Below are 54,801 nucleotides of genomic sequence, written 5' to 3'. Positions count from 1 at the left end.
GATAATCCGGGAAGGTGCCGTCGATCAGCTTGGAGGTCATGACGATCGAGCCCATGTTCAGGCGGATCTTGGCATCCGAGACCTCGACGGTGACGACGAGTTCCGGATCGTCCACCAGCTTCTGCAGCTCGCCAACCGTCTTGCGCGGAATGATGATGCCGGGCATGCCTTCCGAACCGGACGGCGCGACGATATCGGCGCGTGCCAGGCGGTGGCCGTCGGTGGCAACGGCGCGCAGCTTCAGCTCGCCACCGGCCTCGATCGTGTGGAAGAAGATGCCGTTCAGATAATAGCGGGTCTCTTCCGTCGAGATCGCGAACTGGGTGCGATCGATCAACATCTTGAGTTCGGTTGCCTTGATCTTGAACGTATGGCTGAACGTGCCGGCGGTCAGATCCGGGAAGTCCGATTCCGGCAGGCATTGCAGCGAAAACTTCGACCGGCCGGACTGGACGATCATGCTGCCGCCATCCGGATTGGTCGCGAGGCGTACCTCCGCGCCATCGGGCAGCTTGCGCACGATTTCGTAAAGCAGGTGGGCCGGAACCGTCGTCGCGCCGGCCTGTTCGACCATGGCCGGCACTTCCTCGGTGATTTCCAGATCGAGGTCGGTCGCCTTCAGAGCCAGTTCATTGCCCGACGCACGCATCAGCACGTTGGACAGGATCGGGATCGTGTTGCGGCGTTCCACGACCCGGTGAACATGGTTCAGCGACTTAAGAAGGTTGGACCGCTCAAGAGTAATACGCATGGACGCTACCGCTTTCGACCGTGCCGGTCCGGAAGGACCGGAAGTTATGCTTGTCCGTCGGGCTGGTCGGACGATGTGGACGGGCAAAATGGCAGAGTTTTGAAGGAAAAGGCAAGAGGTCCTGCCACACGGGCGGAGGATTTCGATGCAGCGCAAGAGACTTCGCACAGCTTTCCACAGCCGTCCGGGCTGGTCATGTGCTGCTTGCCCAATCCCCTTGCCTCCCGCATAAAGGCCAAAACAGTGCAGACAAGGACAGGTTCAGACGTGACGGAAGAAGACAAGGCGACCTCCAGAACCTACCGTGTCGCCAATGTCGCGGTGCCGGCAAGGCCGCTCGAGCCTGCCTTGTATCTGGTGGCGACGCCGATCGGCAATCTGGGCGACATCACGCTCCGCGCACTCGAAACGCTGGCCGGTGCCGATGTTCTGGCCTGCGAGGATACCCGTGTCACGCGTGTGCTGCTCGACCGATTCGGGATTGCCAGCCGTCCCTTCGCCTATCATGAGCACAACGCCAACGAGGCCGGGCCGCGGCTGATCGCGGCGCTTGATGAGGGCAAGTCCGTTGCGCTCGTGTCCGATGCCGGAACCCCGCTCGTCTCCGATCCGGGATACCGGCTGGGTCAGCTGGCGCTGGAAGCGGGCCACAAGGTGGTGCCGATTCCGGGACCGTCCGCGCCGCTTGCAGCACTCGTCGGTTCCGGCCTGCCATCGGATGCCTTCCTGTTTGCCGGTTTCCTGCCGGTCAAGGAAAAGGGCCGGCGCGACCGGCTGGCGGAACTGTCCAAGATCCCGGCGACACTGATCTTCTTCGAATCGCCGCATCGCATTTCCGATACGCTTGTCATCGCCGCCGATGTGCTGGGCTCGTCCAGGCCCGCCTGTGTCTGCCGCGAACTGACCAAGACCTTCGAGGAGTTCCGCCGGGGATCGCTCGGTGACCTGGCGGCGCAATATGCCGATGCGACGGTGAAGGGTGAGGTCGTGCTCGTCATCGGACCGCCGGCTTTCGACGATGTGCCGGCCGCCGTCGATGTCGACGTGATGCTGCGCGAACTTGTCGCCAGCATGCCGGCGACGAAGGCCGCTGCCGAGGCCGCGCGCCTGACCGGCCTCTCGCGCAAGGACCTCTACCAGCGGCTGATCGAGTTGAAGGATGGCGATGGCGCCTGACGACAAGAGGCAGAAGCGCCAAAAGGCGGAGCGCCACGGGCGCCTTGCCGAACACGTCGCGGCCGTCTTTCTCCGTCTGAAAGGCTACCGAATCCTTGTCATGCGATACCGCACGCCCGTCGGTGAAATCGATATCATCGCCCGGCGGGGAGATCTGATTGCCTTTGTTGAAGTGAAAATGCGCAGAAGTGAACGCGATGCCGTCGATGCGGTCGGTCATGCAGCGCAGCACCGCATCCGCTCCGCCTCGAACTACTGGATTTCGAGGCAAACTGACGCGCATCTGCTTGTCTTCCGATATGATATTGTTGCGATGCAGCATTGGAGGCTTCCGCGACATTTTGTGGATGCCTTCTGAAAAACTTGCAAACCTGTGCAATATCGGGCTCTCCTGTAACTGTGCTGTCATAAATCCTTTAAGGACGCGTCACATAAGGCCGCTAAGCCAGCCACATCCGATCTACCGGAGATAGAGGGAGACACCATGTTCAAGAAGCTCACTTTGGCCGCAGCAGCGCTCGCGCTCTCGGCAACCACCTCGCTTGCAGCAACCGAAGTTACCTGGTGGCACGCCATGGGTGGCGAACTCGGCAAGAAGCTCGAGGAGATCGCCACGAAGTTCAACGAAAGCCAGAGCGACTACAAGGTTGTTCCGGTCTACAAGGGTTCCTATCCGGAAACCCTGACGGCAGCGATCGCCGCTTTCCGCGCCAACCAGCAGCCGGCCATCGTCCAGGTCTTCGAAGTCGGCACGGGCACGATGATGGCCGCCAAGGGCGCCGTCTACCCGGTCTACAAGCTGATGAAGGACGAAGGCGAAAGCTTCGAGCCGAAGTCGTTCCTGGCGCCGGTCGTCGGTTATTATTCCGACACGCAGGGCAACATCCTGTCGCTGCCCTTCAACTCCTCCACGCCGATCCTCTATTACAACAAGGACGTCTTCAAGAAGGCTGGCCTTGATCCGGAAGTGGCTCCGAAGACCTGGAAGGAAGTCGAAGACTTCTCCAAGAAGATCGTTTCCTCCGGCGCTGCCAAGTGCGGCTTCACCTCGGCCTGGATCACCTGGGTTCAGACGGAAAACCTGTCGGCCCTGCACGACCAGCCCTTCGGCACGCTGGAAAACGGCTTCGGCGGTCTGAAGTCCGAATTCAAGTTCAACGGTCCGGTCCAGATCAAGCATTGGGCGAACCTGAAGAAGTGGCAGGATGAAGGCCTCTTCAAGTACGGCGGTCCGGTCGGCGGCGACCAGGCAGCCACGATGTTCTACGCCCAGGAATGCGCCATGACGATGAACTCGTCGGCTGGCCGTGCAGGCGTCATCAACAATGCCAAGACCTTCACGCCGGGCTTTGCTCCGCTGCCCTATTACGACGACGTCACGAAGGAGCCGAAGAACTCCATCATCGGCGGCGCCACGCTTTGGGTTCTGAATGGCAAGGACAAGGCCGTCTACAAGGGCGTAGCCAAGTTCTTCACCTACCTGTCGAAGCCGGAAGTTCAGGCTGATTGGCACCAGTATACCGGTTACCTGCCGATCACCAACGCTGCCTATGACCTCGGCAAGAGCCAGGGCTATTACGCCAAGAACCCGGGCTCCGACATCGCCATCGAGCAGATCACCCGTGGCACGCCGACCGCGAACTCCAAGGGTCTCCGCTTCGGCAACTTCACCCAGGTTCGCACGATCGTGGACGAAGAGTTCCAGTCGCTGCTGGCCGGCAAGAAGGACGCCAAGCAGGCTCTCGACAGCGCCGTCGAGCGTGGCAACAAGCTGCTTCGCGAATTTGAAGCTGCCAACTAATCAAAGCTGACCCAGAGGGGAGGGGCGGCCGATGGCCGGTCCTCCCTTCCTTTGTCCGGACCAATCTGGCAGGGGCTCCATGGATACGAAAAAAACGACCTTCAATAACCGGCTGCTGCCCTATCTTCTGCTTGCGCCCCAGCTGTTCATCACGCTGGTGTTTTTCATCTGGCCTGCGGCGCAGGCGGTGAAATCCTCTTTCGAGCGCGAAGATCCCTTTGGTCTGTCGACTGCCTTCGTTGGATTGCTGCATTACCAGCGCCTGTTCGAAGACCCGAACTATCTCGACGCTTTGTCGAGAACCGCCGTTTTTGCCGTATCGGTGACGGCGCTGTCGATGCTTCTTGGCCTGGCCTTCGCCGCCTCGGTGGATCGTCTGGTCCGCAGCGGCAAGGTCTATACCACGCTGCTCGTCTGGCCCTATGCGGTCGCCCCCGTGGTCGCCGGTGTCCTGTGGTGGTTCCTGTTCAACAGTTCCACGGGCCTGATGCCCTTTTTTCTCGAAAAGATCGGCATTGACTGGGACCATGACCTGAACGGCACCCAGGCGATGATCCTGATCATCATCGCCGCCGCCTGGAAACAGGTGTCCTACAATTTCCTGTTTTTCCTCGCCGGTCTGCAGTCCGTCCCGCAGTCGCTGATGGAAGCTGCCGCGATCGACGGGTCGGGTCCGGTCAAGCGCTTCTTCAATATCTCGCTGCCGCTGCTTTCTCCGACTACCTTCTTCCTGTTCATCATCAACGTGAACTACACGATGTTCGATACCTTCCCGATCGTCGACGCAACGACGGTGGGTGGGCCTGCGCAGGCCACGACGACGCTGGTCTACAAGGTCTACCAGGACGGTTATCTCGGCCTCAACCTCGGTTCATCCTCGGCGCAGTCGGTTCTCCTGATGCTGATCGTGATGGTGCTGACCTTCGTGCAGTTCCGTTATGTCGAACGCCGCGTGCAGTATTGAGGACCGATCATGGTTGAAAACCGCCCGTTCCTGACCTTTCTGACCCACGCCTTCCTGATCCTCGGTTTTGCCGTGGTGGCGCTGCCGGTCTATGTCGCGATCATTGCCTCGACGCACGACATCTCGACGCTGATGAGCGGACCCGTGCCGCTTCTCCCCGGTTCGCATTTCATCGAGAATTACACCCAGATCCTGACGAGTGCTTCAGCCGCCAACGGCCTGCCGAACTATTCGCACATGGCACTGAATTCGCTGATCATGGCGCTGGTCATCACCATCGGCAAGATCGCGATCTCGATCATTTCGGCCTTTGCGATCGTCTATTTCCGCTTTCCGCTTCGCCAGCTCGCCTTCTGGATCATCTTCGTCACGCTGATGCTGCCGGTCGAAGTGCGCATCATGCCGACCTATAAGATCGTGGCGGACCTCGGCATGCTGAACTCCTGGGCGGGTCTCACCATTCCGCTGATTGCGTCCGCCACCGCGACCTTCCTGTTCCGCCAGTTCTTCATGACGGTGCCGGACGAGATGCTGGAAGCAGCGCGCGTCGATGGGGCAGGCCCGATGAAGTTCTTCCGCGACATCCTGCTGCCCCTGTCGCGCACGAATATCGGCGCGCTGTCCGTCATCCTCTTCATTTACGGCTGGGTGCAATACCTCTGGCCGCTCTTGGTGACGACGGACCCCGGTTATTACACATTGATGATGGGCATGAAGCGCATGGTCACCGTCCAGGACGGTGTCATCCAGTGGCAACTCGTGATGGCAGGGTCCGTGCTTGCCATGCTGCCCCCCATTCTGATCGTTATATTTATGCAGCGGCTGTTCATCCGCGGCCTGACAGAGACGGAGAAGTAACATGGCTGGCATCAAGATAGCCGGTGTGTCGAAGATCTATGCCGGCGGCGTGAAGGCGGTCAATTCCGTCTCGATCGACATCGCCGATGGCGAGTTCATCGTCCTCGTCGGCCCCTCCGGCTGCGGCAAGTCGACCCTTCTGCGCATGGTTGCCGGTCTCGAAGCCATTTCCGAAGGTGAGGTCTCGATCGGCGGCAAGGTGGTGAACCGCATGGAACCGGCCGAGCGCGACATTGCCATGGTCTTCCAGAACTATGCGCTTTACCCGCACATGACGGTCTACCAGAACCTCGCTTATGGCTTGAAGAACCGCGGCACGCCGAAGGCGGAGATCGATGCGCGTGTGGCGGAAGCCGCCCGCATGCTGGAAATCACCCAGTATCTGGAGCGCAAGCCGCGCGCCCTTTCCGGCGGCCAGCGCCAGCGTGTGGCCATGGGCCGCGCCATCGTGCGCAAGCCGGCGGCCTTTCTCTTCGACGAACCGCTGTCGAACCTCGATGCCAAACTGCGTGTCTCCATGCGCGGCGAAATCAAGCGCCTGCAGCGGCGCCTTGGCACCACCTCGATCTACGTGACGCACGATCAGCTGGAAGCCATGACGCTGGCCGACCGGCTGGTGGTGCTGAATGGCGGCCGGATCGAGCAGATCGGCTCGCCGCTCGAGGTCTACCACGCACCGGCCTCCACCTTCGTTGCAAGCTTCATCGGCTCGCCGGCGATGAACCTGGTCGCCGGCGAAATCCATGGCAATCGCCTGGCGATCGGCCCGGCGCTGATCGATCTTGCCGGCGCGCCACCCGCATCCGGCGCCGTCACCGTCGGCCTCAGGGCCGAAGATCTGCGCCTCGCCCATGAAGGCGAGACCGTGCTGCCGATGACGGTGGATTACGTCGAGGAACTGGGCGCGCAACGCTTGGTGCACGGGCTGGTGGGCGATCAGATGCTGACGGCCTCGATGCCGACGGACATGGTGATCGGCGAGTCGCTGTCCCTGACGATCGACCAGGACCGCCTGCACTTTTTCTCCGCATCCGATGGCAAACGCATCGGTTCGGGCACGAATGTCGCCACGGACAAGACAACGGCTGCGGTGGAAACGGCCTGATTTCGGTCAAAGCCGGGATTCGTTCAAATCTTAGAGGTTCGCAAAACCTCCTGATGAGGTTCGCCTGTTAGCCTCCCGAGGATCAAACCTTGGGGGCAACATGGTTGTGAAACTTGTATTGGCGGGAGCACTGGCTCTTGCCTATCGTGGTCGCGCATCGACGGAACGCAAGGGCGTTCCTCCCTTCATCGGGGCAACGCCGGAGGCGTTGTTTCGGGAGTTGAAGCCGGCGCCGATCGAACCGGCATGGATCCTGGCCGGCACGCCGGTGGCGCGGGTTGCGCAGCATTCCTGCACGGAAGACAAATGTTCCGTCACCGCCATGTGGGACTGCACCGCCGGCACCTTCCGCTGGTTTTTCGGCGACGACGAGACCGTCGTCATCGTCGAGGGCGAGGTGTTCATCACCGCTGAGGATGGCACGCAGCGTCTCCTGAAGGCGGGTGACATCGGTTATTTCAAGGCCGGCACATGGGCCACCTGGCGCATCGACACTTACGTGCGCAAGATTGCCTTCATGCGCCAGCCGATCTGGCTGCCGCTGGCGCTTTTCTACAGGATTCGCAATCGCTTGCGCCGGGCCATCAAGGGAACTGGCCTCGGTCTCTGAGAGAGGTTGGAATCTGCCGTTGCCATCGATCGCCCGCCGTCCTACATCTGGCGGGCAATCTGACAAGGGGCAGGGAATGGCCAAGATCCGCAAAGTCGCGTTCCAGATGGACCACGTGTCCGGCATCAACATTGCCGGCGATTCCACCTTTGCCATGGCGCTGGAAGCGCAGGCGCGAGGGTTCGAGCTTTACCACTACACACCCGACCGGCTGACCATGCGCGATGGTCGCATCTTTGCCGCCGTCGAGCCGATGACGGTGCGCGACGAGAAGGGCAGCCACTTTACGCTCGGTGAGCGCGAGCGGGTGGATCTTGCCACCATGGACGTGGTGATGCTGCGCCAGGACCCGCCCTTCGACATGGCCTATATCACCTCGACGCACCTTCTGGAGCGCCTGCAGCCGAAGACGCTGGTGGTGAACGACCCGGCCTGGGTGCGCAACTCGCCGGAAAAGATTTTTGTCACCGAATTTGCCGACCTGATGCCGCCGACGCTGATTACCCGCGACATCGGCGAGATCGCGCGGTTCCGGGAAGAACTCGGCGACATCATCCTGAAGCCGCTCTACGGCAATGGCGGCGCCGGCGTTTTCCACTCGGCCCGCGACGACCGCAACTTCTCCTCGCTGCTCGAAATGTTCGGCCAGATGTATCGCGAGCCCTTCATCGCGCAGGGCTATCTTCCGGCGGTGCGCAAGGGCGACAAACGTATCCTGCTGGTGGATGGCGAAGCGGTTGGTGCGATCAACCGCGTGCCGGCAGACCATGATGCGCGTTCCAACATGCATGTGGGCGGCCGCGCCGAGGCAACCGAACTGACGGCACGCGAAAAGGAAATCTGCGCCCGCATCGGCCCTGCGCTGCGCGAACGTGGTTTCCTGTTCGTCGGCATCGATGTGATCGGCGACTTCATGACCGAGATCAACGTGACCTCGCCCACAGGTATTCGCGAAGTGAAGAAGTTCGGTGGCGCCGATGTTGCTGCGCTTCTCTGGGACGCCATCGAGAAAAAGCGTGGCTGAGGCCGACGGGCAGGTGCCGCAGGCACCGCCCGTTCACGCCTGATCGCGTTTCGTTCCAAAACAACAACCAATGTGAAGAAATATCGCGTTTTTGGTGTATTTGTTCGCATAATGTTCTTGTCTGTCCGACGTATTCATGCTTGATTGTACTTGGTCGTTCCAACAACCTGTGGGTTTTGGAACGCGGCAAACACTTGGGCGTGTGGGGCAGGTGGCGCATGGTTGCACGGGTCAGCACAGTCGCATTTCAGGGCATCGAGGGGGTGCCTGTCGATGTTCAGGTCATGGTCGGGCCGGGCAAGCTCGGCATGCAGATCGTCGGCCTGCCCGACAAGGCGGTGGCCGAAAGCCGCGAACGGGTTCAGGCGGCCTTGCACGCCTCCGGTCTGGCACTTCCGCCAAAACGGGTGACTGTTAATCTGGCACCGGCGGATCTGCCCAAGGAAGGGTCGCATTTCGATTTGCCGATCGCGCTTGGCCTGATGGCGGCGCTGGGCGCCATTCCGGGTGATGCGCTGTCGAATTACGTGGTGATCGGCGAATTGAACCTCGACGGCACGCTTGCGGCCGTGGCTGGCGCGCTGCCGGCGGCAATCGGCGCCAATGCCCTCGACAAGGGGTTGATCTGCCCGGCCGACAGTGGTGCGGAAGCCGCCTGGGCAGGCGCCGGCATCGATATCCTCGCACCGCGCAGCCTGATTGCGCTCGCCAATCATTTCCGCGGCACGCAGGTTCTGTCGCGTCCCCAGCCGGCGATCCGTGCACCTGCCGCCAACCTGCCGGATCTCGCAGACATCAAGGGGCAGGAAAGCGCCAAACGGGCGTTGGAAGTGGCGGCCGCCGGCGGCCACAATCTCCTGATGGTAGGTCCACCCGGATCGGGAAAATCCATGCTCGCGGCACGGCTTCCCTCCATCCTGCCGCCGCTCTCCGCTGCCGAACTTCTGGAAGTGTCGATGATCCATTCGATCGCCGGGCAATTGTCCGGTGGCAAGCTGTCCGACCGACGACCGTTCCGCACGCCGCACCATTCGGCGACCATGGCAGCGCTCGTCGGCGGCGGGCTGAGGGCAAAACCGGGCGAAGCCTCGCTTGCCCATCACGGTGTGCTGTTTCTCGACGAGTTTCCCGAGTTTGCACCGCAGGTTCTCGATGCGCTGCGCCAGCCGCTGGAGACCGGCGAATGCGTGATTGCGCGGGCCAATCACCGGGTCACCTATCCTGCCAACATCCAACTGGTGGCGGCGATGAACCCGTGCCGCTGCGGCATGGCGGGTGAACCCGGCCACATCTGCGCCCGCGGCCTGCGCTGCGTCAGCGAATACCAGGGCCGCATTTCCGGCCCGCTGATGGACCGCATCGACATCCGCATCGACGTGCCGGCCGTCTCCGCCGCCGATCTCATCCGCCCGCGCCCGGCCGAACCCAGCGCCACGGTGGCGGCACGCGTGGCGCGTGCGCGCGAGCGGCAGATGCGACGTTTCGCCGAAGCTGGCCTGCCGGAGATTTCCACCAATGCCCGCTGCTCGACGGCGCTCATCGAGGATTTCGCCGCTCCCGATGCGGCCGGCATGCAATTGCTGCGCGATGCGGCGGAGAAGCTGAAATTCTCCGCCCGTGGTTATCACCGGATCCTGAAGGTTGCCCGCACGCTCGCCGATCTCGACGGCGAGGACAAGGTCGGCCGCATCCATCTCGCCGAGGCGATTTCCTACCGGATTGCCGGAGAACGCTTGACGGCAGCAGCGTGACGCGCCAGCACCGCCTTCACATAGAGAGGACGGTGCCATGGAACTGCGACGCATTGGCAGGCATGATCGGGAATGGCACGTGCGTTTTTTCAGCCACCTTGAGGTAGTCTTTGGTATCGGCAACTTTGCCGGTTGGGAACGCGTGGGTGGCTGGGGCGGTCGCTACGAGGTTCTTGCCCTGACCGAAGGTCAGGACATCTGTGCGACCATTGGCGTGACGATGCTTGAGGGGCGGCTGGGCGAGGCCGCGAGTTTGCCCATCCGGCAACTGGGAGCCGTTGCAACCCGTCCGGAGGATCGCGGGCGGGGTCTTGCGCGCCGGCTATTGAACCATGTGCTGGCTGAGGCGGATAGCGAAGGAACTCCTGTTCTACTGTTTGCCAATCCGTCGGTAGTCGATTTCTATCCGCGCTTTGGATTCCGGCGACTGATCCCGGATCGCCTCTTTCTCGATCTTGCGCCGGGCGGCGAATTGAAGGGTTCCCTCGGGCGGCGTCTCGACCCGGAGGCGCCGGAGGACCGGGCCGTGCTGACGCGGTGGTGTGAAAGGGCTCGAGTGCATGGCGGCGTGCTTTCGGCACGACCGGATGCTTGCATCCTGCTCTGGCATCTCATGAACACCCAAGTGAGAGCCCATCTTGTGCCGGAGGGTAACGGGCTGGCTTTCGTGGAGGCGACGAGCGACGGGGTGATGCTTTGCGACTGGCTGACGGCGGACGGGCGGCCGGATCTGGACCTGCTACAACCATTTGCGGCTCCGCATGGCGGCCGGATTGAGATGGGCTTCGTGCCCCACGACGTCTCGATATTGAAGCATTTGAGCCGTTCCCCGTGGCCGGAGGCCTACATGTTCTGGCGCGGTGGTTCCCTCCCATGGGGTATCCTACGCTTCCCAGCTCTGATGATGACCTGAGGTTGCGGCAAGACGCGGCTTCATCGTCGCTTCAGCCAAGGAAAGCGGTCCTTCAGCGATGCCATCACACCAGCGATCGAGCCATTTGCCGAACCGCCGTCGATGGGAATTTTTCTATTCGCTATTCGCTATTCGCTATTCGCTCACCCCAATCCCTCAAACAACGCCGTCGAAAGATACCGTTCGGCAAAGGAAGGAATAATGACCACGAGGTTTTTGCCCTCGTTTTCCGGGCGTGAGCCGATGCGGATGGCGGCGGTCAGGGCGGCACCGGACGAGATGCCGACGGGCAGGCCTTCGAGCTTTGCCACATGGCGGGCCATCTCGATGGCCTCGGTGCTCGCGACGGTGACGACCTCGTCATAGATCGTGGTATCGAGGATTTTCGGGGCAAAACCGGCGCCGATCCCCTGGATCTTGTGCGGGCCCGGTTCGCCGCCGGACAGCACCGGGGATTCGGCCGGTTCGACGGCAAACACTTTCAGGTCCGGCTTGCGCGCCTTCAGTACCTGGCCGACGCCGGTGATCGTGCCGCCGGTGCCGATGCCGGCAACGAAGAGGTCGATTTGGCCGTCGGTATCGTTCCAGATCTCTTCCGCCGTCGTCTGGCGGTGGATCTCCGGATTGGCCGGATTTTCGAACTGCTGCGGAATGATCGCGTCCGGCAGGCTGGCGGCGAGTTCCTCGGCCTTGGCGATTGCGCCCTTCATGCCCTTCGGACCTTCGGTCAGCACCAGTTCGGCGCCCAGCAGCGCCAGCATCTTGCGCCGTTCCACCGACATCGTCTCCGGCATGGTGAGGATCAGCCGGTAGCCCTTGGCCGCGGCGGCAAAGGCCAGCGCAATGCCGGTATTGCCGGAGGTCGGTTCGATCAGTGTCGTACGACCGGGCTCAATTTTCCCCTGCGCTTCCAGGCTTTCGATCATGGCGACGCCGATGCGGTCCTTGACGGAGGCAATCGGATTGAAGAATTCGAGCTTGGCGAGAAGATTGGCCTTCACGCCTTTCTCCTTGGCCAGCTTGTCGAGCCGCACGATCGGCGTATTGCCGATCGTCTCGAGGATCGAGGAATAGATCTTGCCGCGGCCGGGTTTGTTGGTGTCGGACATGGTGTTTCTCCCAAACGTCGTGTTGCAGCGAGATTAGGGCCGAATGCGCCATCCGGCGAGGGTGCTTGTGCCGGAATAACGGCCCCTGCGGAAAAATCCTGTTCGTTTCACGCCTCTGGACGAAGCGGCTGTCAGCGTGCGGCGATATAGGCGGCCGTGCCGGCCAGAATGCCTGCGGCCGAGCGGTTCAGCATCTGCAGCGTCCGCGGCTTCTTCAGCAGTTCACGCGCCTTCGAGGCAAGCAGAATATAGGGCAGCAGCACCGCGATCAGCACCACGAAGGTGGTGGCCACCAGCACGGCATAATCGGGAAGACCGACCTCCTGCAGCGGAATAAGTGTCGGCACCAGCGCGACATAAAAGAGCATGGTCTTCGGATTGCCGAGTGTCACCAGCAGGCCGGAGAGAAAGGCCATGCCGCCGGTCGCGCCGCGCGTGGCCTCAATGTCCTGCCGCAAAAGGCCGGCGGTCCAGAGCTTCCAGGCGATGTAGCAGAGATAAAGCGCGCCGAGATATTTGATGATCAGGAAGGGCGTGGCGAAATTCTGCGCAACGATGGCAAGCCCCAGCACCACGGCGGTGAGATAGACCAGATCACCCAGGATGAGGCCAAGCCCCATATAGAAGGTCGGCCGGAAGCCGGACCCGAGCGCACGGGCAACGATGGCAGTCATCCCGGGGCCGGGAATGGCAGCGGCAATGAAGAGGGCCAGGGCATAGGCCAGAAGTGTCGTCAGTGTCATGATAAGTCTCCCGCCTTTCTCATGCCTCACTGCGCGCCGCCGCGCAATGCTTGGAATCGCTGGACAAGACGGAGCGGTTTGTCGCCCCGCCCGAAAAAAGGCTCAATGCTGCCGTCCAAGCTCGATCATGTTTAGGGTACCATTTGGTACTTTTGAGGGAAGCCCTGGGGCGACGGGAGAAAAACGTGTTGAACACGAACTTGGATTGCATGTCAGTGAGCGGCGGGCTGGGTGCAAAACCGGTGGTCCGGGTGCAAAAGGCCAGCCTTACCCGTTCCATTGCGGTTGCGGTGCATGACCCGCGAAACGGCCCTGCACGGCCTGCCGCCCTGGCATCCGTTCTGGTCGTGTTGGGCCTCGGTGTCGTGGGCTGCAGTTCGGTTCCGCTGACGGAGGCCGGATCGCTCACCTCCTACAGTCGCCTTGGCCCGGAAGAGGGGCGCATCACGAAGTCGCGCAGCTTTGCCGATGGTCCGGCGCTTCTTGCAGGAACATCGGTGACGATCGAGCCGGCGAAGATCGCCCCCGGAGCCGCCGTCAGGGTGAAGGGTCGCGCCCAGGAAAGGCTGGTTGCCAACGCGCTGGACCGCGCCCTGTGCATCGGTCTCAGTGATCGTTTTCGGGTGGTCCCGCCGGGTGAGCCGGCCGATCTGACGGTAAGGGCAACAATCACGGACATCGTGCCGACCGGCGAGGTCGCGGCGGGTGTCTCGAAGGTCGCCTCGCTCGGTTCGTCCGCCGTTCTGCCTGTCAGTTTGCCACGCCTGCCGATCGGGCTTGGCGGTCTTGCCGTCGAGGCGGAGGCGGTCGATGCCGCCGGCCAGCAGCATGCCGCCATCGTCTGGTCGCGCGGGGCCAATTCCATCACCAACAGCCCGCGTGTCTCCGAGATCGGCGATGCCTACGGCCTGGCCGGCACCTTTGCCGGCGAATTTTCGCGCATGCTGGTCAAGGGCGAGCGGCGGGGCGGCATCAACCTCGACATACCCTCCGGTCAGCGGCTGAAATCGCAGCTGGGCGGGGCGCCGAAATATGCCGCCTGCGACGCCTTCGGCCGGGCACCGGGCGTCGGCGGCTTCGTGGCAAGCGCGGTTGGCGCGCCGCCGTCCTGGGCGGACAAGCCGGCGGCGAAGTAGGCGCCGGCCACCGACTGGTGGCGCCTCCTCACACCCCCGTCGACCCGAAACCGCCGGCACCGCGCGCGGTGTCGCCAAAGGTGTGCGCCTCCTCCACCCGCGCCTGCACCACGGGGGAAACGACCAGCTGCGCGATCCGCATGCCGCGCTCGATGACGAAGTCCTGGTCGCCGAGATTGACGAGCAGCACTTTCACCTCGCCGCGGTAATCGCTGTCGATGGTGCCGGGCGTGTTGAGGCAGGTGATGCCGTTTTTGAAGGCGAGACCCGAGCGCGGGCGTACCTGCACCTCGAAGCCTTCGGGAATCTCGAAAACGAAACCGGTCGGCACGAGCGCCCTTTGTCCCGGAGCGAGCGTCATCGGGGCGTCCACGGCGGCCCGGATATCCATGCCGGCCGCCCCGCGCGTTTCGTAGGACGGCAGGTCGAGCCCTTCGCCATGCGGCAGGCGGATGAGTTTGAGGGCGGGGCCGATAACGTCGCGCATGAAGCGGTCTCCTTCAGTTGTCCCCGGTCAATTGCATATGCGGCCCGAAATCGCTAGATACGCGGCAACTCAAAGGATTTGCACATCATGGCCGAAAGCATTGCCGAGGCGGTCTCCCGCCGCCGCACCTTCGCGATCATCGCGCACCCGGACGCCGGTAAGACCACGCTCACCGAAAAACTTCTGCTGTTCGGCGGCGCCATCCAGCTGGCCGGTGAAGTCAAGGCGAAAAAGGACCGCATCCAGACCCGCTCGGACTGGATGAAGATCGAGCGCGAACGCGGCATCTCCGTCGTGACCTCGGTGATGACCTTCGAATATGAAGGCAATATCTTCAATATTCTGGATACGCCCGGCCACGAGGACTTTGCCGACGATACCTATCGCACGCTGACCGCGGTGGATGCCGCCGTCATGGTCATCGACGGCGCCAAGGGTATCGAGCCGCGCACGCTGAAACTTTTCGAAGTCTGCCGCATGCGCGACATCCCGATCATCACCTTCGTCAACAAGATGGACCGCGAAGCCCGCGATACTTTCGAGATCCTGGACGAAGTGGAGGAGAAGCTGGCGCTCGATACCGCGCCGATCACCTGGCCGGTCGGCCGTTCGAAGAATTTCTGCGGCTCCTACAATCTGGCCGACAGCACGTTTCGCGGCAATGACACGCAGGCCGAACCGACCAAGGTCAACGGCGCGCAGAGCGTTGCCGAGCACCTGCCGGAAAACGAACGTCAGGCCTTCATCGACGAACTGGACCTGGCAATCGAAGCCTGCCGTCCGTTCGACAAGCAGGCTTTCCTCGAAGGCCATCTGACACCGGTCTTTTTCGGTTCGGCGCTCAGGAATTTCGGCGTGCGTGATCTCATCAATGCGCTGGGTGACTTCGCGCCGCCGCCGCGCGACCAGGTGGCGGATATCCGCACGGTGCATGCCGCCGAAGACAAGATGACGGCCTTCGTTTTCAAGATCCAGGCGAACATGGACCCGAACCATCGCGACCGCATCGCCTTTGCCCGCATCTGCTCCGGCAAGCTGGAGCGCGGCATGAAGGCAAGGCTTGCCCGCACCGGCAAGCAGATGGGCCTCACCGCGCCGCAATTTTTCTTCGCCTCGCAACGTCAGCTTGCCGATACGGCTTACGCCGGCGATGTCGTGGGCATTCCGAACCACGGCACGTTGCGCATCGGCGACACGCTGACGGAAGGCGAAGCGCTGGTTTTCCAGGGTGTGCCGAACTTTTCGCCGGAAATCCTGCGTCGTGTGCGGCTCGAAGATGCGATGAAGGCAAAGAAGCTGAAGGAAGCCCTGCAGCAGATGGCGGAAGAAGGCGTCGTGCAGCTGTTTTCGCCGGAAGACGGCTCGCCCGCCATTGTCGGTGTCGTCGGCGCCCTGCAGCTCGATGTTCTGAAGGAACGACTGTCGGCGGAATACAGCCTGCCGGTCTCCTTCGAAATGTCGCGTTTTTCCGTCTGCCGCTGGATTTCGTCGGACGACAAGGCCGAGATGGAAAAATTCCTCACGGTCAAGCGCGGCGATATCGCCCGCGACCTCGACGGCGATCCGGTGTTTCTGGCGCAGGATGCGTTTTCGCTGCGTTACGAGGCAGAACGTTATCCGTCCATCAAGATGGTCGCGATCAAGGAATATCACGTCGCCAAGGCGGCGTGATGGCGAAGCCGGCGTGACGCAGCCTCACGCCGGCGAAGGGCCTGGCGCGGAGTTTTCCGCCGCGTAATCGGCCATCTCCGACGTCAGGTCGTGCAGGAAGTCATCGCACCAGCGTTTCACGTCATAGGTCAAGAGGTGGTCCATCATGCCCTGCCAGCGCTGGATGCGTTCCTCGCGACCCATGGTGAGCCCGCGTGCAATGGCATTGGCCGCGCCTTCGATATCGTAGGGGTTCACCAGCAGCGCGCCGCGCAATTGCCGCGCCGCACCGGCAAAGCGGGAAAGGACGAGCACGCCCGGATCCTCCGGATCCTGGGCGGCAACGAATTCCTTGGCCACCAGGTTCATGCCGTCGCGCAAGGGGGTGACGAGCCCGACTTTTGCGAGCCGATAGAGCCCGGCGAGCACCGGGCGACCGATCGAGCGGTTGATATAACGGATCGGCACCCAGTCCACCGCGCCAAGCGCGCCGTTGACCCGCCCCGCCTGTTCGGCCACCATGCGCTGCATCTGCTCGTATTCCGGCACTTCGGAACGTGATTTCGGGGTAATCTGCAGGTAGGTCACCTTGCCGTGGTGACCGGGATTGCGGTTGATGAAGCTTTCATAGGCATCGATGCGCTGGGTAATCCCCTTCGAATAATCCAGCCTGTCCACGCCGATGATGAGGTCGCGACCCTCCAGGCTCTGGCGCGCCTTGCGCACCATCACGCTGCTGGCGGCCTTTTTGGCGAATTCGGCGAACGCCGCCGTTTCGATGCCGATCGAATAGAAACCGCCCTTGTAGGTGCGGCCGTGCGACTGGAACAGGCCGTCGCCAATCGCATTGCCAAACCCTTCGCGCACCAGGCAGCCGCGAAAGTTTTCCAGGTCGTGATCGGTCTGGAACCCCACCAGGTCGTAATGGGTGAGCCCGCGCATGATCTCCTCATGCACCGGCATGGCAAACAGCACGTCGGCTGGCGGCCAGGGGATATGCAGGAAAAATCCGATGCGGTTCTTGAACCCCATCTGGCGCAGTTCGGCAGCCAGCGGGATCAGGTGATAGTCGTGCACCCAGAGGATATCGTCCGGCTGGATCAGGGGCGCGAGACGGTGCGCGAAGAAGCGGTTGACGCGGAAATAACCGGTCATCTCCTTGCGGGCATATTCGGCAAGATCCAGGCGATAATGGCAGATCGGCCAGAGCACGCGGTTGGCAAAGCCGTGGTAATATTCCTCCACATCCGTCTTTGTCAGATCGGTCAGCGCATAGGTGATGTTGCCGCGCTCCGTCAGTTCCAGGGGGGCCGGATCCTTGGCGCCGCTCGATTTGCCGGACCAGCCCATCCAAACGCCGCCGCGTTCTTCCAGGGCGGCCTGCAGCGCAACGGCGAGCCCGCCGGCAGGCGCTGTGCCGCTCTTTTCCGGCATCGGAACGCGGTTGGAAATCACGACAAGTCGGCTCAAGGACAATGCTCCTTCTGAAAGCTCAAACGCTGCCGGACCCGGCGAGATCCTTCAGGATCGCGCGGAGCGTCGCGGCAGAGGCGATGGTGGTCTGGGCGGCGGTTTCTTCGGTCGGCTCGCCGATCCGGATCGACAGACCGCCGAGTTCGTTTGCCACCTTGAACATGGCCTCGTCGGTCAGATCATCGCCGATGGTGACGGGGATGCGGCCGGCAAATGGGGGTTCCGAGAGGAAGGCCCGCACGGCCGCCCCTTTGCTGGCGCGCGCCGGGCGGATCTCGATCACCATCTTGCCGCGCTGAAGGGCATAATCCGGCCCGGCTTCCTCGAGCGCGGAGCGCATGACGGCTTCCAGCGAGGCCTGCCATTCCGGCGCCTGCCGGTAATGGGCGGCGACGGCCGCCCCCTTGTCCTCGATCAGGATGCCCTTCCAGTCGGCGGTGACCCGCTCCAGCGAGCGCTTCAGCGTCTTGAAGGCCGGATCGGTCGCGAGGCCGTCGATCGAGCCGTCGGCGCGTCGGCGCTCGGCGCCGTGCAACCCGGCAATCGGCGGGGTGAAGGGCGAAAAAAGAGAATCCGCATAGGCAAGCGCGCGGCCGGTCACCAGCGCCAGCGCACCGTCCAGCCGGCTGGACACCGCCTGCAGATGGGAGGCGAGATCCGGCGGCACCACGATCGCTTCCGGCCGTTCGGCGAGATCGACCAGCGTGCCGTCGATGTCGAGAAACAGCGCATAATCCTTGGGCCTGCTCTTCAGAATGTCGAGCGTCCGGCCCTCCGGTTGCGAAGGATCTGCTTCGGCTTCACGTGATGCGTCGGTCGGTAACATGAATTGTGATGTAGGGGGGCAAGCCTGTATGGCAAGGGCAGGTGCGGGCCTGTTCCTGGCCGGAACCTGTCATGATTTCGACATCTTGCTGCCGGATCGCCTTCAAACGCAAGGGTTTGACCGATAACGATCGCTTAAGTTTTTGGGTCGATCCTTCTCATGTTGTCTGCCGCATTCTGCGGCGTGTTCGGAGCTTTGGAACCATGTGCCGCTGGGCCGCCTATCGCGGTAATCCGCTCTATCTGGAGGAGCTTGTTTCCTCTCCCGCCCACTCGCTCATCGAACAAAGCCATTGCGCAAGCCGCGCCAAGACCGCCACCAATGGCGATGGTTTCGGCATCGCCTGGTACGGTGATCATCCGGAGCCCGGCCGTTATCGCGATATCCTGCCCGCCTGGGCGGATTGCAACCTGCGCAGCCTTGCCCGCCAGATCCGCTCGCCGCTGTTTCTGGCGCATGTGCGTGCCGCGACCAATGGCAGCACGCGGCGTGACAACTGCCATCCCTTCGTGCATGGCAGCTGGTCCTTCATGCACAACGGCCAGATCGCCGGGTTCGAAAAGATCCGCCGCAAGATGGAAGCCTATCTCTGCGACGAGCTGTTCCATGCCCGCAGCGGCACGACGGATTCGGAAATGCTGTTCCTGCTGGCCCAGGAATTCGGTATGGCAGACGATCCGGTCGGTGCCGTGTCGCGCGCCATCGGTGTCATTGAACAACTTGCGGCCGAACATGAGGTGAGCACGCTGGTGCGCTTCACCGCCGCCTTTTCCGATGGCCGTTCGCTTTATGCCATTCGGTATGCGACGGACCACCGGCCGCCGACGCTCTACGCCGCACCGATGGGCGGAGACGGCGGTTATTGCCTCGTTTCCGAACCGCTGAACGACGATGTGAATGCCTGGACGGAAGTGCCGGACGGCAGTGCCGTGATCGTCAACGATGCTGGCATGACGATGACCTCCTTTTCACCGGCAAGGCTGGCCGAAGCGGCGTGAGCCCATCAGGAAATTGCGCTCTATGAGGCGGTGTGTGTAATGGACAATCCCGCCGCCGGATCGATGCAAGACCTCTCGCCACCCTCCACACGACAGATCTTTGCCGGCTTCCTGGGCATCGGGCTGATGGGGTTCGGCGGCGTGCTGCCGCTCGCACGGCGCATGCTGGTGGAGGACAAACACTGGCTGAGCCCGCAGGAATTTTCCGATCTGCTCGGCCTTTGTCAGTTCCTGCCCGGCGGCAATGTGATCAACATGAGCGTTGCGGTCGGCATGAAGTTCCGCGGCTGGCGCGGCGCGTTTGCCGGCATCCTTGGGCTTACTGCGGTGCCGACGGCTTTCGTGATCGTGCTTGGTGTCCTCTACGACCGTTACAGTGGCGATCCGCATGTGCAGCACGTGTTTGCCGGGCTGGCCGCCGCCGCCGCCGGCCTGCTGATCGGCATGGCGTGGAAGATGCTGAAGCCGCTTCTGAAGAAGCCTGCCGCGCTCCTGGTGGTCGCTCTGCTGTTTGCGGCAATCGCCATCTTCCGCCTGCCGCTGATCCTCGTCATGCTGGTGCTGGCTCCATTCTCCGTGCTTCTCTCCTGGAGGAGCGGCCGATGATGGCGACCCTGATCGCGCTGGCGCTGATCTTTACCGAACTCTCGCTCATGGCCTTTGGCGGTGGTTATGCCGTCCTGCCGGAAATCCAGCGGCGCGTGGTGGAGGTGCAGCACTGGGTCACACCGGCGGAGTTCAGCGCGCTGTTTGCGCTGGCGCAGGCCGCACCCGGCCCGAACATGATGATCGTGCCGCTGATCGGCTGGCATGTGGCGGGCCTGCCGGGCCTGCTCGTCAGTTCGCTCGCCAAATTCCTGCCGTCCTCGCTGATCACCTGCCTCGCCGTGTCCGTCTGGGAACGTTTTCGCGACCGGCCATGGCGGGCGGCGGTGCAGGCCGGGCTGTTGCCGGTGACGGCGGGGCTGGTCGCCTCCAGCGCCGTGGTAATCACGCTCGCCTCGGTGACAAGCCTCTGGCTGGCTGTTCTGACGGGTGTGACGGCAGCGCTTTCCGTTTTCACCCGCGCCCATCCGGTCGCCCTGCTGGCGCTCGGTGCAGTCGGCGGGCTGGTCGTCAGCTTCGTATGACGCTCAGGCGGTCGAGGACAGGCGTTCGGCAATCAGCGCTGCGAGGCGGTCCGCCACCTTGTCCTTGCCGAGATCCGGCCATTCCTCGATCCCGCTGTTGGAGATCAGTTTCACCCGGTTGCGGTCGCCGCCCATGATGCCGGTGGCTGGCGACACGTCGTTGGCAACGATGATGTCGGCCCCCTTCGCCTCCAGCTTCCGGCGACCGTTCATTTCGACATCCTGGGTCTCCGCGGCAAAACCGATGACGAGACCGGGGCGGTTCACATGGTGGCCGATGGTTTTCAGGATGTCGGGGTTCTCCGCAAGCTGAAGCGGCGCCGGGGGCTCGCCCGGCTGTTTCTTGATCTTCTGCCCCGCCGAGGAAACGACGCGCCAGTCGGCCACGGCGGCCACCATCACGGCGATATCGGCCGGCAGCACGGAGAGCACGGCAGACAGCATCTGATCGGCCGTCTCCACATGCTTCACCGCAACGCCCGCCGGATCGGGGATGGTCACCGGACCGGAGACGAGCGTCACATCGGCTCCCAGACGCGCAAGGGCCGCGGCAATCGCATGGCCCTGTTTGCCCGAGGAGCGGTTGGCGATGTAGCGGACCGGATCGATCGGCTCATGCGTCGGGCCGGAGGTGACAATCGCGCGTTTGCCGGCCAGCGGTTTGTCCTGCGGCGACAGGAGATCCACCACGGCGGCGACGATCTCCAGCGGTTCTGCCATGCGGCCGGTGCCGGCCTCGCCGCTTTCGGCCATTTCGCCCTTCATCGGCCCGATCATCGAAATGCCATCGGCCTTGAGGGTTTCGACGTTGCGCCGCGTGGGCGCGGCGTTCCACATCACCGGGTTCATGGCGGGTGCGATGAGAACCGGCCGGTCGGTGGCCAGCAGCACGGCGCTCGGCAGGTCGTCCGCCAGTCCATGCGCCATCTTGGCCATCAGGTCGGCTGTGGCGGGCGCGACAAGGACGAGATCGCACTCGCGCGCCAGGCGGATATGGCCGACATCCTGCTCGTCCTCGCGGGAGAAGAGATCGGTATAGACATGCGAGGCCGACAGCGCGCCGACGGCCAGCGGTGTCACGAATTCCTGCGCCGCGCGGCTCATCACCGGCCTGACGGTTGCGCCCCGCTCGCGCAGGCGGCGGATGAGATCAAGGCTCTTATAGGCGGCAATGCCCCCCGAGATAATCAGCAGAATACGCTTGCCCTGAAGCTCCATGGGCCTCTCCCTGTGGTGTCGGGCAAGACGGTGACCGTCGCCCCCCTCACCCCGCCTCCGCTTTGCTCGGCGGACCTCTCCCCGAGGGGAGAGGGGAACCGCGACGCCGCAGCCTCCCCTTCTCCCCGCGGGGAGAAGGTGCCCGAAGGGCGGATGAGGGGACTTCAGCGGTCGCCTAGAACCTTGCCCCATATCGTGCCCCGGACCCTAAGCGCCTGACGCACAACATGCAATCGCCGGATGGCACTCACATTTGCGAGGGAATGAAGAGCGCAAGCATGGGCACGAAGATGAGGAGCAGGATTCGCAGGAAGTCGACCGCCACGAAGGGCACGAGGCCGGAGAAGATGGTGGCCAGCCGCACATCCTTGACCACCGAACGCAGCACGAAGGCGTTCATGCCGACGGGCGGGGTGATGTAGCTGATCTCGGTCACCACCACCACGAAGATGCCGAACCAGATGAGATCGAAGCCGGCGCCCGCCACCACCGGATAGAAGATCGGCACGGTGAGCGTGATCATCGACAGGCTCTCGAAAAGGCAGCCGAGCACCAGATAGATGGCGAGGATGACGAAGATGATCGCAAGCGGGCTCTGAAAGCCGGACAGCGCGCCCTGCAGGTCGGCGGCCATGCCGGACAGGTTAACGTAATTGGTGAAGGTCAGCGCGCCGAACAGGATGAAGAACATCATCGCCGTGTTCTTCGCCGTTTCGTAAAGTGTGCGGAAGGTCTCTTCCAGTTTGAAGCGGCCCTTGAGAATGGTGAGGAGCATGGCACCGGCAGCCCCCATGCCGGCGGATTCGGTCGCGGTGAAGACGCCGAGATAGATGCCGCCCATCACGAAGGTGAAGAGAAGCAAAGCGCCGCTCACCCCGCGCGTCGCCTTCAGCCGGTCCTTCAGCGGCAGCTTCTCTTCGGTCGGCAAGTCGAGCCCGCGCAGCCTGACCGAAATGACGACGGCGGCCGCATAACCGGCAATGCCGATAAGGCCCGGAACGATGCCGGCGAGGAACAGCTTGCCGATGTCCTGCTGCGCCATGATGCCGTAGAAGACCAGGATGACGGAGGGCGGAATGAGAATGCCGAGCGTGCCGCCGGCGGCGATCGAGGCGGTCGAGAGACTGTCCGGATAGCGATAACGGCGCATCGAGGGCAGCGCGATCTTCGCCATGGTTGCGGCTGTTGCCAGCGACGAGCCGCAGACGGAGGAAAAGCCGCCGCAGGCGAGGATGGTGGCAATCGCAAGCCCCCCCTTGCGGTGGCGAAGCCAGGCATGCGCGGCCTTGTAGAGATCATCCGCCACGCCGGATTGCACGACGAAATTGCCCATCATCAGGAAGAGCGGCAGCACCGAGAGCGAATATTCCCGCCCATTGTCGAAGAAGGTCTGGCCGAGCAGGGAAAAAGCCGGCGCCATGCCGATGATCGACATGGTGCCGATCACGCCGACCAGCGCCATGGCAAAGGCGATCGGCATGCCGGAAAACATCAGGGCCAGGAAGAGAAGGCATCCGATCGGCCAGCTCATGCGTCAACTTTCGGGTCAGGAACGGGAAAAGGCGTGCCGCAGCGTGATCAGACCCGCAACCAGCGTGGTTGCGGAGCAGAGATAGGCAAAGGGCGCGACGGGAAGCCTGAGGCTGACGGTCGTTTCGCCATAACTTGCCAGATCGTGGCCATAGGCGAAGAGCCGCCAGGCAACGACGGCGAGCACGATGGCCGACAACAGGCGAATGACAGCGCGACGGATGGGCTGGAGGAAGGCCGGCAGATGATCCGTGACGAGATCGACCGTCACGTGATCCTCGTCCAGACAGACGGCCGGCAGACCAATGAAGATGGTCGAGACCAGCAGCAGCGCCGTCAGTTCGGTCGCCCCCTGCAGCGGGCTGTTGAACAGGTAACGCCCCACCACGTCGATGAGCGTCACGAACATCATGGCAAACAGCATCAGCCCGCAGATCAGCGAGAGCAAACGGTGGGTCAGCCTGTAACCCACCGGTGAAGCGTCGCCTCCCGCCGGTTGCCCGGAGGGCTTTGCCGCACCGCTCATTGGCCCTTGGCCGCCTTGGCGATCTCGCCCTTCATGAAGGAGAGCGCGGCCTGTACGTCGACGCCCGTCGAGGCGGTCTCGGCCAGCTTGGCATCAACGATCGGCTTCAATGCGGTCTCGATCGCCTTCACCTGGTCCGGCGTTGCGGAGACCAGCTTGATCTTGCCGTCCATCGCCGCCTTGCCGGCGCCGTCGGCCTTGTCCCAGGCCTTGCCGGCCAGCCGTGCCAGGGCTTCGCCGGACACGCTGTCGATCGCCTTTTTGTCGGCCTCGGACAGCGCTTTCCACTTCGCCTCGTTCATCACCACGTAGAAGGAGGTGTTGTAGAGGCCGCCCGGCACCACGAGCGCGGTATCCAGCATCGGGATCAGCTTGAAGAAGGCCACCGATTCGAACGGGAAAGTAATGCCGTCCGCGACGCCGCTCGAGAGGATTTCATAGGTCTTGGAGGAGGGGCCTTCCACCGGCACGCCGCCCATCGCCTTGACGAGATCGGCCACGATGCCGCCGCCGACACGCAGCTTGGCGCCCTTCACCGGTTCGGCGCCGGTGACATCGCGGCCCTTCATGAAGATCTGGCCGGGGCCGTGGGTGAAGACGCCCAGAACATGCACCTTGTCATATTCGCCGGCCTTGCGCAGGTCCTTGTCGAAGACACGCCAGTAACCGACCGAGACCGATTCCGCCGTATCGCCGAGGAAGGGGATTTCGGCAATGTTCGTCGTCTTGAAGCGGCCCGGATTGTAGCCCTGAACGCCATAGGTGATATCAGCCACACCATTGACCGCGAAGTCGAAATGCGCGGCCGGCGGCCCGAGCGGCGCCTGCATGATGTTGATCGTCACGCGGCCTTCGGTCGCCTTCTTCACCGCCTCCGCATAGGGCTGCATCACGTCGGTGACGAGCGGATGGGTCGGCGGCAGCCAGTTGGCCATGTTGAGGGTGGTTTCGGCCACGGCGGCGGTGGCGCCAAAGAGGGCGCAGGACGCGGTCAGGGCAAGGGCGGCGATGGTACGGGATAGACGCATTGGCTCACTGGCTCCGTTGTTCGGTTCAGCTGTTCCCGGGCTTCTTTGTTGAAGCCTCAAATTTTTTCCTGATGCTGCGCAGTTGAACCGAAAAGGGCAGAAACTGCAAGCGGTCTTTGACGTCGCAAGCGCAGGAAATTTGCCCGTGCAATCGCGTTGCATCGTGCTGAAAGCATGGCTAAGCTTTGGCCATGGCCGGACGCGGCCTGCCGCCCGTGGCACTCTTCCGAGTGTTTGGTGAACGCGTCCACGAAACCTTCGCCTCACGCATCGAGCATGCGTCTTCCGAGCGACGAAAGGATCAGCAATACGGGCACTGATGACGGCGTTCGTCCGGGGAGAAAACGACATGCGCGACTTTCGTGACGCCAAGACCATGGCCAAGGCCCTCCGGGCCGGGCTTGAGGAGCAGGGTCTTTCCATCAGCCATTCGCGAGCGCTTGAACTGGTGGCTGGCCAGTTCGGTTACGACGACTGGAATGTCCTGTCGGCCAAGATTGCCGAGGTGGCAGAGACCAAACCGGAGCCTGTGCTGCTGCAGCCCGGCATTCCCGTTATCCGCATCTTTGCCGTCGACATGGCACTGGAATTCTACCGCGACTTTTTGGGGTTCCGCCTGGACTGGGAATACCGCCACGGGCCGGATTTTCCGGTCTATATGCAGGTGTCGCGCAGCGGCATGATGCTGCATCTCAGCGAACATGCAGGCGATGCCTCGCCGGGCGCCAAGGTTTTCGTGCCGGTGTCCGGTGTGCAGGCTTTCCACCGCGAACTGGCGGAAAGAGGCTGCCGTTTCACGCGGCCGGCACTTCAGCAGATGCCATGGGGGCTGGACATGACGGTGACGGACCCGTTCAGTAACCGCATCGTCTTCTGCGAACGCGAGATCAAGGGGTAAGGCCTATTTCTTGCGGGCCACCGGCTGCGGCGGGGCCACGGGAGTGACGAGTTTGAACTCCTTCAGCTCCGCCTCCGTCAGGTAATAGAGCCGGTCCGGGGGCGTTTCCAGCGCGTGGAACCAGAGGCCCGCGCCGATCCCCATCTCCTGCAGGTGGCGGGCAACACGCGCCGTCGTCGCCTGGGCGCTCGACATGGCCTCTTCCGGCGAAGGCCGCTCGCGGCTGCCGTTGAACACCTGGTGGACGCCGATGACGGCGTCCTTTTCCGCCTCGCGTGTCAACCCGCCCGCCATGACGATCGGGCAGGAGGAGGCGCACAGCGCGCCGGTCGACACGCGGGTCGTCAGCTTCTTCTCGCGGATGAGGGTGGAGATTGTCAGCGCATCATCGACCGCGCCGCCCGGCGAGTTCAGCCAAACCGTCTTCACATATTCGCCGCGCGTCTCGATTTCCTGCCGGAAGCGGGCCGCGGCGCCGGGATCGATAGCACCTTCCGCTAGAAGGATCCCGCCCGGTTGCAACTCGAAGCGGATCGGCTGGCGCAGGCGTTCGGCGGGTGTCGTCGGCTCGACGGGGGGCGCGTGCGGCTTGCCATCGGTCAGCGCCGGCGGCAGCACCGGCTGGTCCGTCTGCAGCGGATCATGGCCCGGCAAGGCCGCCTCCATGGACAATTCCCGAATGTCGATCACCACGAACAGGGCAGCCGTTGCCAGCAGGCCATAAAAGGCGCCGCGCATGATGACGCTGTCATCGGCGCGGGCAAAGGCCTGCCAGGCTTTCGAGGCGGCTGCGGCAGGGTTCATGCGCCCGGCCCCTTGCGCGGCAGTTTGCTGATCTCAAGGCTGGTCACCTTGCCTTCGTCCTCGCTCTCGGGCGCGATATGCTCCGGCCTCCCGGCTGGCTCGGCCTGTCGTTCCTCCACCTGGCGAACGGCCTCGTGCAGATCGACGCCCCGTGCGCTGAGCGCCCGCTGGACCTCGAGCGCCTCCAGAAGCTCGGCGGCGGTAATCCGTTCTGCAAAGGGCATGCGGCTTTCCTGCCGGCGGATCGCGCCATGTACGGTCGCCAGGATGAAGACGAGCACGGCGGGCAAAAGGTCGATGGAGATGGCCCCTGCCCAGGCGGGAATGAAATCGCTGGCATAGCGCAGGACGGCCTCGGCCGAGGAGAGCGGCACGAAACGGCGTTCGGCGACGGGCGGACGGTTGAGAATGGTGTCCGCCGCATCGGCCAGCACCTTGGACTGGGCGGCCACCGAGGTGCGGATCGTCTCCATCACCTGGTCCTGCCGATTGGCAAGGTCCGCCTGCCGGCCATCGGCGACCGGTGCAATGAAACCGAGCGACAGATCATCTGCGGCGCGGCGGATCGACGGCGCAATCGAGGTCTGGTTGAGCGAGGTGATCACGCCGGTCAGCGCCACCACTTCGGAGGAGAACTGGTCGGCGCGTGGGGCAACGGCGCCCGGCGCCGAGACGAGCGTGCGCATGGTTTCCAGCCGCTTCTGCCCCTGGCCGAACAGGGTCGCCACCTGCTCACGCGAGGCGACGATGCCGGCCTCGAGCTCCTTCAGCTGGGCCGACATCTGGCTGAGCAGCTGCACGACGCTGCCGGCACCCGTGGTGCCCGTCAGCGCGCCGGACTGGCGCTCCGCGTCCGCCAGCTGCGCAAACCGCTCGGAGGCGCGCTGGATATCGGGAAGCAGGCTTTGCGCGGCGAGCGCATTCTGGTGCGCCTGGTCGAGGTCGGCGGTGTAGCCTTCCACGGTTTCGGCCAGGTGCTGTTCAAGCGCCGCCGAGCCGGCAAGCGCTGCCGCGTTCAGCCAGCTCGACATGGCAATGATCATGGCGCAGCCGAGCGCCATGACGCCGATCATCGCGCCGCGGGCGGACGGGCCCGTCACATGCGGAAAAAACCGCGCCATGTAGGACCAGAAGGCGTAGATCGCGACCGAGACGGAGCCGGAATAGATGATGGCGGCGAAAAAGACGGCGGTCGGCGAGCCGTCGAGAAGGCTGCGTACCCCGAGATACGTGTAGACGCCGGAGGCCAGCGCCAGAACGGCAAGCGCAAAACGTGTCATGGTTTCGACGGCGGCCACTCCGTCGTGAAGCCGATGTGATGCGCCCAGCGCCATTCATGCTCTCCTCATGAAATGAGGCTTAACAAACCATGAAGAAGGGGGCGAAATGAAGGCCCCACCCCGCCACCTGGCGGATCTATCGCTCAACACGGTAAACGCGTACGCTGCGGGACGGAGATGACATGGCTTCCGAAAATCGATTGCAACGCATCCTCATCATCGGCAATGGCGGCGCGGGCAAGACCTGGTTGTCGCGGATGCTGGGCGAGAGGCTTGGCCTTCCGGTCACCCATCTGGACGACATCCGCTGGCAGCCGGGGCATTACGGCATCGCGCGCGACAATGCGGAGGTCATCGAGGATACACGACGGTTGTCGGAGGCTGATCGCTGGCTGATGGAGGGCGTCTACGGCTGGCTGGCAAACATTCTCCTGCCGCGCACGGATCTGCTGGTCTGGCTGGACGTGCCGGAAGCCGAGTGCCTCGACAATATCAAGATACGAGGCAATCAGGGCGGCGCCACGGATGAATCCTTCGCCGAGCTTCTGGACTGGGTAGCCGGCTATCGAACGAGGGGAGGGTCCAGCTGCCACCAAATGCATCTGGACCTCTATGAGGGCTTCCCAGGGCACAAGCACCGCCTGCCGGACCGCACGAGCATCGGCGTTTTTCTGGCTCAGATGACGGCTGCCGATCAGCTTACCTGAACGGCGATATAAATCAGGGTCGCGGCGATCACCCAGAGTGCCGCACGGCCCCAGCGGCTGTGTTTTGCCTCGGCCTTGCCGATGGCTTCGGCCGTCTCACCGTCGAAGCGCACGCCATGTTCGGTCATATGCAACAGCTGCTGGTGGAATTTTTCAGTCTTGGCGGCGATTTCCGGGGCGGCTTCCGCCAGCTTCACGGCCGCCTTCAGGCCATCGCGCAGATCCGTTACAATGCGTTTGGGGCCGAGATTGTCGCGGATCCAGCCGCCGACGACCGGTTCTGCCGCGCGCCACATGTTGAAGCGCGGATCGAGCATGCGCGAGACACCCTCCACCACCACCATGGTCTTCTGCAGCATGATGAGTTCCGGCCGGGTCTGCATCTCGAAGAGGTCCGTCACCTCGAACAGCAGCGCCAGCAGGCGGGCCATGGAAATGGTTTCCGCCGGCTGGCCATGGATCGGCTCGCCGATCGCGCGGATCGCCTGGGCGAAACTTGCGACGTCGTGGTGCGAGGGCACGTAGCCCGCCTCGAAATGCACCTCCGCCACACGCAGGTAATCGCGGGTGATGAAACCGTAGAGGATTTCGGCGAGGAAACGCCGTTCCTTTTTGCCGAGCCGGCCGACGATACCCATGTCGACGGCAACGATGATGCCGTCCGGATCGACGAACAGGTTGCCGGGATGCATGTCCGCGTGGAAAAAGCCGTCGCGCAGCGTATGGCGCAGGAAGGACTGGATCAGCGTTTCGGCAAGCTTCTCAAGGTCGAAACCGGCGGCGCGCAGGCCCTCGATGTTCGACATCTTGATGCCGTCGATCCATTCCATGGTGATAACATCGCGGCCGGTGCGCTCCCAATCTACCTGGGGCACCCGGAAGCCGGGGTCGTTCTTGGTGTTCTCGCCAATTTCGGAAAGCGCTGCCGCCTCAAGGCGCAGGTCCATTTCCAGCTTTGTGGTCTGTTCCAGCGTGCGCGTGACTTCCACGGGCCTCAGGCGCCGCGTGGACGGCAAAAGCCGCTCCTGCATGCGGGCAATGAGGTACATGCTTTCGATGTCATGGGCGAAACGTTGGCGCACGCCTGGGCGCACGACCTTGACCGCCACCTTGCGCTCGCCCTCGGCCGTGGCGACGGCGGCGGGATGTACCTGCGCGATCGACGCGGCCGCGATCGGCTCGTCGAAACGGGAATAAAGGTCGCTGATCGGCCGGCCGAGCGACAGTTCGATCGCAGCCTTTGCCGTATCCGTCGGGAAAAAGGCCATGCGGTCCTGCAGCATGGACAGATCGAGCGCCCAATCGACCCCCACCACATCCGGACGCGTGGCGAGAAACTGGCCGATCTTCACATAGGACGGGCCGAGCCGGTCGACGGCATTGGTCAGCCGGACGCTGCGGCTTTCCTGGATCGAGGCCGGGCGGGTAAAAATCTGCGCGATCGACTTGCCGAGCCCGACGATGGGCGGAAGGCCCTGCGTCGGCAGGGCGACCACGACGCCTTCGCGCACCAGCACCCAGCCCACCCGGGCAAGCCGAAAATAGGCACCGATGGTGCTCATGCCGAAACCCTCATTCCGCCAGCGGTCCTATCCATGCGTCAGAGTTTCCAGCCGGAATGCAGCGCGGCAATGCCGCCGGTGAAATTCGTATAGGTGACACGCGAAAAACCGGCGGTGCGGATCATCTTGGCAAAATCCTCCTGGTTGGGAAATTTGCGGATGGATTCCACCAGGTACTGGTAGGGTTCGGCGTCACCGGTGATCATCTTGCCGAACTGCGGAATGGCCCGGAACGACCACTCGTCGTAGAAACGATCGAGCAGCGGCATCTCCACCTCGGAAAATTCGAGAACGAGAATGCGCCCGCCGCGCTTCAGCACGCGAAACGCTTCCGACAGCGCCACATCGATGCGCGGCACGTTGCGAATGCCAAAGGCGATCGTATAGGCATCAAACGTGCCGTTCTCGAAGGGCAGTTCCTCGGCATTGGCTTCGACGAAAGTGAGGTTTTCGGAGAGCTTGCGCTTGGCGGCGCGTTCCGCACCCACGTCCAGCATCGACCCGTTGATGTCGAGCACGGTTGCCTGTGCCTGCCGACCGGAAGCTTCGACGATCCGAAATGCGATGTCGCCGGTGCCGCCCGCCACATCCAGCACCTTGAAGGACGGGTCCCTGCGGGGATTGAGGCTCGCCACCATCGCATCCTTCCAGACGCGGTGCATGCCAGCCGACATCACGTCATTCATGATGTCGTAGCGTTTGGCCACCTTGTGGAAGACCTCGTTGACGAGACCCTGCTTTTCGCCCTGGCCCACTTCGCGGAAGCCATAGGAGGTTTCCATTCCACCGTCAGCAGAGGTCCGGCTGTCAGCCATGCGATCCTATCCTCATCGTGTCGTCGACGTTTGCCGACCATAGCGAAGCCGGTCGGGCGATACTATCTCTTGTCGTGCTTGCGGCACTATGGCGCTGGTCTATAGAGGCAGACCGCCATGTTGGAAACAGGAACTTAGGAACTCATGCCCGAATTGCCAGAGGTGGAGACCGTTCGTCGCGGTCTGGCCCCGACCATGGAACAGGCGCGTGTGGAGCGGCTGGAGACGCGCCGCCCGGATCTGCGCTTTCCTTTGCCCGAACAGTTCTCAGAGCGGGTATCCGGCCGCACCATCATCGGGCTCGGGCGTCGGGCGAAATATCTGCTGATCGACCTCGATGACGGCATGAGCATCATTGCCCATCTCGGCATGTCCGGTTCCTTCCGCATCGAGGAGGCCGGTCCGGCTGCGGTGCCCGGCGATTTTCACCATCCGCGCTCGAAGGACGAGAAACACGACCACGTGCTGTTTCACCTGACAAGAGGCGAGCAGTCGCTCCGGGTCATTTACAATGATCCGCGCCGTTTTGGTTTCATGCATCTGTGGGCGCGCAGCGAACTGGACCTTTACCCGGCCTTTGCCGGACTGGGGCCGGAACCAACAGGCAATCTTCTCGATGCCGAGTATCTGGCCGCCCGTTTCCGCGATCGCATCCAGCCCCTGAAGGGCATGCTGCTCGACCAGACGGTGATCGCCGGCCTTGGCAACATCTATGTCTGCGAGGCGCTGTGGCGCTCGGGCCTGTCGCCCACACGCAAGGCCGGCACGCTGGTGACGAAGGCGGGAAAACCGAAGCCGGAACTACTCGCGCTGACGGTCGCCATCCGCGAGGTGATAGCCGATGCGATTGCGGCCGGCGGCTCCTCTTTGCGCGACCATATCCAGACGGACGGCTCGCTCGGTTATTTCCAGCACAGCTTTTCCGTCTATGACCGCGAGGCGGAACCCTGCCGGCGGGAAGGCTGCGGCGGCATCGTCAGCCGGCTCGTCCAGTCGGGACGCTCCACCTTCTTCTGCCAAACCTGCCAGAAATGAATCGCAAATCAGCGGCTTGGGGCGGTTACTTTGCCACAAGCGTGAAAATGCGCGTTGACTGGAACCGGTTATGGGGGTATATCGCCGCCCACAGTTGGGAAAGCCTTCGACGGCTTCCTCTATTGCTCCCGAATTGCTGGAAGACAGGTCGCATGGACCCGGCGCGGCGACGGCGGAGTTTTGGTTCGAATTCGTAGAGAGGCATACATGGCCAATACAACTTCGGCGAAAAAGGCGACCCGCAAGATCGCACGCCGCACCGACATCAACAAGGCGCGCCGCTCGCGCGTTCGTACCTTCATCCGCAAGGTTGAAGAAGCCATCGCATCGGGCGACGTAGCCCAGGCTGCCGAAGCGCTGCGCGCGGCTCAGCCGGAAATCCAGCGTGCTGCCACCAAGGGCGTGATGCACAGCAACACGGCGTCCCGTAAGGTGTCCCGCCTGGCGGCCCGCGTGAAGGCCCTGACGGCTTAATTTCGTCATAAACGACTGTCATGAATTCAGCCCGGTCCCTGACCGGGCTTTTCGTGATTCTTACCCGTGAGAAATTGCGGTGACGCCTCTTTGACATTGCGATGACACAGGCGTGACAATAAAAATAATTTAAAATCAATTGCTTGCGGGAGGATGCTCGCAATTGAACAGGTTTGTGGCAGCCGCTGGAGCGGCCCATGTGAGTCAAGCGAATTTTATTTTTTGCCCCTTCACAATGGTCGCCACACAGGCCGAAATTTGAATCTCTTTGATTCGACTGAGATTCTCTGGGGAGAGGGTGCTCCCGAGTCAAATTAGGGTCTCAGAGTCAACGCCGGGCCAATGGTTTTGCCGAAAATTCATCGTTGATCTCGCCTCCCGATCCTGCCTTAATAAGCTCCAGCAAGGGCGCGGGGAACTCCCCCGGAAGGCATGGTTGCAGACTGGATCTCCAGCGGTATCCGCCTGATCGTTCTTGCCACGGGTCAAGGTAACTTCCCGTTTTCTTCTTGTAACTTGGGGTTGTTCGCCGGTTCCTTCACAGGATTCGGGAGCTGTCTTTTTGTGTCAGGCACAGGGCGTTGTGCCGAAGGAAGGGAGACCGAGACAAGGCCGGCGGCGCCATCGCGAGGGGGTGTGACCGGATCGGATGCACGGGGAGCATCCAGGCGGCCGAAAATGGCCGTCACTATCCCACAGGTGATGTGGGATCAAAGAAACAAAGGCGGCGGCGGCATGTTCGGGCGAGGCGAACAGGTTGACCTGCCTTAAAGAGCAAGACTACCCGGCGGGCGGATGCACGTTCCGGCGGGCAACGATTGAGAAGGCGGCACAGAATGCAGATGAATACGGTTTCGGCCCGGACGCTGGAGAGTGGGAACCAGGCGCCCGAGGCACGCGGTTCAGTATGCTCCCAGTTGGCAGGAGAGAATTCTGAAATGAAGCATAATGCCCTGTTTGAGCGCTTCAGCGCACGCTTGAAGGCTCAGGTAGGTCCGGAAGTGTATGCAAGCTGGTTTGCACGTCTCAAGCTGCATTCCGTTTCCAAGAGCGTTGTGCGTCTCACGGTGCCGACGACTTTTCTGAAGTCCTGGATCAACAACCGGTACCTGGACCTCATCACCACCATTTTCCAGGCGGAAGATTCCGAAATCCTGAAGGTCGAGATCCTGGTGCGCACCGCAAGCCGCGCTGCGGCTGCCCGTCCGGCTGTCGAAGAGCGCGCAGCGCCGGCCGCCGAAATTGCGCCGGCCCAGGCACCGCGGCGTTCCGGCATGCGGGAGATCGGCCAGATCGCGACCTTCCCGACGACGGCTCCGGCGGCTCAGCCGACGCATTCGGCCCGTCCGTCGTCTTCCGGCGGTCCGCTGTTCGGTTCGCCGCTCGACAGCCGCTACACCTTCGAGACCTTCGTGGAAGGCCCCTCGAACCGCGTGGCGCTTGCTGCTGCCAAGACGATTGCCGAAGCCGGCGCCAGCGCCGTGCGCTTCAACCCGCTCTTCGTCCATGCGGGCGTTGGTCTCGGCAAGACGCATCTGCTGCAGGCGATCGCCAATGCCGCCGTCAACAGCGACCGCAATCCGCGCGTCGTCTACCTGACCGCCGAATATTTCATGTGGCGGTTTGCAACAGCGATCCGCGACAATGACGCGCTGACGCTGAAGGAGTCGCTGCGCAACATCGACCTCCTGATCATCGACGACATGCAGTTCCTGCAGGGCAAGATGATCCAGAACGAGTTCTGCCATCTCCTGAACATGCTGCTCGACAGCGCCAAGCAGGTGGTGGTTGCCGCCGACCGTGCGCCCTGGGAGCTGGAATCGCTTGATCCGCGTGTCCGTTCGCGTCTGCAGGGCGGTGTGGCGATCGAGGTGGAGACACCGGATTACGAAATGCGTTTCGAGATGCTGAAGCGTCGCCTGGACATGGCGCGCCAGGACGATCCGGCTCTCGATATTCCGGACCAGATCCTAGACCACGTCGCCCGCAATGTCGCCAATTCCGGCCGCGAACTGGAAGGCGCCTTCAACCAGCTGATCTTCCGCCGTTCGTTTGAGCCGGAACTGTCGATCGAGCGGGTGGACGAGCTTCTGGCGCATCTGGTGGGTGCGGGCGAAGCCAAGCGCGTGCGCATCGAAGACATCCAGCGCATCGTCGCGCGTCACTACAACGTGTCGCGCCAGGAGCTGGTGTCGAACCGCCGCACCCGCGTCATCGTCAAGCCGCGCCAGATCGCCATGTATCTGTCGAAAACGCTGACGCCGCGCTCCTTCCCGGAAATCGGCCGTCGTTTCGGTGGCCGTGACCACACGACCGTGCTGCATGCCGTGCGCAAGATCGAGGAGCTGATCTCGGGTGATACCAAGCTCAGCCACGAGATCGAGCTGCTCAAGCGTCTGATCAACGAAAACAACGCCTGAACGGCTGCGGGATCGCAAGAAGGGGCGGGATGACCGAAACAACCGGAACAACCGCCGCCTTCTATGCCGATCAGGCAGCGACCTATGCCGCAGATACCGGAGTCTATCCGGCCTCTCCCAACCTGCAGCGCTTCGCCGCCCGCCTTGCTGCGGGCGCGCGCATCCTTGAACTCGGCTGCGGCAGCGGGCGCGAGAGCGCCTGGATGCTGGCGCAGGGCCTTGACGTGCATCCGACGGATGGCATCGCCGAAATGGCGACGGAAGCATCCGCGCGCCTCGGCATTCCCGTCTCTGTTCTGCCCTTCGACCAGATCGAGGCGGTGACGGCCTATGACGGCGTCTGGGCCAATGCCTGCCTGCTGCATGTGCCGCGGGCGGACCTTCCCGGCATTCTCCAACGCATCCGGCGGGCAATGACGCCGGGCGGTGTGTTTTATGCCAGCTACAAGGCCGGCAGCGGCGAAGGCACCGATCGGTTCGGCCGTTACTTCAACTATCCGGACGACGGTTTTCTGCGTACGGCTTACGGGCCGGGTTGGACGGAGCTTGTGATCGAGACGGCGGAAGGCTCGGGTTACGACCGTGTGCCGACACCCTGGCTGCATGTGTTTGCGCAGGCTTAAGAACGGTCAGCCTCTGCGCGAAGCCAGTCGCGGACGGTCTTGACAGAGGCCCGGTCCAGAGCGTCCGGCGGATAAACGAGATAATAGGCAAACCGGCTTGTAATGCTGCGCCGGAAGGGCGCGACAAGCCGTTTTTCCGCGAGATCCTTTGCCGCAAAACTTTCCCGGACGAGCGTGAAGCCAAGGCCTGCCCGCGCCATCTCGATCGCGCCATTGCTGTCTGGGGCAATCACCGGTCCGCGCCGCCAGTCCACATCAAGCGCGTTTTCCGCTTCCAGCCAGAGGCGCCAGTCGTTTCGGCCGGCATCATGGATCAGGGTTTCGCCTGCAAGACGTCCGGCACTGGGATCCGGGCCCAGACGGGTTGCACAGGCGGGACTTGCCACCACGATCAGATCGTCCTCGGCGAGTTTTTCGGAGATCAGCCCCGGATAGGCGCCGAGCCCATGGCGCACGGCAAGCGCCACGCCATCCAAGCGGAAATCGACGAGACGCGCCGTGGTGCCGAAGCGCAGGTCGATGGCCGGATGCGCGGCTTGAAAAGCCTCCAGCCGCGGCATCAGCCAATGGACGGCAAAACCCGTGGTGCAGCTCAGTGTCACGATGTCGGGCCGGGCATGCGCCCGCACCGTGTCGGTCGCCTGGCGGATCAGCCGGAAGGCGGACCGCAGCGTGGCGGCATAGTCCTGTCCGGCGGCCGTCAGTTCCAGACGGCGCGGATGCCGCTCGAAAAGCGCAAGGCCCAGATTGGCTTCCAGCTCACGCACCTGCAGGCTGATGGCGCCCGCCGTCACATGCAGCTCCTCGGCCGCACGCGTCATGCTGAGATGCCGCGCGGCCGCCTCGAAGGCGCGCAGCGAGGAGAGGGATGGAAGCGGTTCCGCCATGCTTTAGAAAAACTCGATGACAGGCTGAAATTTGCTCGTTTGATCCGCCCCGGAAGACGACTTAAGAGCATTTAAAGTGGCAATTCGCTGCCTGGTCAAGGCCTATGCGGGGAGCCGAATGAACGACTTTTCCTCGATCATGAAACGCGCAGGAAACGGGTGGCGTGATGGCGGGTGATGCCGCATCATGGCTGCCATACAAGGGGAGACATCAATGGCTACCAAGGAAATGGGTCTTGCCGAGTGGGGCATGCTGGGCGGATTGTCTCTGCTCTGGGGCGGGTCGTTTTTGTTCAACGGCATCCTGGTGCAAACCTGGCCGCCGCTGACGATCGTCACCGCCCGTGTTTTCCTGGCGGCCCTGTCATTGTGGACCTTCGTGCGCCTCTCCGGCCATGCCATTCCGCGCGGCCGGGAGGTCTGGCTTGCTTTTTTCGGCATGGGGCTGCTCAACAATGTCATTCCCTTCACGCTGATCGTCTGGGGCCAGACGCAGATTGCCAGCGGTCTTGCCGCCATTCTGAACGCCACGACGCCGCTGTTCGGCGTCATCGTCGCGCATGTGCTGACCACGGATGAGAAGCTGACGGTCAACCGGTTCGTCGGTGTGGTGATCGGGATTGCCGGCGTGGTCTGGATGATCGGTCCCTCCGTCTTCGGCCCGTCGCTTTCCGGCCATGCGGGCGGGGCTTTGTGGGGGGAACTCGCCGCGCTTTCGGCGGCGGTCTCTTATGCCTTTGCCGGCATTTTCGGCCGGCGGTTCCGCCGCATGGGACTTCAGCCCATCATGCCGGCGGCGGGCCAGGTCACCGCATCGGCGGTCCTGCTTCTGCCGGTGGCCCTGCTCGTCGATCGTCCCTGGACGCTGCCGGCGGGTGGTCTTGAGACCTGGGGTGCCCTGATCGGTCTCGCAATCTTGTCGACGGCGGTCGCCTACATCCTGTTCTTCCGCATCCTGGCGACGGCAGGCGCCACCAATCTGATGCTGGTGACGATCCTGATCCCGCCGAGCGCCATCCTGCTTGGTGCGCTGGTGCTGGGCGAGCAATTGGCGCTGCGCCACCTCGTGGGCCTCGCTCTGATCGCTTGCGGCCTTGCCGCCATCGACGGCCGGCTGTGGCGACGGATGTTTGCCCGAAGGACCCCCGCGGTCTGAAACGAAACGGTCAGGCTTCGGCGGAGAAGATCATTTCGCGGCTGGTGTGCCGATCGAACGGCGCACCGTCCCACCATCCGAAAACCGACTGAAGACGAAAGCCCGCCTCCATCAGCAGGTCGATGATCGTCTCCCTGTCGGCAAAGCGGAGCGTGCTCGGACTGATCCGTTGTTCACCGGTGTCCAGAAGCGTGTAGACCGCATCGAAGGTCACATGATCGCCCTTTGTCTCGCGCCACTGGTAGAAAACCTCGACCGGCCCGATGCCGGCGATGTCTTGCCGCTCGGTCGTCAGCTCGCGGGTCCAGGTCTTCCATTCCAGGGAGGCCGGATTGCGGCTTTCGAAGACCAGCCGGCCGCCGGCTACGAGGTGTTTCCGGATATTGCCGAGCGCGGCGAGCGCCGCCGCGTTATCCGGAAACACCTGAAAGACATGCGCCGTCATGATCGCGAGATCGAAGCGGTCGGTAAGATCAAAGTCATCGGCAAATGCCTTGACCCATTGCACCTTGCTCGCCTGCGGTTTGCCCCGGGCCACCGACAGCATTCCCTCTGCGGGATCGACACCGGTGACCCGGTGTCCCCTCTCAGCCAGTGGAATTGTGAGAAGCCCCGTGCCGCAGCCCACATCCAGGATCCGGCTCGGCGCCTTGGGCAGGGAGAGGTAGAAGGCGCCATCTTCACCGTGCCGGTTGAAGCTGTCGTAAAAGATGGCCATGTCCTCACGCGCAAACTGATCATCGACGATCATGGAGGACTCCTTCCTGCAAAGCCTGCTGACATCTTGAAGCTTGGCAATGACAGGACTGTGTCGAGGAGTTTTAACAGGCGAGATCCGCGACCACCGCGTCAAGGATCAGCATGCCCTTCGGTGTGCAGCGGAGTCTGGAATTGCCGATCCGTTCGATAAACCCGTGTTCCAGTAAAATCTGCTCGCGCTCCGGGTTCGGGTCGCGGCCGGACAGCTGCTGCCAGCGGGCGAGATCGACGCCCTCGCGCAGTCTGAGGCCCATCAAAAGCAGTTCGTCCGCCTGTTCCTCGCGGTCGAGGACCTCCTGATCCAGCATGCCGTGGCCTTGCCGTTCGACGAGATCAAGCCAGGCTTCGGGCTTGCGTTCGGTGGCGGTGGCAATCTTCAGGCTGCGCTGGCTGAGGCGCCCATGCGCGCCGGGGCCGATGCCGGCATAATCGCCGTAACGCCAGTAGGTGAGGTTGTGCCGACTTTCCGCACCGGGACGGGCATGGTTGGAGACCTCATAGGCCGGCATGCCGAACCCGCTGGTGATGTCCTGCGTCGCCTCGTAGAGCGCAGCCGATTGGTCGCCGTCCGGAACCACCAGCTTGCCGGCCTTGTGCAGCCCGAAGAAGGGCGTGCCCTCCTCGATGGTGAGCTGGTAGAGTGACAGGTGATCGACGGCGTAGGAGACGGCTTCGTTGAGCTCTCTCTCCCAGTCCTCCACAGTCTGGTTCGGCCGGGCATAGATGAGGTCGAAGCTCATGCGCGGAAAGATCTCGCGCGCCAGGCGAATGGCCTTCAGCGCATCCGCCACGTCATGCAGCCGACCGAGGAATTTCAGGTCGCGATCGTTGAGCGCCTGCACGCCGAGCGACACGCGGTTGACACCTGCGGCCCGGTAACCGCGAAAACGCTCCGCCTCGACGCTGGAAGGGTTTGCCTCCATCGTGACCTCGATGCCGGCCGGCACATGCCAGCGGGCGGCAATACCGTCGAGGATCGCTTCCACGGTGGCGGGCTCCATCAGCGAGGGCGTGCCGCCGCCCATAAAAATGCTGGTCACCGTCTTCGGGCCGGAAAGCGCCCGCATGGCGTCCATCTCCTTCAGGAAGGCGGCGGTGAACCGGGCCTGGTCCACCGGCTGGTGGCGCACATGGCTGTTGAAGTCACAATAGGGACACTTGGCCGCGCAGAAGGGCCAGTGCACGTAAAGACCGAAGCCCGGTTCGCCGGTGTCGGGCAGGAGAGGGGCATCGGTCAGCAAGGGTCAGGCTTCCAGGCAGGTTTCGACAAAAATCTTGAAGGCGCGGGCACGGTGCGAGAGAGCCTGCGGCTCGCCCGGTTTCCAGCCGTGTTTCTCCTCGGCGCTCATTTCGCCGAAGGTCGTCTCGTAGCCTTCCGGCTGGAAAATCGGATCGTAACCGAAGCCTTGGGTACCGCGCGGCGCCTCGGCAATCACGCCTTCCACCTCTCCGCGGAACATTTCCGTATGCCCGTCCGGCCAGGCAAGGCACAGCACGCTGACGAACCGGGCGGTACGCTGAGCCGGACTTGTCGCGCCGCGTTCGGCAAGCGCCTGCCCGACCTTATCCATCGCCATCACGAAATCTCGCGTTCCATCGGCGGTTTCCGCCCAGTTGGCGGTATAGACGCCGGGCGCGCCATCCAGCGCATCGATCACGAGGCCCGAATCGTCGGAGAGCGAAGGCAGGCCGGAGGCCTTGGCCGAGGCCAGCGCCTTGATCGCGGCGTTTTCCTCGAATGTCGTGCCGGTTTCCTCCGGCTCCTCGAAATTCAGCTCCGCCGCGGATTTGGCGGAAAAGCCGAAGGGGCCGATGAGATCGGCGGATTTCGCGGATCTTGCCGGCATTGTGGCTGGCAACGACGATGGTGCGGGTCTCAAGCTTGCGCATCGGTTGTTCCGTTTCAAGAGTTCCACAGGGAGCGTGGGGCAATTTCCAGGCTGTTGCCGGCCGGATCGCGGAAATAGAGCGAGCGCACGCCGCTCCGCCAGGTCACCTCCGATTCGATCGCAACACCGGCCGCCTCGATCCGCTGTGCCATGGCCTCCAGATCATCGGCGGTGACCGTGAAGCAGACATGGCCCGGCCCCCGTGCCCCATGCAGCGGCACGGGGAAGGGGTCGTTGTCGATCGGCGTTTCGGTCTCGTTCGGATTGAAGATCAAAAGCACGCCAGCACCACAGCGATAGAAGATATGCCGGTTGCCGCCGCGCCGGATCTTCTGAAGGCCCAGAACGTTGTCATAAAACGCCTCCGCCTTGTCGAGATCCTCGGCGTAAAGCGCCGTTTCCAGCACAGCTTCGATCACGGTTCTTCCTTTCAGGCGACTGCCTGCTTCTGCATCGCGACGAGTTCGGCCGTACCGGCAGCGGCGAGATCGAGCAGGGTCAGCAGTTCTTCGCGCGAAAACGGCTTGCCTTCCGCCGTTCCCTGCACTTCGACGATGCCGCCCGAACCGGTCATCACGAAGTTGGCGTCCGTTTCGGCGGCGGAATCTTCGAGATAATCGAGGTCGATCACCGGCTGGCCGGCAAAGATGCCGCAGGAAATCGCCGCCACATGATCCTTCAGCACGCGGTCCACCTTGACCATGTTGCGCGCTTCCATCCACTTCAGGCAGTCGTAAAGCGCGATCCACGCGCCGGTAATGGAGGCCGTGCGTGTGCCGCCATCCGCCTGGATGACGTCGCAATCGACGGTGATCTGGCGTTCGCCGAGCGCTTCGAGATCAACGACGGCGCGCAGCGAGCGGCCGATCAGGCGCTGGATTTCCTGGGTGCGGCCACCCTGCTTGCCGGCGGCAGCCTCGCGCTTCATCCGTTCGCCGGTGGCGCGTGGCAGCATGCCGTATTCGGCGGTCACCCAGCCCTTGCCGGAATTGCGCAGCCACGGCGGGGTTTTGTCCTCAAGGCTCGCCGTCACCAGAACATGCGTATCGCCGAACTTGACGAGACAGGACCCTTCGGCATGTTTGGAGACATTGCGCTCGAAGCTGACTTTGCGCATCTGGTCGGTTTTTCTGCCTGAGGGTCGCATCTCGTTCTCCTGACGGTTCGTGCTCCGCGTCTTAAGGCGCTGGCCGCGCTTTTGCAAAGGAAAAGCCGGTTTGCGGGCATGCAGTCCGGACTGCCGTTCGAATTCTCTTTTGCCAATGGCACTGCAGGCATTATATTCAGGGCAGGACAATCAATGATCGGATGAAATGCGTCAGATGGATCTTCATGCATCGGGGGGAAGGGACGGTGCTTCCGGGCTCGATGAGCGCTCGCGCGAGATCTTCCGCCGCATCGTCGAGAGCTATCTGGAAACGGGTGAGCCGCTCGGCTCGCGCAATCTCTCGCGCCTTTTGCCCATGTCGCTGTCGCCGGCCTCCGTGCGCAACGTGATGAGCGACCTGGAGGAGCTGGGGCTGATCTATGCGCCGCATATCAGTGCCGGCCGTCTGCCGACCCAGACGGGTCTGCGCTTTTTCGTTGATGCCTTCATGCAGGTGGGCGATCTGTCGCCCGAAGAGCGCACCACGATCGAGCGGCAGATCCGCGCCACCGATCGCGACCAGCCGATGGAAAACCTGATGACGGAGGCAAGCCGCATGTTGTCCGGCGTGTCGCGCGGTGCCGGTATCGTCATCACGGCCAAGAACGACCCCGTGCTCAAGCATGTCGAATTCATCCGGCTCGAGCCGACCAAGGCGCTCGCCATTCTGGTTGGTGAGCACAACCAGGTGGAAAACCGCATCATCGAGCTGCCGGCCGGCGTCACCTCCTCGCAGCTGACGGAAGCCGCGAATTTTCTCAACGCCCATCTGACTGGCCAGACCCTGCCGGAACTGCGCGGTCAGCTGAACACGCTGAAACAACAGGTGCAGAGCGAACTCGATACGCTCTCGCAGGATCTGGTCGAGCGCGGGCTGGCCGTCTGGGCGGGCGACAACGAGGACGGCAAGCCGGCGCGCCTCATCGTGCGCGGTCGTGCGAACCTTCTCGAGGGTCTTGCGGGCGCAGAAGACATCGACCGGCTGCGGCTTCTCTTCGATGATCTCGAAAAAAAGGACAGCCTGATCGAGATCCTGGAGCTTGCCGAAACCGGCCCGGGCGTGCGCATTTTCATCGGTTCGGAGAACAAGCTGTTCTCGCTCTCCGGTTCATCGCTGATCGTTGCACCCTATCGCGACGAGGAAGACCGCATCATCGGTGCCGTCGGTGTCATCGGCCCGACCCGCCTCAACTATTCCCGTATCGTGCCCATGGTGGATTATACGGCGCAGCTGCTGACCCGGCTGACGCGCAACCCGCTGTAGCGGGATTGCTTATCCTGCCGCCAAGCCTTGATTTTTTAGGCGCAAACCTCGATATCGGGCACAAATTCCAACCCCGTACCGGAGAACGTCATGACCGACGAGACGAAGAAAAACGGACCTGACGCGTCTGAAAACGAAAACGTCGCGGAAGCCGTCGCATCCAGGCTCGAAGAGGCTGCCACCGAAGGCACAGACCAGCAGACGCCGGACCCGCTGGAGGTTCTGCGCACGGAGAACGAACAATTGCGTGACCGTTTCCTGCGCCTGGCCGCCGAGATGGACAACCTGCGCCGCCGCACCGAGCGCGACGTCAAGGATGCCAAGTCCTATGCGGTGACCGCCTTTGCCCGCGACATGCTGGCCGTGTCGGACAATCTGCGCCGTGCGCTGGACAGTGTTCCGGCAGACGCGATGGAAAGCGGCGATGCGGGCCTGAAGGCACTGGTCGAAGGCGTCGACATGACCGAACGCGCCATGCTGTCTGCGCTCGAGCGTCACGGCGTGCGCAAGATGGAGGCCGAGGGCCAGAAGTTCGACCCGAACTTCCACCAGGCCATGTTCGAGGTTCCGAACCCGAACGTGCCGAACAATACCGTGGTGCAGGTGGTGCAGGCCGGTTACGTGATCGGCGAACGTGTGCTGCGTCCGGCCATGGTCGGTGTCGCCAAGGGCGGCCCGAAGGCGGAAGCCGCCGCCGAGGCGACGGCAGAGGCCGACAAGGGCTGACCTCCTCGACAGGATGACCAACAAAAAGGCCCGCCTTCGCCATGAAGGTGGGCCTTTATCTTTGATGGGATGCTTGGCCTGTCAGGCGGCGTTCGACGCCTGTTCCTCGTTGAGGAAGGCATAGATGGCGGATGCCGAATCGGTGGCACGCAGCTTTGCGACCAGTTCCTGATCGCGCAGAACGCGGGCAATCCGCGACAGCGCCTTCAGGTGGTCCGCTCCGGCACCTTCCGGGGCCAGAAGCAGGAAAACGAGATCCACCGGCTCGTCATCGAGCGCCTCGAAATCGACCGGCGTTTCCAGTCGTGCGAAGAGACCCTTGATCTCGCCGATGCTGCCGAGCTTGCCGTGGGGAATGGCAATGCCATGGCCCACGCCTGTCGAGCCGAGCCGCTCGCGCTGCAGAATGACGTCGAAGATCTCGCGCTCCGGCACGCCCGTCAGCTTGGCGGCCTTGGCTGCGAGTTCCTGCAATAACTGCTTTTTGGAATTCACCTTGAGAGCGGGGATTATTGCATCTTGCTGCAGCAGATCTGCCAACGCCATTCTTTCCATCCTTCTGCCTCCGTTGCGGAGGTATGGGAGCGCCCTTGGGCGCCCCCGTCAGGCTTTATCCTTTGATACTGGCGGCGTCGATCCAGCCAATATTGCCGTCGTTGCGGCGGTAGACAATGTTCAGCTGCTGTTCCGGGTTGCGGAAAAACAGAACCGGTTCATCGGTCATATCGAGGGCCATGACGGCGGATGCCACCGTCATCGTCTTCAGCGGCTTCGAGCTTTCGGCGACGATCGTCGGCGCGAAATCTTCCGGCACTTCTTCCGCCTCGTCCGGCACGCGATCCATCACCGTATAGGCGATTTCGGCATAACCGTTGGAGGTTGCGCCAGCATGGTGATCCCGCAGCTTGCGCTTGTAACGTCGCAGACGCTTCTCGATCCGCTCTGCGGCGGCATCGAAACTGACCTGCGGGTCGTTGGCTTCGCCTGCCGCATGCAGCACGATGCCGGTGTCGAGATGCACCTTGCAGTCCGTGGCAAACCGGGAACCGGATTTCTCAACGATCACCTGTCCCGAATAACCACCGTCGAAGTATTTTGTAACCGCCTCCCCGATATGGCCCTCGATTCGCGTTCTGAACGAATCGCCGATTTCCATATGCTTTCCGGATACACGCACACTCATGGAATTCTTTCCTTCTTGTCGTGACTTGCGTTTGTCAGTCTACGTCAAGCGGCTCACTCATCCAAGCGTCTCTCGAAAGACGAGGCCGTATTCAATGTCGAATGCCCTTTATCAGGCGTTATCGTCGGTGAGCCATTGTCTCATTTTGCCGGTGCGGCGCGCTTCTATCGGTCAGGGGCGTAAAAGTCAACGGTTGGTAAATTTTCGGTGGCCTCTGCAAAAAATTGTGTGGACCGTCGGCCTTTCGGTTCCGTTGCCGCCGCTCAGCAGGCGGCGAGCTTTGCCCTCGCCTTTTTTTCGCGCCGCCGCTGGACGGACGAGGGAATGTTCATGGCTTCCCGGTACTTGGCGACCGTCCGGCGTGCGAGTTCCACCCCGCCGTTCTTCAGGCTGAGCACGATATCGTCATCCGAAAGCACCGCATCCGGGCTTTCCTTTTCGATCAGCATGCGGATGCGGTGCCGCACCGCTTCGGCCGAATGGCTGTCTCCCCCTTCGGCCGAATTGATCGAGACGGTGAAGAAATATTTGAGCTCGAACAGGCCGCGCGGTGTCAGCATGTACTTGTTCGAGGTGACGCGGCTGACGGTCGATTCGTGCATCTTGATCGCGTCGGCCACGGTCTTCAGGTTCAGCGGTCGCAGGTGGTCGACCCCGTGCACCAGGAAGGCATCCTGCTGGCGGACGATCTCGGTCGCCACCTTCATGATGGTCTTGGCGCGTTGATCAAGGCTGCGGGTCAGCCAGTTGGCATTCTGCAGGCATTCGGAGAGGAAATTCTGGTCCTCGCCCTCGCGCACCGGTTTTTTGGAGACGGTCTGGAAATAGGTCTGGTTGACCAGGACACGCGGCAGGGTGTCCGGATTGAGTTCGACCAGCCAACCGCCATCATTGCCGGCGCGGACAACGATGTCCGGCACCACCGTTTCGATCGTGCCGCTCTGGAATGCGGTACCCGGTCGCGGGTTGAGCGCCCGGATCTCGGCCAGCATGTCGACCAGGTCCTCGTCATCCACGCCGCACAGCTTGCGCAGCGTCGCGAAATCGCGCTTCGCCAGCAGTTCCAGATGCGCCAGCAGCGCCTGCATGGCCGGATCCAGGCGATCCTTCTGTTTCAGCTGGATGGACAGGCATTCGCGCAGCGACCGTGCGTAGACGCCGGGCGGATCGAAGGTCTGGAGCGACGCCAGAATGCGCTCGACATCGGCAGGATGTGCGCCGAGCCGGTCCGCCACGTCATCGACCTCTCCCTGCAGATAACCATTGTCATCGAGCAGGTCGGTCAGATGCTGGGCAATCAGGTGATCGGCGGGGCGCGTGAGCACGAAGGGGATCTGCTGGCTGAGATGCTCCCGCAGGGTCACCGTGCCGGCGACGAAATCATCAAGGTCATAGGCATCTGCGGCCTCGCCGCCCGGCATCGACTTCCACTGGCTGAGTAGTTCCGGTGCGTCCGGCCGTCGCTGCGGCGCATCGTCCTGGAAGACGTTCTCGAAGTCTGCGTCCAGCCGTTCGCTCAGTTGCTCCGGCTGGGCCGAGCCGTTGTCGAACCAGTCGCCGTCGGCATCTATTGACGGCGAGAACTCTTCGGTCGGCGCGCTGTCGCCGCTTTCGGGCATGTCGCCGATTGTTTCGCCATTGCCTGCGGAAAATTCGAGCAGGGGGTTCTTTTCCACTTCCTGGGCGATGAACTGGTTCAGCTCGAAATGCGTCATCTGCAGCAGCTGAATCGACTGCATCAGCTGGGGCGTCATGACGAGCGATTGGCTCTGGCGCAGGAAAAGGCTGGCAGATAAAGCCATGGTGGACGCGGAACTCCCTACAAACCCCCTTTTTTGGCCAGTTTGTCGATGGACATGCCATCAGAGCAAGCTGTTGGCCCAAAAATTGCTTGTTTATGGGGTTTGGTCAAGCGCTGACGTCACGAGACAGTAAATTTCCTGTCAGGCTGACGTCAGAGATGGAATTTGTCGCCGAGATACAGGCGACGGACATCCGCATTGTTGACGATCTCGTCTGCACGACCATGGGTGAGTACTTCACCGGCGTGAATAATATAGGCGCGATCAATGAGACCCAAGGTCTCGCGTACGTTATGGTCTGTAATCAGAACGCCAATACCACGGGCCGTCAAGTGGCGAACGAGGTTCTGGATGTCCGAGACCGAAATCGGGTCCACGCCAGCGAAGGGTTCGTCGAGCAGCATGAAGGCGGGATCGGTCGCCAGGGCGCGAGCAATTTCGAGACGGCGCCGTTCGCCACCCGAGAGAGCCACCGCCGGTGCCTTGCGCAGCCGTCCGATGTTGAACTCTTCCAGAAGTTCATCGAGCTTGCGTTCCCGTTTGCTGCGGTCCCGCTCGTGCACCTCGAGAACGGCCCGGATGTTTTCTTCCACAGTCAGGCCACGAAAGATCGAGGCTTCCTGCGGCAGATAACCGACGCCGAGACGTGCGCGGCGATACATCGGCATACGGGTCACGTCATTGCCGTTGATCGCGATCACGCCCTGATCCACCGCCACAAGGCCGGTGATCATGTAGAAACAGGTCGTTTTGCCGGCGCCGTTCGGGCCAAGCAGGCCGACCGCCTCGCCGCGGCGCACGATCAGCGATACGCCGTTGACGACACGTCGGGTGTCATAGGTTTTCGAAAGACTGTGAGCGATGAGGGTTCCTTCGTAGCGTGCCTTGTCACGCGGATCGAAACCTTCGCTTACGCCTTGCTGAGGACGCCGTGAAAAAAGAGCCATCGAAACCGGGTTCGCCTACTGCTTCGGCTTCGATTTCGGATCAAGCATGATCTCGATGCGCTTGCCGCAATTGTCGAGCTTTGCCTCTCCGCTATCGACGCGCACGACCATCTTGCAGCCGGTCAGCACGTTCGGCCCGTCCGTCAGCACCACCTGCTTGCCCGTCAGGGTAAAGATCTGGGTGGCCATGTCGTATTCGCCTTCGTCGCCGGTCGCGGTCTGCGTGCCGGAATTCAGCAGCACCTTGCCGGATACGAGGATCTTGTCGATGTCCTGCTGGCCGGACGTGACGCTGCCGCCACCGGTGCCGGCCGGATCACCCTTGTAGAGCACGGTCATCTTCATGGCCTTCATCGTGGTGGTGCCCTGCACGACCTCGACATTGCCGGTGAAATAGGCCTTCTTTTCGTTGTCCTTGATCTCGAGCTGGTCGCTCTGGATCTGGATCGGCTTGTCGTTCGACAGCTTCATCCCGTCCATCGACTTGGTCATGGTCTGGGCGACGGCGACGGACATCAGTCCGCTAAGAGCCGCAGCTGCCACGAGACAGGACAGGGAGGTTTTGGCAAGGGTGCGGCGATGGGTCATGGCGATGCGCTCTGATTGCCTTCTTTGGATAGCGCGGAACGTTCCAGGGTGACCTGAACCTGACCCGCGAAAAGGAGTGTCTTTCCGTTATCGGATATCTTCATCGAGTTCGCAACTATCGCTGCGTCATTGGTGGTGATCTGGACAGGGTCGGATGTTTCCATCGTGCTGCGCGGCACATCAAGCTGGGCCGACTTGAAATTCGCGGTAATGCCGTTGCTCAGATTGACCTGGAACGGCTGGGTCATGTCCAGTTTGTCGGCCGAACGGTCGAAAATCCCGCCGGCTGCGGAGACGCGGGCAATCACGTCCTGATTGAGCGGCATCGCCGCCCTGACGTTTTCAAGCGTGATCATGTTGGGATTGGTCAGGTCCTGCAGCGCGCGCGTCGCCGTCAGCGAATAACTGATTCCCTGCTCATTACGTCCCGCAATCGCAGGGCTTTCCATGACGATCTTGCCGTCTTCGATCTTCGCGCTTTGGACGCTCAGATTTTCCGGCAGATAGGCTCGCACGAACGACACGCCGATGAAGACCGCCGATACTAGGGCTGCCGTCAGTGGCAGGGCGACCCGAAGCCTGCGGACGCGGCGCGAATGGGCAAGCGCCGCCTTGTAGGCGTCGTGGTGCCCGCTTCCGGCTGTCGCCGCGTGCGATATGTCGGTTGTTGTTTGCAGCATTGAACCTTGGATCATCATTGGGAGCCAGCGCAGGACACGCCACGCATGGACACTTCCATCAGACCCCAATATGGCTTTTATTCATCAAGAAACAATAACGAATGACACAAATTCGTGTAGCGTCCGGACGCGAGGTCTCGTTATGGTCGCGGACGTCTAGGGAATCAAACGGAGAGCGACCCATGGATCAATCGGCTCTGGCGGACAGACGGCAGTTGCGCCGCAAGCTGACCTTCTGGCGCGTGGCGGCAGCCCTGCTGTTGGTGGCGATCGGATTTTCCCTCTACAACGTCTTCCTGAAACAGGATGTCGGTGCTGCGCGTGCCCATGTGGCGCGAATCGATATTTCCGGCATGATCACCGACGACGACGAACTTCTCGAGCGGCTCGAAGAGATCCGCAAGAGCAGGCAGGCCAAGGCGCTGATCGTGTCGATTTCGTCTCCGGGCGGCACGACCTATGGCGGCGAAAAGATCTTCAAGGCAATCCGGGCCATCGCCGCGGAAAAGCCGGTCGTCTCCGATGTCCGCACGCTGGCTGCGTCGGCCGGTTACATGATCGCGTCGGCTGGCGACACCATCATTGCCGGTGAAAGTTCGATCACCGGTTCCATTGGCGTCATCTTCCAGTATCCGCAGATCGGCGAACTCCTGCAGAAGCTCGGCGTCTCGATGAACGAGATCAAGTCATCGCCGCTGAAGGCGGAGCCGTCGCCCTTCCATCCGGCAAGCCCCGAGGCGGAAGCCATGATCCGCTCGATGATCATGGACAGTTATGACTGGTTCGTCGACCTTGTGGCGGATCGGCGCAAGCTTCCCCGCGAGGAGGTGTTGAAGCTTGCCAATGGGGCGATCTTCACCGGTCGTCAGGCCTTGAAGGTCAAGCTTATCGACAGCCTCGGCGGAACGCCGGAAATCCGCAGCTATCTCGCCTCCCGCGGCGTCTCGGAGCAACTGCCGATCGTGGAATGGAAGGCGAAGGACGAATCGGGTTTCTTCAGCATGGCTTCGGCCGTTTCCGGCCTCCTGCGGCTTGCCGGGGTGGATGCCGCGGACATGCCGGCCAGCTTCCAGGATCTCGTCGGACGAAAGTTGTTCCTTGACGGTCTGGTCTCGGTTTGGCAGGTTGGCCGGGATTGAAAACTCCAATCCTTTCAGGGGGAAGTCGTGATCAAGTCAGAACTGGTGCAGATCGTCGCGGCCCGCAATCCGCACCTCTATCACCGTGACGTCGAAAACATCGTCAACGCGGTTCTGGATGAGATCACGGACGCGCTGGCGGCCGGAAACCGCGTCGAACTGCGTGGTTTCGGGGCCTTTTCGGTAAAGAATCGCCCGGCGCGCTCCGGCCGTAATCCCCGAACCGGGGACACGGTCTTCGTCGAGGAAAAATGGGTGCCGTTTTTCAAGACCGGCAAGGAATTGCGCGAACGTCTGAATCCCGATCTCGCGGATGAAGAAGACGAAGATCAGGATTGAGGACTGCAACAACGACGCCTTGAAAGCGTTGATCGGCAGACTATCCTAGTGAAGACGACCGGGCTGCCGCATCACGCGGCCCGCCCCACCATGCCGGAGTATTGTCATGAACCGGGTCAAGAAAATCCTTGGTCTTGTGATCTTCGTTCCCCTTGCGGTCGTGCTGATCGTGCTGTGCGTTGCCAACCGGCAGACGGTGACGCTGGCGCTGAACCCGTTCCGTCCCGATGATGTCGTGCTGTCTTTGAGCGCGCCTTTCTTCGTCTTTCTGTTTTTTACGCTGATCCTCGGCATGTTCATCGGGTCGTTCGTCACCTGGCTGAGCCAGGGACGTTACCGAAAGCAGGCCCGCACGGAAGCCCGCGCGGCGCTGAAGCGGGATCAGGACGGTGGCCGCAAGCCGGCGGCACAGCCAGCCGGTGCGGCCCTGGTGCCGGCGGCGAAGGGTTAAGGTTCGGCCTCAGGTCTCCGCCATTCTCTGGCCGACGGCATTGTTGAAGTCGGCAAAAAACTGCTGCGCCAGCTTCTGCGAGGTGGAGCCGATCAGCCTGGAGCCGAGCTGCGCCAGCTTGCCGCCCACCTGCGCGTCCGCCTGGTATTTCAGGATCGTCTCGCCGCCATCCTCCGTCAGAACAACATCGGCAAAACCCTTGGCGAAACCGGCAATGCCTCCCTTGCCTTCGCCCGCAATCCGGTAGCTTTCCGGCGCATTGATGTCACTCAGCGTCACCTCGCCCTTGAAGCTTGCCGAGACAGGGCCGATCTTGAGTTTGACGGTGGCCGCCAGTTCCGTTGGCGATCGCTGCTCCAGTTCCTGACAGCCGGGTATGCACTGGCGCAGAATGTCCGGATCGTTGAGGGCCTCCCAAACCACCTGCCGTGGCGCCGGAATGCGCTCTTCCCCACTGATTTCCATGGCTCTCCTCCCAAGCCGGCCTCCTCGCCAGCCTTTCACCTTCCTGTATCGCAGACGGGAAACCGCTTTGCCAAGGGCCTCGCCGGTGCTATCTCCAGCGGAAATTCTCAAAAAAGAAGCCAGCGGAAGACACGTTGAAGAAGAGACCCGAGCGGCCAGAGTCGCGCAATCAAAAACCCGGTCGCCCGGCACCGCGGCAGAACAGGCCCGCTGCCGCCACAGGTGCCGGCGCGAAGAAATTCGCGGCCGCGCCGAAGCCCGAAGCGGCCGCTGCCAAGGTGCAGCCGGCAGAGACGCGGCCACTGATCAAACGAAGCGGCGACCTGCCGCTGGAACGCGTGCCGGTCATTCTGGAATCCGCCGGTGCCGGCGATTTTCACCTGATCGACAGCGGCGCCGGGCTGAAACTCGAACAATATGGCCCCTATCGTATCGTGCGGCCCGAAGCGCAGGCGCTCTGGCAGCCAACGCTTCCGGCGCATGTGTGGGACAAGGCTGATGCGGTCTTCACCGGAGACACTGATGAGGATGGCATGGGACGCTGGCGGTTCCCGAAGGAGGCGCTCGGCGAAACCTGGCCGCTTTCGCTGCTCGGTGTTGATTTTCTCGGTCGCTTCACCGCCTTCCGCCATGTCGGTGTCTTTCCCGAACAGATCGTCCACTGGTCGTGGCTGAAGGAAAAGTCGGAGCAGGCGGATCGTCCGCTCAAGGTGCTGAACCTCTTCGGTTATACCGGCGTCGCCTCGCTGGTGGCAGCCGCTGCCGGCGCGGAAGTCACGCATGTGGATGCCTCGAAGAAGGCGATCGGCTGGGCACGCGAAAACCAGTCGCTGGCCCGCCTTGATCGCGCGCCGATCCGCTGGATTTGCGAGGACGCCATGAAATTCATCCTGCGGGAAGAACGCCGTGGCAGCCGTTATGACATCATTCTCGCCGATCCGCCGAAATTCGGCCGCGGACCGAATGGCGAGGTTTTCCATCTTTTCGAACAGCTGCCGCTGATGCTCGACGTCTGCCGCGAAATCCTGGCGCCGAAGGCGACCGGTCTCGTGCTGACCGCCTATTCGATCCGGGCGAGCTTTTATTCCATCCATGAACTCATGCGCGAGACCATGCGCGGAGCGGGCGGCGCGGTTGAATCCGGCGAACTCGTCATCCGCGAGGCGGGCCTTGATGGTCAGTCGAAGGGCCGCGCGCTTTCCACATCCCTCTTCAGCCGCTGGGTGAACAGATGACCGAATTTGAGCGCAGACCGACCGCCCGCAAGGTAGGCCAGGTCAAGGAGGTCACCAGCCTGTCCAACCCGATCATCAAGGACATCAAGGGCCTGATGAACAAGAAGGACCGCGAGGAGAGCGGCACCTTCATGGCGGAAGGGCTGAAGCTGGTCATCGACGCGATCGAACTCGGCTGGGAGATCCGCACGCTGGTCTATGCCAAGGCCGCCAAGGGCAAACCGCTCGTGGAGCAGGTTGCCGCAAAAACGGTGGCGCGCGGCGGCCTCGTCCTGGAGGTCAGCGAAAAGGTCCTGTCGTCCGTGACACGGCGCGACAATCCGCAGATGGTGGTCGGGATTTTCGAGCAGCGCTGGCAAAGGCTGGACGGTCTTGCGCTGGCGGCGGACCAGACCTTCGTGGCGCTCGATCGTGTGCGCGATCCCGGCAATCTCGGAACGATCATCCGCACGGCCGATGCCGCCGGCGCATCCGGCGTCGTGCTCGTCGGCGATTGCACGGATCCGTTTTCGATCGAAACCGTCCGGGCGACCATGGGCTCGGTTTTCGCCGTGCCGCTCTACCGCGCCTCGGTGTCGGAGTTCCTTGCCTGGAGCCGGGCAAGCGGCGGCCAGGTCGTTGCCACCCATCTGGCCGGTGCGGTGGACTACCGGACGATCAACTACAAGGCGAAACCCACCATTCTCCTGATGGGCAACGAGCAATCCGGTCTGCCGGATGAGCTTGCGCGAGCGGCCGATCGTCTTGCCCGCATTCCGCAGCAGGGGCGGGCGGATTCGCTGAACCTTGCCATTGCGAGCGCCGTGATGCTGTTCGAGGCACGCCGCCATCTTCTGTCGCTGGAGGCGAAATGACCACGCCGGACGTGAAGCCGACGCTGTTTTCCAGACCCTGGCCGATCCTCGTTTTTGTGGTTCTCGCGGTTCTGGCGGATCAACTGATCAAGATCGCCGTGGAAGCCTATTTGCCCCTGCAGCAGGCGGTTCATGTGATTCCATTCCTGGCACTCTACCGGACCTATAATCTGGGGGTTGCCTTCTCGATGTTGGATCACATGGATGGCTGGTTCATCGTCGGCATGCGGCTGGTGATTGTCGCCTTCGTGCTCTGGATGTGGCGTCGAACCCCGAAGGACCGCGTTTTCGCCCATACCGGTTTTGCACTGATCATTGCGGGCGCGATCGGCAATCTGCTGGACCGTTTCCTCTACGGGCACGTGATCGATTACATCCTGGTCTACACCGAGACCTGGTCCTTCGCCGTTTTCAACCTGGCCGACAGCTTCATCACCATCGGTGCAGGCTGCGTCATCCTTGATGAACTGATGAGTTCGCGCCGCAAGACAGAGTGATTGCAATTCTCCCGTGTTGCTGCATGATGTCTTCGCACTCGACATGTTTTGAGCTTATGTAATACATCGTAAGGATTCGCATGCTATTGGACAGAGCTATGCGCGATCTTGCCGATCTTCATGACCAGCTTCGCAAGGCTTTCGGCCAGTCCAACTGGTCCGATGCAAACGAAACTGCGTCTGAAGCTGCCGAGCCTGTTCACTTTCCTGTCGTGACCATGCCTTCCGCCCAGAGCGTGCTGGCCGCCTTTCTCAGCCGTGTCGGGTCGATGAGCCGGTTTGCTTCGTCGGTACCGGACGACGGGCAGTCTTCGCCGGAGCCGGAGGTTGTCTCTTCCGTCAGCCTGTCCGCTGCACCGCGTGCGTTTCTTGAAAGCAATGATCTTCTGTCGGCTCCTGCCGTGGTGCGAACCGCTCATGGCCATGTGATTGCGGTCAACCGGGCGTTCCGCAATCTGGCGGGCTCTCCCTTGATCGAGGGGCAGACTCTGGAGGAAATCGGTTTTGCTGTGCCGCCCGCCCCCCTGTCTCAGCCGCGCGACATCGAAATCTCTGCCGGTGATGGCGTGCGTGTGCTCTCCTGGCAGGATGTGCTGGTCCGGGATGCGATCAGCCGCGACCTGCTTATTCTCAGCAGCGCGCGTGATGTGACCGACGAACGCAGACTTGCCCATGAGCGGGAAGAGGCGCGCCTGCACGCGGAAGAGGCCAGCGCTGCCAAGACACGGCAACTGGCAACAGTGGTGCATGAGTTGCGCACACCGCTGAACGGCATTCTCGGCATGAGCCAATTGCTGAACCAGACGAGCCTGACGCTGGAGCAGCGGAACTATATCGGCGGCATTCGCCAGGCAGGTTCCGCGCTGGCGCAGCTGGTGGATGATCTGCTCGATTATTCCACCCTCGAGGCCGGTCGTTTCCGGTTGAACAGCCGCGCCGAAAACCTTCGCCAGCTTCTGGAAAGCGTGGTGGAGATGCTGGCACCCCGCGCCCATGAAAAGCGCATCGAAATTGGTGCCACCATCGCTTATGACGTACCGGCACTGATGGATTTCGATCCGGCCCGGCTGCGCCAGGTCCTGTTTAATGTCATCGGCAATGCCGTGAAATTCACCCAGGTGGGCGGTGTCCTGATCCGCGCGAGCCTGGAAGACACCGACATCGTCATCACGGTGACCGATACGGGCCCCGGCATGACGGCGCAGGAACAGCAGCGCATTTTCGGTGAGTTCGAGCAGGCGGGCACCGCGATGGAGCGCAGCGGCGGAACGGGCCTCGGCCTTTCCATTTCCGTACGCATTCTCCAGGAATTCGGCGGTTCCCTCTCCGTTGCCAGCGAAAAGGGCAAGGGGACGACCTTCGAGATCC

Annotated in this window: 57 protein-coding genes and 1 pseudogene (2 of these 58 only partly in view); 31 read left to right on the top strand and 27 right to left on the bottom strand. The window is 62.4% G+C overall.

The genetic code is table 11. The annotated features are described in order from the left end of the window. Positions 1 to 751: the 5' portion of a DNA polymerase III subunit beta gene (gene dnaN, locus OU993_RS05665; RefSeq protein WP_268155282.1), read on the bottom strand. Its footprint begins 368 nt before the window's first position; the window shows 751 of its 1,119 coding nt (coding positions 1-751); its start codon is at positions 749 to 751; its stop codon lies beyond the left edge, outside the window. A gap of 267 nt (positions 752 to 1,018) precedes the next feature. Between dnaN and rsmI the strand changes: the two genes are divergently transcribed. The 10 genes from rsmI to OU993_RS05615 all read left to right on the top strand — a co-directional run bounded on the left by rsmI (position 1,019) and on the right by OU993_RS05615 (position 10,953). Next, positions 1,019 to 1,927, top strand: coding sequence for a 16S rRNA (cytidine(1402)-2'-O)-methyltransferase (gene rsmI, locus OU993_RS05660; RefSeq protein ID WP_442792875.1), 909 nt, complete (start codon positions 1,019 to 1,021; stop codon positions 1,925 to 1,927). Further along, positions 1,917 to 2,285: a YraN family protein gene (locus OU993_RS05655; RefSeq protein WP_268155280.1), complete on the top strand. Its 369-nt coding sequence runs from the start codon at positions 1,917 to 1,919 to the stop codon at positions 2,283 to 2,285. The genes rsmI and OU993_RS05655 overlap by 11 nt, the downstream gene beginning before the upstream one ends. Before the next feature lie 126 nt (positions 2,286 to 2,411). Further along, positions 2,412 to 3,728 (top strand): sn-glycerol-3-phosphate ABC transporter substrate-binding protein UgpB, encoded by a 1,317-nt coding sequence (gene ugpB / locus OU993_RS05650; protein ID WP_268155279.1) that lies wholly within the window; start codon positions 2,412 to 2,414, stop codon positions 3,726 to 3,728. Between the two features lie 79 nt (positions 3,729 to 3,807). Further along, on the top strand, positions 3,808 to 4,692 hold the full coding sequence (ugpA, locus tag OU993_RS05645) for a sn-glycerol-3-phosphate ABC transporter permease UgpA (protein WP_268155278.1): 885 nt from the start codon (positions 3,808 to 3,810) through the stop codon (positions 4,690 to 4,692). 9 nt (positions 4,693 to 4,701) lie between these two features. Beyond that, positions 4,702 to 5,550: a sn-glycerol-3-phosphate ABC transporter permease UgpE gene (gene ugpE, locus OU993_RS05640; RefSeq protein ID WP_268155277.1), complete on the top strand. Its 849-nt coding sequence runs from the start codon at positions 4,702 to 4,704 to the stop codon at positions 5,548 to 5,550. Position 5,551: 1 nt separating this feature from the next. Beyond that, complete coding sequence (locus tag OU993_RS05635; protein ID WP_268155276.1) at positions 5,552 to 6,655, top strand: sn-glycerol-3-phosphate import ATP-binding protein UgpC; 1,104 nt, start codon at positions 5,552 to 5,554, stop codon at positions 6,653 to 6,655. 100 nt (positions 6,656 to 6,755) lie between these two features. Beyond that, complete coding sequence (locus OU993_RS05630; RefSeq protein ID WP_268155275.1) at positions 6,756 to 7,265, top strand: cupin domain-containing protein; 510 nt, start codon at positions 6,756 to 6,758, stop codon at positions 7,263 to 7,265. Between the two features lie 76 nt (positions 7,266 to 7,341). Further along, a complete protein-coding gene (gene gshB / locus OU993_RS05625) occupies positions 7,342 to 8,289 on the top strand; it encodes a glutathione synthase (RefSeq protein WP_268155274.1) in 948 nt (315 codons plus the stop codon). Between the two features lie 218 nt (positions 8,290 to 8,507). Then, positions 8,508 to 10,040 (top strand): YifB family Mg chelatase-like AAA ATPase, encoded by a 1,533-nt coding sequence (locus OU993_RS05620; protein ID WP_268155273.1) that lies wholly within the window; start codon positions 8,508 to 8,510, stop codon positions 10,038 to 10,040. Positions 10,041 to 10,077: 37 nt separating this feature from the next. Then, positions 10,078 to 10,953: a GNAT family N-acetyltransferase gene (locus OU993_RS05615; protein WP_268155272.1), complete on the top strand. Its 876-nt coding sequence runs from the start codon at positions 10,078 to 10,080 to the stop codon at positions 10,951 to 10,953. A gap of 143 nt (positions 10,954 to 11,096) precedes the next feature. On the opposite strand, the gene cysK is transcribed toward OU993_RS05615, so the two are convergent. Together cysK and OU993_RS05605 are read right to left on the bottom strand one after the other, a co-directional pair. After that, complete coding sequence (gene cysK, locus OU993_RS05610) at positions 11,097 to 12,062, bottom strand: cysteine synthase A (protein ID WP_268155271.1); 966 nt, start codon at positions 12,060 to 12,062, stop codon at positions 11,097 to 11,099. 131 nt (positions 12,063 to 12,193) lie between these two features. Next, entirely contained in the window at positions 12,194 to 12,805 is a 612-nt protein-coding gene (locus OU993_RS05605) for a LysE family translocator (protein WP_268155270.1), read from the bottom strand. 188 nt (positions 12,806 to 12,993) lie between these two features. Between OU993_RS05605 and OU993_RS05600 the strand changes: the two genes are divergently transcribed. Next, entirely contained in the window at positions 12,994 to 13,941 is a 948-nt protein-coding gene (locus tag OU993_RS05600; protein ID WP_268155269.1) for a DUF3313 domain-containing protein, read from the top strand. Between the two features lie 28 nt (positions 13,942 to 13,969). Here OU993_RS05600 and dut read toward each other — a convergent pair whose 3' ends face one another. Then, positions 13,970 to 14,428, bottom strand: a complete 459-nt coding sequence (gene dut / locus OU993_RS05595) for a dUTP diphosphatase (protein WP_268155268.1) — start codon at positions 14,426 to 14,428, stop codon at positions 13,970 to 13,972. Between the two features lie 87 nt (positions 14,429 to 14,515). On the opposite strand from dut, the gene OU993_RS05590 reads away from it, so the two are divergent. Then, positions 14,516 to 16,099, top strand: a complete 1,584-nt coding sequence (locus tag OU993_RS05590; RefSeq protein WP_268155267.1) for a peptide chain release factor 3 — start codon at positions 14,516 to 14,518, stop codon at positions 16,097 to 16,099. Positions 16,100 to 16,123: 24 nt separating this feature from the next. Here OU993_RS05590 and otsA read toward each other — a convergent pair whose 3' ends face one another. Both otsA and otsB read right to left on the bottom strand, forming a co-directional pair. Next, complete coding sequence (gene otsA / locus OU993_RS05585; protein ID WP_268155266.1) at positions 16,124 to 17,548, bottom strand: alpha,alpha-trehalose-phosphate synthase (UDP-forming); 1,425 nt, start codon at positions 17,546 to 17,548, stop codon at positions 16,124 to 16,126. A gap of 22 nt (positions 17,549 to 17,570) precedes the next feature. Next, positions 17,571 to 18,377: a trehalose-phosphatase gene (gene otsB, locus OU993_RS05580; RefSeq protein WP_268155265.1), complete on the bottom strand. Its 807-nt coding sequence runs from the start codon at positions 18,375 to 18,377 to the stop codon at positions 17,571 to 17,573. A gap of 203 nt (positions 18,378 to 18,580) precedes the next feature. Here otsB and OU993_RS05575 point away from each other — a divergent pair, with 203 nt between their 5' ends. The 3 genes from OU993_RS05575 to OU993_RS05565 are packed head-to-tail and all read left to right on the top strand — an operon-like array spanning position 18,581 to position 20,505. Continuing rightward, positions 18,581 to 19,375, top strand: a complete 795-nt coding sequence (locus OU993_RS05575) for a class II glutamine amidotransferase (protein ID WP_268155264.1) — start codon at positions 18,581 to 18,583, stop codon at positions 19,373 to 19,375. A gap of 39 nt (positions 19,376 to 19,414) precedes the next feature. Beyond that, positions 19,415 to 19,981, top strand: coding sequence for a chromate transporter (locus OU993_RS05570; RefSeq protein ID WP_268155263.1), 567 nt, complete (start codon positions 19,415 to 19,417; stop codon positions 19,979 to 19,981). Next, positions 19,978 to 20,505 (top strand): chromate transporter, encoded by a 528-nt coding sequence (locus tag OU993_RS05565; RefSeq protein WP_268155262.1) that lies wholly within the window; start codon positions 19,978 to 19,980, stop codon positions 20,503 to 20,505. The genes OU993_RS05570 and OU993_RS05565 overlap by 4 nt, the downstream gene beginning before the upstream one ends. Positions 20,506 to 20,508: 3 nt before the next feature. On the opposite strand, the gene coaBC is transcribed toward OU993_RS05565, so the two are convergent. The 4 genes from coaBC to OU993_RS05545 all read right to left on the bottom strand — a co-directional run bounded on the left by coaBC (position 20,509) and on the right by OU993_RS05545 (position 24,807). Continuing rightward, entirely contained in the window at positions 20,509 to 21,723 is a 1,215-nt protein-coding gene (gene coaBC, locus OU993_RS05560) for a bifunctional phosphopantothenoylcysteine decarboxylase/phosphopantothenate--cysteine ligase CoaBC (RefSeq protein WP_268155261.1), read from the bottom strand. Positions 21,724 to 21,970: 247 nt separating this feature from the next. Next, positions 21,971 to 23,254, bottom strand: a complete 1,284-nt coding sequence (locus OU993_RS05555; RefSeq protein WP_268155260.1) for a TRAP transporter large permease — start codon at positions 23,252 to 23,254, stop codon at positions 21,971 to 21,973. Positions 23,255 to 23,269: 15 nt separating this feature from the next. Continuing rightward, positions 23,270 to 23,725, bottom strand: coding sequence for a TRAP transporter small permease (locus OU993_RS05550; RefSeq protein ID WP_268155259.1), 456 nt, complete (start codon positions 23,723 to 23,725; stop codon positions 23,270 to 23,272). Between the two features lie 50 nt (positions 23,726 to 23,775). Next, positions 23,776 to 24,807, bottom strand: a complete 1,032-nt coding sequence (locus OU993_RS05545; protein ID WP_268155258.1) for a TRAP transporter substrate-binding protein — start codon at positions 24,805 to 24,807, stop codon at positions 23,776 to 23,778. 349 nt (positions 24,808 to 25,156) lie between these two features. Here OU993_RS05545 and OU993_RS05540 point away from each other — a divergent pair, with 349 nt between their 5' ends. Next, positions 25,157 to 25,705, top strand: a complete 549-nt coding sequence (locus OU993_RS05540; RefSeq protein ID WP_215568687.1) for a glyoxalase superfamily protein — start codon at positions 25,157 to 25,159, stop codon at positions 25,703 to 25,705. Positions 25,706 to 25,708: 3 nt separating this feature from the next. Here the strand turns inward: OU993_RS05540 and OU993_RS05535 are convergent, their stop codons facing one another. Together OU993_RS05535 and OU993_RS05530 are read right to left on the bottom strand one after the other, a co-directional pair. Beyond that, positions 25,709 to 26,509 (bottom strand): hypothetical protein, encoded by an 801-nt coding sequence (locus OU993_RS05535; RefSeq protein ID WP_268155257.1) that lies wholly within the window; start codon positions 26,507 to 26,509, stop codon positions 25,709 to 25,711. Beyond that, complete coding sequence (locus OU993_RS05530; protein ID WP_268155256.1) at positions 26,506 to 27,843, bottom strand: hypothetical protein; 1,338 nt, start codon at positions 27,841 to 27,843, stop codon at positions 26,506 to 26,508. The genes OU993_RS05535 and OU993_RS05530 overlap by 4 nt, the downstream gene beginning before the upstream one ends. A 128-nt stretch (positions 27,844 to 27,971) precedes the next feature. Between OU993_RS05530 and OU993_RS05525 the strand changes: the two genes are divergently transcribed. After that, positions 27,972 to 28,496, top strand: coding sequence for an AAA family ATPase (locus OU993_RS05525; RefSeq protein ID WP_268155255.1), 525 nt, complete (start codon positions 27,972 to 27,974; stop codon positions 28,494 to 28,496). Here OU993_RS05525 and ubiB read toward each other — a convergent pair. Both ubiB and ubiE read right to left on the bottom strand, forming a co-directional pair. After that, positions 28,484 to 30,058 carry a 2-polyprenylphenol 6-hydroxylase gene (gene ubiB / locus OU993_RS05520; RefSeq protein ID WP_268155254.1) on the bottom strand — a complete coding sequence of 525 codons (1,575 nt, stop codon included), beginning with the start codon at positions 30,056 to 30,058 and terminating at the stop codon, positions 28,484 to 28,486. The two genes, OU993_RS05525 and ubiB, sit on opposite strands and share 13 nt — an antisense overlap. A gap of 38 nt (positions 30,059 to 30,096) precedes the next feature. Next, positions 30,097 to 30,873, bottom strand: coding sequence for a bifunctional demethylmenaquinone methyltransferase/2-methoxy-6-polyprenyl-1,4-benzoquinol methylase UbiE (ubiE, locus tag OU993_RS05515; RefSeq protein ID WP_268155253.1), 777 nt, complete (start codon positions 30,871 to 30,873; stop codon positions 30,097 to 30,099). 144 nt (positions 30,874 to 31,017) lie between these two features. Here ubiE and mutM point away from each other — a divergent pair, with 144 nt between their 5' ends. The 4 genes from mutM to OU993_RS05495 all read left to right on the top strand — a co-directional run bounded on the left by mutM (position 31,018) and on the right by OU993_RS05495 (position 35,425). Further along, positions 31,018 to 31,908, top strand: a complete 891-nt coding sequence (gene mutM, locus OU993_RS05510; protein WP_268155252.1) for a bifunctional DNA-formamidopyrimidine glycosylase/DNA-(apurinic or apyrimidinic site) lyase — start codon at positions 31,018 to 31,020, stop codon at positions 31,906 to 31,908. A gap of 207 nt (positions 31,909 to 32,115) precedes the next feature. Continuing rightward, complete coding sequence (gene rpsT / locus OU993_RS05505) at positions 32,116 to 32,382, top strand: 30S ribosomal protein S20 (RefSeq protein WP_268155251.1); 267 nt, start codon at positions 32,116 to 32,118, stop codon at positions 32,380 to 32,382. 836 nt (positions 32,383 to 33,218) lie between these two features. Then, positions 33,219 to 34,802 carry a chromosomal replication initiator protein DnaA gene (dnaA, locus tag OU993_RS05500; protein ID WP_268155250.1) on the top strand — a complete coding sequence of 528 codons (1,584 nt, stop codon included), beginning with the start codon at positions 33,219 to 33,221 and terminating at the stop codon, positions 34,800 to 34,802. Positions 34,803 to 34,831: 29 nt separating this feature from the next. After that, on the top strand, positions 34,832 to 35,425 hold the full coding sequence (locus tag OU993_RS05495) for a class I SAM-dependent methyltransferase (protein ID WP_268155249.1): 594 nt from the start codon (positions 34,832 to 34,834) through the stop codon (positions 35,423 to 35,425). Here OU993_RS05495 and gcvA read toward each other — a convergent pair. Continuing rightward, positions 35,422 to 36,312, bottom strand: coding sequence for a transcriptional regulator GcvA (gene gcvA, locus OU993_RS05490; protein WP_268155248.1), 891 nt, complete (start codon positions 36,310 to 36,312; stop codon positions 35,422 to 35,424). The two genes, OU993_RS05495 and gcvA, sit on opposite strands and share 4 nt — an antisense overlap. 214 nt (positions 36,313 to 36,526) lie before the next feature. Between gcvA and OU993_RS05485 the strand changes: the two genes are divergently transcribed. Beyond that, positions 36,527 to 37,468: a DMT family transporter gene (locus OU993_RS05485; RefSeq protein ID WP_268155247.1), complete on the top strand. Its 942-nt coding sequence runs from the start codon at positions 36,527 to 36,529 to the stop codon at positions 37,466 to 37,468. Between the two features lie 10 nt (positions 37,469 to 37,478). On the opposite strand, the gene OU993_RS05480 is transcribed toward OU993_RS05485, so the two are convergent. The 5 genes and pseudogenes from OU993_RS05480 to rph form a co-directional block, all read right to left on the bottom strand. Further along, the gene (locus OU993_RS05480; RefSeq protein WP_268155245.1) at positions 37,479 to 38,219 is read right to left on the bottom strand and encodes a class I SAM-dependent methyltransferase; all 741 of its coding nucleotides are present in this window, start codon (positions 38,217 to 38,219) and stop codon (positions 37,479 to 37,481) included. A gap of 70 nt (positions 38,220 to 38,289) precedes the next feature. Beyond that, the gene (gene hemW, locus OU993_RS05475; protein WP_442792874.1) at positions 38,290 to 39,468 is read right to left on the bottom strand and encodes a radical SAM family heme chaperone HemW; all 1,179 of its coding nucleotides are present in this window, start codon (positions 39,466 to 39,468) and stop codon (positions 38,290 to 38,292) included. Between the two features lie 3 nt (positions 39,469 to 39,471). Continuing rightward, positions 39,472 to 40,117: pseudogene (gene rdgB / locus OU993_RS05470) on the bottom strand (RdgB/HAM1 family non-canonical purine NTP pyrophosphatase). A 13-nt stretch (positions 40,118 to 40,130) separates the two neighbouring features. Beyond that, positions 40,131 to 40,535, bottom strand: a complete 405-nt coding sequence (locus OU993_RS05465) for a VOC family protein (protein ID WP_268155243.1) — start codon at positions 40,533 to 40,535, stop codon at positions 40,131 to 40,133. Between the two features lie 11 nt (positions 40,536 to 40,546). Beyond that, positions 40,547 to 41,263 carry a ribonuclease PH gene (rph, locus tag OU993_RS05460; protein ID WP_268155241.1) on the bottom strand — a complete coding sequence of 239 codons (717 nt, stop codon included), beginning with the start codon at positions 41,261 to 41,263 and terminating at the stop codon, positions 40,547 to 40,549. A 175-nt stretch (positions 41,264 to 41,438) separates the two neighbouring features. Between rph and hrcA the strand changes: the two genes are divergently transcribed. Both hrcA and grpE read left to right on the top strand, forming a co-directional pair. After that, positions 41,439 to 42,527 carry a heat-inducible transcriptional repressor HrcA gene (hrcA, locus tag OU993_RS05455; RefSeq protein WP_268155239.1) on the top strand — a complete coding sequence of 363 codons (1,089 nt, stop codon included), beginning with the start codon at positions 41,439 to 41,441 and terminating at the stop codon, positions 42,525 to 42,527. A gap of 90 nt (positions 42,528 to 42,617) precedes the next feature. Next, positions 42,618 to 43,253, top strand: a complete 636-nt coding sequence (grpE, locus tag OU993_RS05450) for a nucleotide exchange factor GrpE (protein ID WP_268155237.1) — start codon at positions 42,618 to 42,620, stop codon at positions 43,251 to 43,253. Between the two features lie 81 nt (positions 43,254 to 43,334). Here the strand turns inward: grpE and ptsN are convergent, their stop codons facing one another. The 6 genes from ptsN to lptC form a co-directional block, all read right to left on the bottom strand. Next, positions 43,335 to 43,799, bottom strand: coding sequence for a PTS IIA-like nitrogen regulatory protein PtsN (gene ptsN / locus OU993_RS05445; protein WP_165215923.1), 465 nt, complete (start codon positions 43,797 to 43,799; stop codon positions 43,335 to 43,337). Between the two features lie 64 nt (positions 43,800 to 43,863). Then, positions 43,864 to 44,436: a ribosome hibernation-promoting factor, HPF/YfiA family gene (hpf, locus tag OU993_RS05440; protein WP_268155236.1), complete on the bottom strand. Its 573-nt coding sequence runs from the start codon at positions 44,434 to 44,436 to the stop codon at positions 43,864 to 43,866. A 263-nt stretch (positions 44,437 to 44,699) separates the two neighbouring features. Then, positions 44,700 to 46,238, bottom strand: a complete 1,539-nt coding sequence (gene rpoN / locus OU993_RS05435) for an RNA polymerase factor sigma-54 (protein ID WP_268155235.1) — start codon at positions 46,236 to 46,238, stop codon at positions 44,700 to 44,702. Between the two features lie 152 nt (positions 46,239 to 46,390). Further along, positions 46,391 to 47,185, bottom strand: coding sequence for an LPS export ABC transporter ATP-binding protein (gene lptB / locus OU993_RS05430; RefSeq protein WP_268155234.1), 795 nt, complete (start codon positions 47,183 to 47,185; stop codon positions 46,391 to 46,393). A 15-nt stretch (positions 47,186 to 47,200) separates the two neighbouring features. After that, entirely contained in the window at positions 47,201 to 47,773 is a 573-nt protein-coding gene (locus OU993_RS05425) for an LptA/OstA family protein (protein ID WP_268155232.1), read from the bottom strand. After that, the gene (gene lptC / locus OU993_RS05420; RefSeq protein ID WP_268155231.1) at positions 47,770 to 48,453 is read right to left on the bottom strand and encodes an LPS export ABC transporter periplasmic protein LptC; all 684 of its coding nucleotides are present in this window, start codon (positions 48,451 to 48,453) and stop codon (positions 47,770 to 47,772) included. The genes OU993_RS05425 and lptC overlap by 4 nt, the downstream gene beginning before the upstream one ends. A gap of 182 nt (positions 48,454 to 48,635) precedes the next feature. On the opposite strand from lptC, the gene sppA reads away from it, so the two are divergent. The 3 genes from sppA to OU993_RS05405 all read left to right on the top strand — a co-directional run bounded on the left by sppA (position 48,636) and on the right by OU993_RS05405 (position 50,382). After that, positions 48,636 to 49,592, top strand: coding sequence for a signal peptide peptidase SppA (sppA, locus tag OU993_RS05415; protein ID WP_268155229.1), 957 nt, complete (start codon positions 48,636 to 48,638; stop codon positions 49,590 to 49,592). A gap of 27 nt (positions 49,593 to 49,619) precedes the next feature. Next, positions 49,620 to 49,931: an integration host factor subunit beta gene (locus OU993_RS05410; protein ID WP_165215914.1), complete on the top strand. Its 312-nt coding sequence runs from the start codon at positions 49,620 to 49,622 to the stop codon at positions 49,929 to 49,931. A 106-nt stretch (positions 49,932 to 50,037) separates the two neighbouring features. Then, a complete protein-coding gene (locus OU993_RS05405; RefSeq protein WP_268155227.1) occupies positions 50,038 to 50,382 on the top strand; it encodes a DUF1049 domain-containing protein in 345 nt (114 codons plus the stop codon). Positions 50,383 to 50,391: 9 nt separating this feature from the next. Here OU993_RS05405 and OU993_RS05400 read toward each other — a convergent pair whose 3' ends face one another. Then, the gene (locus OU993_RS05400) at positions 50,392 to 50,847 is read right to left on the bottom strand and encodes an SRPBCC family protein (RefSeq protein ID WP_268155226.1); all 456 of its coding nucleotides are present in this window, start codon (positions 50,845 to 50,847) and stop codon (positions 50,392 to 50,394) included. Between the two features lie 134 nt (positions 50,848 to 50,981). Here OU993_RS05400 and OU993_RS05395 point away from each other — a divergent pair, with 134 nt between their 5' ends. From OU993_RS05395 to OU993_RS05380, 4 genes are all read left to right on the top strand, one after another. Next, positions 50,982 to 52,082 carry a class I SAM-dependent methyltransferase gene (locus tag OU993_RS05395; RefSeq protein WP_268155225.1) on the top strand — a complete coding sequence of 367 codons (1,101 nt, stop codon included), beginning with the start codon at positions 50,982 to 50,984 and terminating at the stop codon, positions 52,080 to 52,082. After that, positions 52,079 to 52,936, top strand: coding sequence for a TrmH family RNA methyltransferase (locus OU993_RS05390; protein ID WP_268155223.1), 858 nt, complete (start codon positions 52,079 to 52,081; stop codon positions 52,934 to 52,936). Before OU993_RS05395 ends, OU993_RS05390 begins: the two co-directional genes overlap by 4 nt. Next, positions 52,933 to 53,433 carry a signal peptidase II gene (gene lspA / locus OU993_RS05385; RefSeq protein ID WP_268155221.1) on the top strand — a complete coding sequence of 167 codons (501 nt, stop codon included), beginning with the start codon at positions 52,933 to 52,935 and terminating at the stop codon, positions 53,431 to 53,433. Before OU993_RS05390 ends, lspA begins: the two co-directional genes overlap by 4 nt. A 98-nt stretch (positions 53,434 to 53,531) precedes the next feature. Then, a protein-coding gene (locus OU993_RS05380; protein WP_268155219.1) for a hybrid sensor histidine kinase/response regulator crosses the window boundary here: on the top strand, positions 53,532 to 54,801 show its 5' portion. 875 nt of this gene lie beyond the right edge of the window; the window shows 1,270 of its 2,145 coding nt (coding positions 1-1,270); its start codon is at positions 53,532 to 53,534; its stop codon lies off the right edge, out of view.

The sequence above is a fragment of the Rhizobium sp. SL86 genome (assembly GCF_026672545.1).
GTDB lineage: Bacteria > Pseudomonadota > Alphaproteobacteria > Rhizobiales > Rhizobiaceae > Neorhizobium.
Note: the sequence above shows the minus strand (reverse complement) of the source record. Positions and strands in the feature narration are given on the sequence as shown.

What these genes read in the sequence shown, in the direction of transcription:
- OU993_RS05655 (WP_268155280.1), top strand. Translation starts at nt 1,917, where the DNA reads ATGGCGCCTGACGACAAGAGGCAGAAGCGCCAAAAGGCGGAGCGCCAC.
- ugpB (WP_268155279.1), top strand. Translation starts at nt 2,412, where the DNA reads ATGTTCAAGAAGCTCACTTTGGCCGCAGCAGCGCTCGCGCTCTCGGCA.
- ugpA (WP_268155278.1), top strand. Translation starts at nt 3,808, where the DNA reads ATGGATACGAAAAAAACGACCTTCAATAACCGGCTGCTGCCCTATCTT.
- ugpE (WP_268155277.1), top strand. Translation starts at nt 4,702, where the DNA reads ATGGTTGAAAACCGCCCGTTCCTGACCTTTCTGACCCACGCCTTCCTG.
- OU993_RS05635 (WP_268155276.1), top strand. Translation starts at nt 5,552, where the DNA reads ATGGCTGGCATCAAGATAGCCGGTGTGTCGAAGATCTATGCCGGCGGC.
- OU993_RS05630 (WP_268155275.1), top strand. Translation starts at nt 6,756, where the DNA reads ATGGTTGTGAAACTTGTATTGGCGGGAGCACTGGCTCTTGCCTATCGT.
- gshB (WP_268155274.1), top strand. Translation starts at nt 7,342, where the DNA reads ATGGCCAAGATCCGCAAAGTCGCGTTCCAGATGGACCACGTGTCCGGC.
- OU993_RS05620 (WP_268155273.1), top strand. Translation starts at nt 8,508, where the DNA reads ATGGTTGCACGGGTCAGCACAGTCGCATTTCAGGGCATCGAGGGGGTG.
- OU993_RS05615 (WP_268155272.1), top strand. Translation starts at nt 10,078, where the DNA reads ATGGAACTGCGACGCATTGGCAGGCATGATCGGGAATGGCACGTGCGT.
- cysK (WP_268155271.1), bottom strand. Translation starts at nt 12,062, where the DNA reads ATGTCCGACACCAACAAACCCGGCCGCGGCAAGATCTATTCCTCGATC.
- OU993_RS05605 (WP_268155270.1), bottom strand. Translation starts at nt 12,805, where the DNA reads ATGACACTGACGACACTTCTGGCCTATGCCCTGGCCCTCTTCATTGCC.
- dut (WP_268155268.1), bottom strand. Translation starts at nt 14,428, where the DNA reads ATGCGCGACGTTATCGGCCCCGCCCTCAAACTCATCCGCCTGCCGCAT.
- OU993_RS05590 (WP_268155267.1), top strand. Translation starts at nt 14,516, where the DNA reads ATGGCCGAAAGCATTGCCGAGGCGGTCTCCCGCCGCCGCACCTTCGCG.
- otsB (WP_268155265.1), bottom strand. Translation starts at nt 18,377, where the DNA reads ATGTTACCGACCGACGCATCACGTGAAGCCGAAGCAGATCCTTCGCAA.
- OU993_RS05575 (WP_268155264.1), top strand. Translation starts at nt 18,581, where the DNA reads ATGTGCCGCTGGGCCGCCTATCGCGGTAATCCGCTCTATCTGGAGGAG.
- OU993_RS05570 (WP_268155263.1), top strand. Translation starts at nt 19,415, where the DNA reads ATGGACAATCCCGCCGCCGGATCGATGCAAGACCTCTCGCCACCCTCC.
- OU993_RS05565 (WP_268155262.1), top strand. Translation starts at nt 19,978, where the DNA reads ATGATGGCGACCCTGATCGCGCTGGCGCTGATCTTTACCGAACTCTCG.
- coaBC (WP_268155261.1), bottom strand. Translation starts at nt 21,723, where the DNA reads ATGGAGCTTCAGGGCAAGCGTATTCTGCTGATTATCTCGGGGGGCATT.
- OU993_RS05555 (WP_268155260.1), bottom strand. Translation starts at nt 23,254, where the DNA reads ATGAGCTGGCCGATCGGATGCCTTCTCTTCCTGGCCCTGATGTTTTCC.
- OU993_RS05545 (WP_268155258.1), bottom strand. Translation starts at nt 24,807, where the DNA reads ATGCGTCTATCCCGTACCATCGCCGCCCTTGCCCTGACCGCGTCCTGC.
- OU993_RS05540 (WP_215568687.1), top strand. Translation starts at nt 25,157, where the DNA reads ATGCGCGACTTTCGTGACGCCAAGACCATGGCCAAGGCCCTCCGGGCC.
- OU993_RS05535 (WP_268155257.1), bottom strand. Translation starts at nt 26,509, where the DNA reads ATGAACCCTGCCGCAGCCGCCTCGAAAGCCTGGCAGGCCTTTGCCCGC.
- OU993_RS05530 (WP_268155256.1), bottom strand. Translation starts at nt 27,843, where the DNA reads ATGGCGCTGGGCGCATCACATCGGCTTCACGACGGAGTGGCCGCCGTC.
- OU993_RS05525 (WP_268155255.1), top strand. Translation starts at nt 27,972, where the DNA reads ATGGCTTCCGAAAATCGATTGCAACGCATCCTCATCATCGGCAATGGC.
- ubiB (WP_268155254.1), bottom strand. Translation starts at nt 30,058, where the DNA reads ATGAGCACCATCGGTGCCTATTTTCGGCTTGCCCGGGTGGGCTGGGTG.
- ubiE (WP_268155253.1), bottom strand. Translation starts at nt 30,873, where the DNA reads ATGGCTGACAGCCGGACCTCTGCTGACGGTGGAATGGAAACCTCCTAT.
- mutM (WP_268155252.1), top strand. Translation starts at nt 31,018, where the DNA reads ATGCCCGAATTGCCAGAGGTGGAGACCGTTCGTCGCGGTCTGGCCCCG.
- rpsT (WP_268155251.1), top strand. Translation starts at nt 32,116, where the DNA reads ATGGCCAATACAACTTCGGCGAAAAAGGCGACCCGCAAGATCGCACGC.
- dnaA (WP_268155250.1), top strand. Translation starts at nt 33,219, where the DNA reads ATGCAGATGAATACGGTTTCGGCCCGGACGCTGGAGAGTGGGAACCAG.
- OU993_RS05495 (WP_268155249.1), top strand. Translation starts at nt 34,832, where the DNA reads ATGACCGAAACAACCGGAACAACCGCCGCCTTCTATGCCGATCAGGCA.
- gcvA (WP_268155248.1), bottom strand. Translation starts at nt 36,312, where the DNA reads ATGGCGGAACCGCTTCCATCCCTCTCCTCGCTGCGCGCCTTCGAGGCG.
- OU993_RS05485 (WP_268155247.1), top strand. Translation starts at nt 36,527, where the DNA reads ATGGCTACCAAGGAAATGGGTCTTGCCGAGTGGGGCATGCTGGGCGGA.
- OU993_RS05480 (WP_268155245.1), bottom strand. Translation starts at nt 38,219, where the DNA reads ATGATCGTCGATGATCAGTTTGCGCGTGAGGACATGGCCATCTTTTAC.
- rph (WP_268155241.1), bottom strand. Translation starts at nt 41,263, where the DNA reads ATGCGACCCTCAGGCAGAAAAACCGACCAGATGCGCAAAGTCAGCTTC.
- hrcA (WP_268155239.1), top strand. Translation starts at nt 41,439, where the DNA reads ATGGATCTTCATGCATCGGGGGGAAGGGACGGTGCTTCCGGGCTCGAT.
- grpE (WP_268155237.1), top strand. Translation starts at nt 42,618, where the DNA reads ATGACCGACGAGACGAAGAAAAACGGACCTGACGCGTCTGAAAACGAA.
- ptsN (WP_165215923.1), bottom strand. Translation starts at nt 43,799, where the DNA reads ATGGCGTTGGCAGATCTGCTGCAGCAAGATGCAATAATCCCCGCTCTC.
- hpf (WP_268155236.1), bottom strand. Translation starts at nt 44,436, where the DNA reads ATGAGTGTGCGTGTATCCGGAAAGCATATGGAAATCGGCGATTCGTTC.
- rpoN (WP_268155235.1), bottom strand. Translation starts at nt 46,238, where the DNA reads ATGGCTTTATCTGCCAGCCTTTTCCTGCGCCAGAGCCAATCGCTCGTC.
- lptB (WP_268155234.1), bottom strand. Translation starts at nt 47,185, where the DNA reads ATGGCTCTTTTTTCACGGCGTCCTCAGCAAGGCGTAAGCGAAGGTTTC.
- OU993_RS05425 (WP_268155232.1), bottom strand. Translation starts at nt 47,773, where the DNA reads ATGACCCATCGCCGCACCCTTGCCAAAACCTCCCTGTCCTGTCTCGTG.
- lptC (WP_268155231.1), bottom strand. Translation starts at nt 48,453, where the DNA reads ATGCTGCAAACAACAACCGACATATCGCACGCGGCGACAGCCGGAAGC.
- sppA (WP_268155229.1), top strand. Translation starts at nt 48,636, where the DNA reads ATGGATCAATCGGCTCTGGCGGACAGACGGCAGTTGCGCCGCAAGCTG.
- OU993_RS05405 (WP_268155227.1), top strand. Translation starts at nt 50,038, where the DNA reads ATGAACCGGGTCAAGAAAATCCTTGGTCTTGTGATCTTCGTTCCCCTT.
- OU993_RS05400 (WP_268155226.1), bottom strand. Translation starts at nt 50,847, where the DNA reads ATGGAAATCAGTGGGGAAGAGCGCATTCCGGCGCCACGGCAGGTGGTT.
- OU993_RS05390 (WP_268155223.1), top strand. Translation starts at nt 52,079, where the DNA reads ATGACCGAATTTGAGCGCAGACCGACCGCCCGCAAGGTAGGCCAGGTC.
- lspA (WP_268155221.1), top strand. Translation starts at nt 52,933, where the DNA reads ATGACCACGCCGGACGTGAAGCCGACGCTGTTTTCCAGACCCTGGCCG.